The following is a 44,204-nucleotide window of genomic DNA, read 5'->3' as shown; positions in this document are numbered from 1 at the left end:
TCGGCAGCTCCTACAGGGGATCATCTACCGGATCAGTCGAAGGTGATCCCTTGAGCCAACGGCAACTCCAGCGAATAGTTCACGGTGTTGGTCTGGCGGCGCATGTAGCCGCGCCATGCATCGGAACCAGACTCGCGACCGCCACCGGTTTCTTTCTCGCCGCCAAACGCGCCACCGATTTCCGCGCCGCTCGGGCCGATGTTGACGTTGGCGATGCCGCAGTCGCTGCCCACCGCCGACATGAACTGCTCGGCTTCACGCACGTCGGTGGTGAAGATGCACGAGGACAGGCCTTGTGGCACGGCGTTGTTCAGGCGCAGCGCTTCCTGGAAGTCGGTGTAGCCGACCACGTACAGGATCGGGGCGAAGGTTTCGTGGCACACGACGTCGCTCTGCTCAGGCATTTCGACGATGGCCGGCGAAACGTAGTAGGCGTTCGGGAACTGGTCTTCCAACTGACGCTTGCCGCCGAAGACCTTACCGCCTTCGCTCAAGGCCTGCTCCAGCGCATCCTGCATGTTGTCGAAGCTTTGCTTGTCGATCAGCGGGCCGACCAGGTTGCCTTCCAGCGGATGGCCGATACGCACTTTCGAGTACGCGGCTTTCAAGCGGGTGACGATTTCTTCTTTCACCGATTCATGCGCGATCAGTCGACGCAGGGTGGTGCATCGCTGACCGGCGGTGCCGACGGCGCTGAACAGGATCGCGCGAACGGCCATGTCCAGGTCGGCGCTCGGGCCGAGGATCATGGCGTTGTTACCGCCCAGTTCGAGAATGCTGCGGGCAAAGCGCGCGGCCACTTTCGGTGCCACTTCGCGGCCCATGCGGGTGCTGCCGGTGGCGCTGATCAGCGCTACGCGCGGGTCGTCCACCAAGGCTTCGCCGGCATCGCGGCCGCCGATCACTACCTGGCACAAATTCGCAGGCGCATCGCTGAAGTTCTTCACGACGCGGTCGAACAGCGCCTGGCAGGCCAGCGCGGTGAGCGGGGTCTTTTCCGATGGTTTCCACACCACCGGGTTGCCGCACACCAGTGCCAGCGTGGTGTTCCAGGCCCAGACCGCGACCGGGAAGTTGAACGCACTGATCACCCCGACAACGCCCAGCGGGTGCCAGGTTTCACGCATGTGGTGGCCAGGGCGCTCGGAAGCGATGGTCAAACCGTACAGCTGACGGGACAGGCCGACGGCGAAGTCGCAGATGTCGATCATTTCCTGAACTTCACCCAGGCCTTCCTGAGTGATCTTGCCGGCCTCCCAGGACACCAGCTCGCCGAGGTCGGCCTTGTATTCGCGCAGCACTTCACCGAATTGACGCACCAACTCACCACGGCGCGGTGCCGGAACCTTGCGCCACAGTTCGAACGCATGATCTGCGCGACTGATGTGCTGCTCGACCTCAGCCGCGCCTTCCCAGTTCACGGCGGCGATCCTGCTGCCATCAACCGGCGAATGCACCGGCACTTTGCCGTTCTGGTACAGGGCCGGGTTCACACCTAGACGATCAAGCAATGCGGCAACCATGGGTCACTCCTCAAGCAAAAGACAGAACACGTGCAGCCGGAAAATCACGGCTGATCAGAGCTGTAGTTTTAGCTGCCCGGAGGTTACTCAACAAACGACCTTTAAGAGAGATATCATTCCGTTTATTCATGCAGTGCATTGCTGGCAATAAGAAACAAGAACCAAGGACCGCCCATGCTGAATAAACGCTACCTGCCATCGATCGCTGCGTTGCAGTGCTTCGAAGCCGTCACCCGGCACTTGAGCTTCACCCGGGCTGCCGAAGAGCTGAACCTGACCCAGAGCGCCGTGAGCAAACAGGTCGCGCAACTCGAGGAGCTGTTGCAGCACCTGCTGTTCCGCCGGGTGCGCCGTCGCCTGCAGATGACGCCGGCCGGCGATCTGTACCTGGTCGAGGTGCGAAAGATCCTCACTCAGGTCGAGATGTCGACCCATTACCTGCGCTCCTACGGTGGCGAAACCGAAGTCCTGCGGGTTTCGACGCCGCCCACCTTCGGTGCGCGCTGGCTGGTACCGCGCCTGAAAGGCTGGCGCCTGCGGCATCCGTCGATCCATCTGGACCTGTGCAGCGAACAGGAAGCCGACGACCTGCTGCAAGGTCGCAGCGACCTGGCGTTCTACTTCGGCCAGGGCTCGCGGCCCGGCACCGAATGCCTGAAGCTGTTCGGCGAAGAGCTGGTGCCCGTGTGCGCCCCGGGTAGCCTGCCGGACACGCCGTTCACCGACCCGACGCAACTGACCGACCTGGTCCTGCTGCAAAACGCCTCCCGCCCCCAGGCCTGGCATGACTGGTTCGACCACCAGGGCTACCACACCGAGCACAGCTACCACGGCCCGCGCTTCGAAACCTTTTACATGTGCATCCGCGCCGCCCAGGTTGGCTGCGGCGTGGCGCTGCTACCGCGCTTTCTGGTGGAAGAGGAACTGGCCGACGGCAAGCTGGTCATTCCCTGGCAGCATGCAATGCCCAGCAGCGACTCCTATTACCTGGCCTACCCGGAGCATTCGGCGGAAGTGCCCAAGGTGCGGGACTTTGTGAAGTGGATGCTGGAGCAAATTGATAGCCCGGATGCCCCACAACATTGAGCCTTTTCACAATCCCTGTGGGAGCGAGCTTGCTCGCGATGGCGTCATTACATTCAATACTTGAATTGCCTGTCAGTCCGCTATCGCGAGCAAGCTCGCTCCCACAAGGATCTGGTGCAGTCTGAAAAATTGCTGGCAATCCCCACCACCGTTGTGCGCCACTAGCTCTATTCAATGTGGAGAACCCCCGTTATGAGCGAGAGTGTGTTTGCCGATCGCATCGTGCAGAACCTGCTCGACACCGACTTCTACAAACTGACGATGATGCAGGCGGTGCTGCACAACTACCCCAACGTTGAAGTCGAATGGGAATTTCGCTGCCGTAACGGCGAGGATTTGCGCCCATACCTGGCGGAAATCCGTTTCCAGATCGAGCGCCTGGCCGAACTGAGCCTGAGCGCCGATCAATTGAGTTTTCTGGAACGCATCAGCTTCCTGAAGCCGGATTTCCTGCGTTTTCTCGGCTTGTTTCGCTTCAACCTGCGCTACCTCCACACCGGTATCGAAAACGGTGAGCTGGTCATCCGCCTGCGCGGCCCATGGCTGCATGTGATCCTGTTCGAAGTGCCGCTGCTGGCGCTGGTCAGCGAGGTACGCAATCGTTATCGCTACCGCGAAGTCGTGCTGGAGCAGGCCCGCGAGCAGCTCTACCGAAAGTTCGACTGGCTGAGCGCCAACGCCAGCAGCGATGAATTGTCCGAGTTGCAGGTGGCCGATTTCGGCACGCGCCGCCGCTTCTCGTATCGCGTGCAGGAAGAAGTGGTGAATGTGCTCAAGCATGACTTCCCCGGACGCTTTGTCGGCACCAGCAACGTGCACCTGTCCCGGGAGCTGGACATGAAACCGCTGGGCACCATGGCCCACGAATGGATCATGGCCCACCAGCAGCTCGGCCCGCGGCTGATCGACAGCCAGATCGCCGCACTCGATTGCTGGGTCCGCGAATACCGTGGCCTGCTGGGGATTGCCCTGACCGACTGCATCACCATGGATGCCTTCCTCGGCGATTTCGATCTGTTTTTCGCCAAGCTTTTCGACGGTTTGCGCCACGACTCGGGCGATCCGGTGGTCTGGGCGGAAAAAGCCATCGCCCACTATCACAAGCTCGGCATCGACCCGATGAGCAAGACACTGACCTTCTCCGACAGCCTGACCCTGCCCAGGGCCCTGGAGATATTCCGGGCGCTGCGCGGTCGGATCAATGTGAGCTTCGGCATCGGCACCAACCTGACCTGTGACATTCCGGGTGTCGAACCGATGAGCATCGTGCTTAAAATGGCCGCCTGCAACGGCCAGCCGGTGGCGAAGATCTCCGACGAGCCCGGCAAGACGCACTGCAAAGACCCGAATTTCGTCGCGTACTTGCGACACGTTTTCCAAGTACCTGCCGCCCTTTCAAGTCCATCAAGCAAGGAGTGAATTCATGCAAGCCGTACAGCGTGAGATTGCTGAACAGCTCAAGGTCCAGCCGCCATTCGCCGACGAAGCCGCCCTTGAGGCCGAAGTCGCCCGGCGGGTGACCTTCATTCAGGACTGCCTGGTCAACTCCGGGCTCAAGACCCTGGTCCTGGGCATCAGTGGCGGTGTCGACTCCCTGACCGCCGGCCTGCTGGCCCAGCGAGCCGTGCGTGAACTGCGCCAGCGCAACGGTGATGCCGCGTACAAATTCATTGCCGTGCGCCTGCCCTACGAAACCCAGTTCGATGAACACGACGCCCAGGCTTCGGTGGATTTCATCAAGCCGGACGAGCGCCACACCGTGAACATCGGCCCGGCGGTCAAGGCCCTGGCCAATGAAGTCGCAGCCTTCGAAGGCAAACATGCGGTGTCGGTGGACTTCGTGCTCGGCAACACCAAGGCGCGCATGCGCATGGTCGCCCAGTACACCATCGCCGGCGCGGCCCATGGCCTGGTGATCGGCACCGATCACGCGGCGGAAGCGGTGATGGGGTTCTTCACCAAGTTCGGTGACGGCGCCTGCGACCTGGCGCCACTGAGCGGCCTGGTGAAAAACCAGGTCCGCGCCATCGCCCGCAGCTTCGGCGCGCCGGAATCGCTGGTGGAAAAAGTCCCGACGGCGGACCTTGAAGACCTGTCGCCCGGCAAACCGGACGAAGCCTCCCACGGCGTGACCTATGCCGAGATCGACGCGTTCCTGCACGGCCATCCGGTGCGGGAGGAAGCGTTCAAGATCATTTGCGACACCTACAACAAGACCCATCACAAGCGCGTGATGCCGTTTGCACCTTGAGGCGTGAGTGAATGAAAAAGCCCGCTGAAGTGTTGAGCTTCAGCGGGCTTTTTCTTGGGCCAAAACATATGTCGATGCTGATGGCCCCTTCGCGAGCAGGCTCGCTCCCACATTGACGGCGCAAACCTGTGGGAGCGGGCTTGCTCGCGAAGAACGATGACGCGGTGTACCTGATTACTTCAGGGTCACGGTGCCTTTCATCATCGAGATGTGGCCCGGGAACGAGCAGAAGAACCCGTACTTTTCACCGGCCGCGAGCTTGGAAACGTCGAAGGTCACCGAATCGGTTTCGTTGGCGCCGATGATCTTGGTGTGGGCGATCACACGGGCGTCGCCTTCTTTCAGGTAGTTCTTGTCGATGCCGGCGCTCAGGCCATCGGTGGCGATCGGCTGCATGTCGGCTTCTTTACTCAGCACCCAGTTATGGCCCATGACGTTCTTCGGCAAGCTGCCGGAGTGCTTGAGTTCCACGGTAAACGTCTTGCAGCTCTTGTCGATTTCAATGGCCTTCGTGTCGAAAGACATCTGGTCGGTGGAGTCGACAGTGACTTTGCACTCGGCAGCCATCAGTTGGCTGCTGGCCAGTGTCAACAGGGATACCGCAACAAGTTTGGCAAACATGGTGAATCTCCAAGGCAGGGTTAGCGAAATCGCGAATAAACAGAAGACTGCCTGAAAACTTCGCAAGTTCATATGACTTGAATCAAAAATTGTATACAACTTTCGCGCTATGGCACCGATACGAAATATCTACCGGCCAAGTGTCTGGCCCGGGCCTATCATCAGGTCGTCCCCCTTCAAATGGAATGCCTGTCATGTCGATCAACAGCCTGTTGTGCAGTTTGCTGGCCGCCTACGCCTGCGGCGCCAGCGGTACGTACGAAACGCCAAAACACCAAGTCTAGCCCTTGGAGTACCACGCGCCTGCCTTTACTCTGTGGCCCTGATCGACCATGGAGCAAGGCATGTCTTTAACATCCGTTTGTGTATTTTGTGGCGCCAGCACCGGCACCCACCCGGCTTACCGTGAAGCCGCCGTGGCCCTTGGCCGGGCCCTGGCCGAACGCAAGCTGACCCTGGTGTATGGCGGTGGCGCCGTAGGGCTGATGGGCATAGTCGCTGATGCGGCCCTGGCGGCCGGCGGTGAAGTGATCGGCATCATCCCGCAAAGCCTCAAGGACAAGGAAATCGGCCACAGCGGCCTGACCCGCCTGGAAGTTGTCGATGGCATGCATGCACGCAAGGCGCGGATGGCCGAACTCAGCGATGCCTTTATCGCGTTGCCCGGTGGCCTTGGCACCCTCGAAGAACTGTTCGAAGTCTGGACCTGGGGCCAGCTCGGCTACCACGGCAAACCGCTGGGATTGCTGGAAGTGAACGGTTTCTACAGCAAATTGACGTCTTTTCTTGATCACATCGTCGGCGAAGGCTTCGTTCGCGGGCAGCACCGTGACATGCTGCAGGTGAGCGAATCGCCGCAAAACCTGCTCGATGCTCTGGATGCCTGGCAACCGTCCGTAGCGCCAAAGTGGGCCGAGCAAAAACCCAGCTAACGGCTCGGCACCGATACAGGGCAGAATATGCGCCGCTCAACCTCACCTTCGACCCCAGAGGATCGCCCATGGCTAAACCTAATTATTCCTTCGCCAAACGTCAGAGAGACTTGGCCAAGGAGCAGAAGAAAGAGGAAAAGCTTCAGCGCAAGAAAGCTACAGCTGAAGAAGCGGCACTGAACCCTGAGGGTGAAGTGGCGGCAGAAGACGATGTTGATGCACCGAAAGACTCGGCGCCCGACGCCTGAGAACCTCCGGGCCGGTTGATCTGATCTGGCCCACCGGATCTGTGTACAGGATTGGCAGCTTGGCTGCCGATCCTCACAGGCCGATCTGAAATACCCCTCTCCAGACTCGCTATACATTCCCCCTTGTAGGAGCTGCCGCAGGCTGCGATCTTTTGACTTTGATTTTTAAAAAAACAAGATCAAAAGATCGCAGCCTGCGGCAGCTCCTACAAGGATCGGGGGGGGCTATTCCAGTGGCATCACGGTTACCCGAACTTCCGGGTCGTGGTTCCCTCCTCCGAGAATTACCCCCCGCAACGGCGACACATCGGAAAAGTCCCGGCCCCAGGCCAGGGTGATGTGCTCCAGTGCCGGCTGCACATTGTTGGTCGGATCGAAATCCACCCACCCCAGCACCGGGCAAAACACCGAGACCCAGGCGTGAGACGCATCGGCACCGATCAGCCGTGGCTGGCCCGGTGGTGGCTGGGTCAGCAGGTAGCCGCTGATATAACGCGCGGCCAATCCACGGGAACGCACGCAAGCGAGCATCAGGTGAGCAAAGTCCTGACAGACCCCGCGTCGGCGCTCCAGCACTTCCACCAGCGGCGTCGCCACCTGGGTAGCTTCGGCATCGAAAGTGAATTCAGTGAAGATTTTCTCCATCAGCGCCTGCACGCCGAGCAACAACGGTCGACCGGGTGGAAAACAGCTTTGCGAGAACTCGACGAAGTTTTTCTTCAAATGCACATACGGCGATTCGAACCGGTATCGGCAGGCTTCGAGCAATTCTGGCGACAACGGTTGGCTGCTGTAGGTCAGCGCGCTTCGTGTGTGTTCCCACGCCGCAGACCCACTGAAGTCCGGCACAGGTCGGGGCAACACTTCGATGGTGAGACTGGCGTTGACCAGCAACTCATCGTGGGGACGCTCAAATGCCAGCCGGGTCAGCGGATTGCCGAATACATCCAGCTCATCGCGACGCGAGGTCGGCTGCGGACTGATCTGCAATTGCCGGTCGGTGCAGCGCTGCCAGGCACAAGGCCGCGGCCACAAATGCGCCAGCTGCTGGGCCAGGGACACCGGGCTGTCGTAGTGGTAATGGGTGTCGTGGAAAATCTGGTAGCGGGCGCTCATCAGACGGACACCGTGCGCTGGCTGACATCGTCGACATGGGCGAAATGCCGCAACGCCAGGCGATCGGAGACTTGCCCGCTGGCGTCGGCAATCTCCTGCAACAGTGCGGCCAGCCCTTCGATGGCGGCGCGAACACTGGCGTCGCCGAACAGCGGGTTCTCCAGGCAACCCAGATCGAATCGCGCCAGACGCTCGACCAATTGCGGCAGAACAGTTTCACGCGGTACGCCAAAGTCGTCGTTGAGACGCTTGAGGGTGCGTGTCACCAGTTTCAACTGGAACAACACGGCGTGTGGGTTCTGCTCGTCGAGCAACAACAGGTCGAGCACCGGGATCAATTGCGCGACCGCCAGATAGCGCGACCGGTAGGTGATGCTGCTGTTGCCCAGTTCCAGCAACCATTCCAGCCCGGCCTGATCGATGACCCCGGCGCCCCGCAGGAACGCCGCCAGGCTGCCGCTGAGAAATTGCAGGCGTTCGATCCGCCGGCCAATCATCAGGAAACGCCAGCCTTCGTCCCGGGTCATGTCGTCCAGGGCAAAGCCGGACAGCGCCGCCAGGGACATCACCAGGCGGTTGAGGAAATCCAGCAACTCGCCGAAGTCCGGTTCTTCGGTTTCCAGCTCCATGGCTTCACGCTGCAACTCCACCAGCGCCTGCCAGTTTTCCCGCGAGAGCTTGCCGCGCACCTGCGAAGCGGCCCACTGCAAGCGTTGCAGGTTGGACCGCAGGCTGAACGGCCAGTCGTCACCGAGCAATGCCGCCAACAGGCGTTCGGGTAATTCGCCCTCATCGGGCAGCAGCATCAACCGTTCGCCGAGATCGACTGCGGCCTGCAAGGCTTGCGGGTCGTCGCCGTCGACATAGCGCGCGAGCATGATGCGCAGCAAACGGGCACTGTCGTCGCAACGTTCGCAGTAACGACCAAACCAGAACAGGTTTTCCACCACCCGCGAGGGCAGATACGGGTCGCGCCGCACCAGATCATGCACGCCGATGTTGCGCTGGGCCTTCCATTGCTCGCCGCTGGGCGCACGATCGCCCAGTACCCAGGTGTCCTTGCTGGCGCCGCCACGCTGCATCGACACCACTTCGGCATCGGCTTGTGCGGCGACCCGGGTCAAGCCACCGGGCAACACCCGATAGCCCTCGCGGCTGGCCACTGCATACACGCGCATGCCGATGGCCCGGGGTTGTAGTTGACCGTCTTCGGCTTGCCAGATCGGCGCCTGGGACAGTTGCGCAAGTTCTTGCGCGACATAAGCGTATGGCCGTGCCTGCATGCGCTCGGCGAGCTCCTGGCGCTGTTTTTCACTCAAGTCGCGGCCAAATACCGGTGCAAAGCTCTGGGACGGAAACGCCGGTTTGATCAGCAGCTCCGGCAGCTTTTCCAAGGCTTGGGCCAATACCGGCGCTTCACCGCACCACCAGGTGGCGATGGACGGCAGGATCAGCTCTTCGCCGAACAGGAACTGATTGATCTTCGGCAGGAAACCCAACAAGCCCGGCGATTCCAGCACACCACTGCCGAGCGCGTTGGCCACCAGCACCCGCCCTTGCCGCACCGCTTCCAGCAGGCCCGGGACTCCGAGGGCCGAATCGGTGCGCAGTTCCAGAGGGTCGCAGAAGTCATCGTCGAGCCGCCGCATGATCGCGTGCACCCGCCGCAGTCCACTCAGGGTCTTCAGGTAGACCGTGGCATCGCGCACCGTCAGGTCGCCGCCCTCCACCAGCGGATAACCGAGCTGACGCGCCAGGTACAGATGTTCGAAATAGCTTTCGTTGAAACGCCCGGGTGTCAGCAGCACTACCAAAGGCGCATCCCCGTCACTCGGGGCCTGACGGACCAGGGTTTCCTGCAAGGTGCGGAAGAACCCGGCCAGGTGCTGCACTTTCATATCACGGTACAACTCGGGAAAGGCCCGGGACACAATCGTGCGGTTTTCCAGCGCATACCCGGCCCCCGAAGGCGCCTGGGTTCGGTCCGCCGTGACCCACCAGCGGCCATCGGGTGTGCGCGCCAGATCCACGGCATACAAATGCAGGAAGGCTCCGTCAGGCGGGCTGATGCCCTGACAGGGCCAAAGGAAATTGTTGTGACCGAACACCAGCTCGGCAGGCAGCAGGCCTTCGGCAATCAGCCGTTGCGGACCGTAGAGGTCAGCCAGCACGGCATTGAGCAAACGCGCCCGCTGCGCGATGCCGGCCGACAACTGCTGCCACTCATCGGCAGCGATCACGTGGGGTAGCAGGTCCAGCTCCCACGGCCGGTCAGCGCCCTTGGGGTCGGCATAGACGTTATAGGTAACGCCGTTTTCCTGGATTTGCCGGGTCAGCAGGGCCTGACGCTGCACCAATTGCGCTGGCGTGCTGCGTTGCAACTGCTCGAACAGCCGGCGCCAGTGCGGGCGCACGGCGCCACTGTCGTCGAGCAGTTCGTGATAAGTGCCCGCCGTCAGCGGGTAGCGGTCAAGCAGATCAGGCATGGAAAGCTCGGCAGACAGCAATGATCGGTCAGACTAGCGCAGGCTCGTGACGCCCGGATATACGAAAAATCCGAGCGTCGCGGACGGTTTAGAAACGTCGTAAATCGAGCGTCATCGGTAACTCATCGTTAATGTCCAGAGGGGGTACAGGGAGTTTCCCCGGCGTGTGTCCGATGCGGAAGAAGCGCGCCATCCGCCGACTCTCGGCCTCGTTGGCATTGACCGGCAAACTGTCGTAATTGCGCCCGCCCGGGTGGGCGACGTGGTACTGGCAGCCGCCCAGCGAACGCTGCATCCAGGTATCGAGCAGGTCAAATATCAGCGGCGCGTGGACCGGGATGGTCGGCTGCAGGCAGTTGGCCGGTTGCCAGGCACGAAAACGCACGCCCGCGACGAATTCACCTACACGCCCGGTGGGCTGCAATGGAACAGGAATACCGTTGCAGGTCAGCAGGTAACGCTGGGGCGGCAAGCCGCTGAGCTTGACCTGCAAACGCTCCAGCGACGAATCCACGTAACGCACCGTGCCGCCCATGGCGCCCTCTTCGCCCAGCACGTGCCAGGGCTCGAGCGCCTGGCGCAGTTCCAGGGCAATACCACTGACGGCGTAATCGCCCACCTTGGGAAAACGAAACTCCAGATGCGCGGCGAACCATTCGGCCCGCACGGGATAGCCGGCGGCGTTGAGGTCGACGATGACATCGGAAAAATCCTGCTCGATAAAGTGCGGCAACAGGAAGCGATCGTGCAGTTCCGTGCCCCAGCGCGCCAGTTTTGGCGGTGCATAGGGCTCGCGCCAGAACCGCGCCACCAGCGCCCGCAGCAACAATTGTTGCGCCAGGCTCATGCGGGCATGGGGCGGCATCTCGAACGCACGCAGCTCCAGCAATCCGAGGCGCCCGGTGGCACCGTCCGGCGAATAGAGCTTGTCGATGCAGAACTCGGCGCGGTGGGTGTTGCCGGTGACATCGATCAGCAGGTTGCGCAGCAGTCGATCCACCAGCCATGGCGGACACTCCTCACCTGCTTCAGGCATCTGCGCGAAGGCGATTTCCAGTTCGTACAAGGCATCGTTGCGTGCTTCGTCGACGCGGGGCGCCTGGGATGTCGGGCCGATGAACAATCCGGAAAACAGGTAGGACAGGGATGGATGGTTATGCCAGTAGCTGATCAGGCTGCGCAGCAGATCCGGGCGACGCAGAAACGGCGAGTCCCCCGGGGTCGCACCGCCCAGCACGAAATGGTTACCGCCGCCCGTACCGGTGTGCCGACCGTCGATCATGAATTTCTCGGTGGTCAGGCGGGTCTGGCGCGCTTCTTCGTAGAGGAACTCGGTGCGCTCGACCAATTCATCCCAGGTCGCGGATGGCTGCACGTTGACCTCGATCACTCCCGGGTCCGGGGTGATGCGGAAGTTGCTCAGGCGTGGATCGCTCGGCGGCTCATAGCCCTCCAGCAATACCGGGCACATCAGCTCTTCAGCGGTGGCTTCGATGGCCGCGACCAGTTCGAGGTAATCCTCGACCCGCTCCAGCGGCGGCATGAACAGGTACAACCGGCCTTCCCGCGCCTCGGCACAGAAGGCCGTGCGGGTCAGCCAGTCGGCGGACTCGTCGATTTTTGGCGCGCGGTTTTCTGTAACGGCTGCGCCCTGGCTCTGAAGCTGACCGGTGTCAGGCAGCGGAGGGAAATCCTGATTCGGGTCTTGCGCATGAATGAATGGATATTCCGCCGCTTTCACCCAGGGTTGCGACCCCAGAGGCAAGCGATAGCCCAGCGGCGAGTCCCCCGGCACCAGTCGGCAGTGCTCGTCGCGCAGATACCAGCGGCCGCTCTGCCACTGATCGCCCTTGGCGGTGCGCGCCAGCGGAAGGACCTGGCCAATCACCTTGTCCAACCCCTGGCTGAATACCTTGCGCAGACGCGCCCGCTCCAGCGGCTCCTCCAGACGCGAATCTTCGGCGCTGACGTTTTGCGGCAGCATCCCTTCGCGCCAGAGGTAATAGAAGTTGTCTTCGTAGGCTGGAAAAACGAAGCGTGTCGGAATGTTCAGGCGTTCGGCGACACTCGCCAGAAAACGTCCGGCCAGCGCGCCATCGGCACCGTAGTCTTGTTGTTCGTCGGCTATCAGCGCGCTGTTGCGCCAGATCGGCACACCGTCGCGGCGCCAATAACAATTGAGCGACCAGCGTGGCAGTTGCTCGCCGGGGTACCACTTGCCTTGCCCGAAATGCACCAGTCCATTGGGCGCGTAGTGTCTACGCATGCGCTGGAACAGTTCGGCGGACAACCGCCGTTTATCCGGCCCCAGTGCCGCGGTATTCCATTCGGCGCCGTCCGGATCATCGATGGACACAAAGGTCGGTTCGCCGCCCATGGTCAGGCGCACATCGCCTTCCAGCAAGTCGGCATCGATCTGTCGGCCCAGGGCTTGAATCGCCAGCCACTGGTCGTCGGTGTAGGGCTTGGTGACCCGCGGTGCTTCCCAAATCCGTTCCACGGACATTTCGTGGCTGAATTCGCACGCGCAGGGTTCCACCAGGCCACTGATCGGCGCCGCCGAAGACGGATCGGGACTACAGGCCAACGGAATATGTCCTTCACCGGCAAACAGTCCGGAGGTTGCGTCCAGGCCGATCCAGCCGGCACCGGGCAAGTACACCTCGCACCAGGCGTGCAGGTCGGTGAAATCCACTTCGGTGCCCGACGGGCCGTCGAGGCTTTTGACATCAGCGGTCAGTTGAATGAGGTACCCGGAGACAAAACGCGCCGCCAGCCCGAGGTTGCGCAGCAGTTGCACCAACAACCATGCCGAGTCGCGGCAGGAACCGGAGGCGTGTTCGAGGGTGTGTTCCGGCGTCTGCACGCCGGGCTCCATGCGAATCAGGTAGTCGATGTCTTCGCTCAGGCGCTGGTTGAGCGCGACGAGGAAGTCCACGGCGGGCAACGGTGTGCGGTCGATGCCGTCCAGATAGGCCTTGAATTTCGGCGTCAGCGGCAGGGTTTCCAGGTACGGCGCCAGTTCCTTGCGCTCATCTGCGGCATAGGTGAAGGGGATCTTTTCCGCGTAGGGTTCGAGGAAGAAGTCAAACGGATTGAAGATCGCCATCTCCGCCAGCAAATCGACCTCGATTCGCAATTCATCGGTTTTTTCCGGGAACACCAGCCGCGCCAGGTAATTGCCCTGAGGGTCCTGCTGCCAGTTGATGAAGTGCTGCTCGGGCGAGACTTTCAGCGCATAAGACAGAATCCGCGTGCGGCTGTGGGCGGCGGGACGCAGGCGAACAATCTGCGGGCCGAGCTCGACAGCGCGGTCATAGCGGTAATGCGTGACATGGTGCAATGCGACATGAATCGACACGGCGTGCCTCCTGCGAGCCTTGAGCGTATGGGAAAGCGCGCAAGACTTATGCCATCGCGCATTGCTGGCGCTTTCTTCGGTTGCCTGAGGCAGTACAGCACCAAAACCGGGCGATGCAGGAAAATGGATTGATTATGTTGCACGTAAATGTGGCGAGTGGGGTTTCGCCTGGGAAGCTCTTTGGTGAATGTACCGCCCTCTTCGCGAGCAGGCTCGCTCCCACAGGAGGAATGCATTTAATTGTGGGAGCGAGCCTGCTCGCGAAGAGGCCAGTTGCCACAACCCACTCTCGGGCTTTGATACAGCTTTTACTCTTCCCGGAATGCAAAACGCCAACCCGAAGGTTGGCGTTCTGTTCAGCGCAGGCGCGGCTTAGCGCGGTACGACGGGCTTGCGAGCCGGCTTCGGCCCCTTGCCCTTGGCCGCGTCCTTGCGTTCCTTGGCCGCCTGCTGGTTGCGGGCGAACGCCGCCGCCTTGGCCTGTTCGCGCTTGTCCCACGGGTTGCCGCCATCGCTGGCGCGCGGTGGCAGGCCTGTGTGCTGGGTGAGGATCTTGGTGGTCTTCTCTTTCGCGGCCACTTTATGGCTGCCGGCTGGCGTCGAATTCTTGCGACGGGCGCTCTGGTAGCTGTCGGTCGATGGCTGGTGCAAAGGAATCAGCTGGTTCTTGCCCGGCCCGATCAGGTCGGCGCGGCCCATGCGGGTCAGTGCTTCACGCAGCATCGGCCAGCCTTTCGGGTCGTGATAACGCAAGAACGCCTTGTGCAGGCGACGCTGCTCCTCGCTCTTGACGATGGTCACCGCGTCACTCTTGTAGGTGACCTTGCGCAGCGGGTTCTTGCCCGAGTGATACATCGCGGTGGCGGTGGCCATCGGCGACGGGTAGAACGCCTGCACTTGGTCGGCACGGAAACCGTTGCCCTTGAGCCACAGGGCCAGGTTCATCATGTCTTCATCGGTGGTGCCCGGGTGGGCGGCGATGAAGTAAGGGATCAGGTACTGCTCCTTGCCCGCTTCCTTGGAGTACTTCTCGAACATGCGCTTGAACTTGTCATAGCTGCCGATGCCCGGTTTCATCATCTGGTTGAGCGGACCTTCCTCGGTGTGTTCCGGGGCGATCTTCAGGTAACCACCAACGTGGTGGGTCACCAGCTCTTTAACGTATTCCGGCGACTCGACCGCGAGGTCATAACGCAGGCCGGAAGCGATCAGGATCTTCTTCACACCCGGCAATTCACGGGCACTGCGGTACAGCTGGATCAGCGCCGAGTGGTCGGTGTTCAGGTTCGGGCAGATACCCGGGAACACGCAGGATGGCTTGCGGCACGCGGATTCGATTTCCGGGCTCTTGCAGGCGATGCGGTACATGTTCGCGGTCGGGCCGCCGAGGTCGGAGATTACGCCGGTAAAACCGGGAACCTTGTCGCGAATTTCTTCGATTTCGCGAATGATCGACTCGTGGGAACGGTTCTGGATGATCCGCCCTTCGTGCTCGGTGATCGAGCAGAAGGTGCAGCCGCCGAAGCAGCCACGCATGATGTTCACCGAGAAACGGATCATGTCGTAGGCCGGGATTTTTTCCTTGCCGTACGCCGGGTGCGGAATGCGGGCGTAAGGCATGCCGAACACGTAGTCCATTTCTTCGGTGGTCATCGGAATCGGTGGCGGGTTGAACCAGACGTCGACTTCGCCATGCTTCTGTACCAAGGCGCGGGCGTTGCCCGGGTTGGTTTCCAGGTGCAGCACGCGGTTGGCGTGGGCGTAGAGCACCGCGTCGTTGCGGACCTTTTCCACCGACGGCAGACGGATCACAGTCTTGTCGCGGGTCATGCGCGGGCTGGCGAGGATCTGCACGACTTTAGCTTCTTGCGGATCCTCAACCGGACCTTTTTCCTGCTCGATAGCGCAGGCCTGGGTGTCCTGGGTGTTCACGTACGGGTTGATGATCTTGTCGATCTTGCCCGGACGGTCGATGCGCGTGGAATCGACTTCGTACCAGCCTTGCGGCGTATCACGACGGATGAACGCGGTCCCGCGCACGTCGGTGATGTCTTCGATCTTGTGACCGTAGGACAGACGCTGGGCAACCTCGACGATCGCGCGCTCGGCGTTGCCGTAGAGCAGGATGTCGGCGCTGGCGTCGATCAGGATCGAGTTGCGCACGCGGTCCTGCCAGTAGTCGTAATGCGCGATGCGGCGCAGCGACGCTTCGATGCCGCCGAGCACGATCGGCACGTGCTTGTAGGCTTCCTTGCAGCGCTGGCTGTAGACCAGGCTGGCGCGATCCGGACGCTTGCCGGCCAGGCCACCCGGCGTGTAGGCATCGTCGGAACGGATTTTCTTGTCCGCGGTGTAGCGGTTGATCATCGAGTCCATGTTGCCGGCCGCGACACCGAAGAACAGGTTCGGCTCGCCGAGCTTCATGAAGTCGTCTTTGGACTGCCAGTTCGGCTGGGCAATGATCCCGACGCGGAAGCCCTGGGACTCCAGCAGCCGGCCGATGATCGCCATGCCGAACGACGGGTGATCGACGTAGGCATCACCGGTGACGATGATGATGTCGCAGGAATCCCAGCCGAGCTGATCCATCTCCTCCCTGCTCATGGGCAGGAACGGCGCTGGCCCGAAACATTCGGCCCAGTACTTGGGATAGTCAAATAACGGCTTGGCTGCTTGCATGTCGATAACCGGTGTTGGCTTTCATTGAATTTCGCGGGCGCGGAATATAGCACAAATTTTGACCAATTCCGACGGCTGTGGTCGGAAATTGCGGCGACCCCATCGCGAGCAAGCTCGCTCCCACAGGTTCAATGTGATCCCTGTGGGAGCGAGCTTGCTCGCGATGAGGACCGATCAGTCGCTACAAATTACTCGTCATCATCAAAATTGTAGCTGCCCGGCGCGAGGTTTTCGAAGCGCGTGTACTTACCGATAAAGGCCAGGCGGATAAAGCCGATCGGCCCGTTCCGCTGCTTGCCGATGATGATCTCGGCAATGCCCTTGTGCTCGGTTTCCGGGTGATACACCTCGTCGCGATACACGAACATGATCACGTCGGCGTCCTGCTCGATCGCTCCGGATTCCCGCAAGTCGGAGTTCACCGGGCGTTTGTTCGGCCGCTGTTCGAGGGAGCGGTTGAGCTGCGAGAGCGCCACCACCGGGCAGTTGAATTCCTTGGCCAGGGCTTTCAGGGATCGGGAGATCTCGGAAATCTCGTTGGTCCGGTTGTCACCGCTGGAACCCGGGATCTGCATCAGCTGCAGGTAGTCGATCATGATCAGGCCGACATCGCCGTGTTCGCGCACCAGACGACGGGTCCGGGCGCGCATTTCCGACGGGCTGATGCCCGCGGTATCGTCGATGAAAAGCTTGCGGTCGTTGAGCAGGTTGACCGCCGAGGTCAGGCGCGGCCAGTCGTCGTCTTCCAACTGACCGGAACGCACCTTGGTCTGGTCGATGCGGCCGAGGGAAGACAGCATACGCATGATCAGCGATTCGCCTGGCATCTCGAGGGAGTACACGAGGACAGCCTTCTCGCTGCGCAGCACGGCGTTTTCCACCAGGTTCATCGCAAAGGTGGTTTTACCCATGGACGGACGGCCGGCGACGATGATCAGGTCGGCCGGTTGCAGGCCGCTGGTTTTCTCGTCGAGGTCGGTGTAGCCGGTGGACAGGCCGGTGATGGCGTTGTCGGTGTTGAACAGGGTGTCGATGCGGTCGATGGCCTTGGTCAGCAACTCGTTCACACCCACCGGGCCGCCGGTTTTTGGCCGGGCCTCGGCGATCTGGAAGATCTGCCGCTCAGCTTCATCGAGGATTTCTTCTGCCGTGCGCCCTTCAGGGTTGAAGGCGCTGTCGGCGATTTCGGTGCTGATGCCGATCAATTGACGCAGGGTCGCGCGCTGGCGAACGATCTGCGCATAGGCCTTGATGTTGGCGACGGACGGCGTGTTTTTTGCCAGCTCGCCCAGGTAGCCGAGGCCACCGACTTGCGAGGTCTGACCTTCCTTGTCCAATTGCTCGGCAAGGGTCACGACGTCGATCGGCGAGTTCTGATCGGCCAGTTTGGCGATCGCACGGAAAATCAGGCGGTGGTCATGTCGATAGAAATCGCCGTCGGAGACTTGATCGAGCACACGCTCCCAGGCGTTGTTGTCCAGCATCAGACCACCGAGCACGGCCTGTTCGGCCTCGATGGAATGCGGCGGCACCTTCAGCGCGGCGGTTTGCAGGTCGTATTGCTCGGGAGCTAAGATTTCGTTCATGGCCACTTGGTTTTTTTTTGGAAAGCAGGAATGTAAAAACTGGGATGCCAGAAAGACAAAGGGCACGACCTGTAAACAGGATCGTGCCCGATGTTACCGGCAAGCACCCGAGGGTGCCAGCCGACAAGTGCTGCTTAAGCTGCTACCACGACAACGCGTACGGTGGCTTCAACTTCGGCGTGCAGGTGCACGGCTACGTCGAATTCGCCTACGTTGCGGATGGTGCCGTTCGGCAGACGAACTTCGCTCTTCTGCACTTCAACGCCGGAGGCGGTCAGTGCGTCAGCGATGTCGTGAGTACCGATCGAACCGAACAGCTTGCCTTCGTCGCCAGCGGTGGCAGTGATGGTCACTTCCAGCTCGGCCAGTTGGGCAGCGCGGCTTTCAGCCGATGCTTTGCGATCTGCTGCAGCTTTTTCCAGCTCAGCGCGACGCTCTTCGAACGCAGCCAGGTTGGCTGGGGTCGCAGCGGTAGCTTTGCCGTAAGGCAGCAGGTAGTTACGACCGTAACCAGCCTTAACGTTCACTTTGTCACCCAGGTTGCCCAGGTTGGTGACTTTTTCCAGAAGGATCAGTTGCATGTGAAAATCCTCTTAACTTTTAACCTTCACCGTTCGCGTTATCGGCATCTTTCGGTGCCGAACGACCGCGAAAATCAATCAGGCTGTCGACGATGGCCAGGACCACCAGCAACGGATAGATCAGTTGCATGAACAGCAACAGCGTCACGTACAACCCCACCAGCCAGAACCTGGCCAGTCGCTTCTGCGCCACCAGCCCGTGAATCAGGGCCAGCCCGGCGAACACCAGCGGTACACTGCACAACGGCGTCAACATGGCCATCTGCGGACCGATGTTCGGCCCCAGAAGCATGCACGCCAGCAGCAACATCGCCGGCAACAGCGGGAAACGGATGGCGCGAAACTCGCGACCAAAACCGCCCGGGTTGTACAACAACGCCTGCCAGTAGCGCCCGACAAGCAGGCTCAGCAAGCTGACGATTTGCAACAATGCCGCAATCAGGCCGGTCAGGACCGGTGCAATCAGGGACGCGAAACGCGCTTGTTCGTCTACCGACAACTTCTGGTAGACATCGCCGAGTAGCGACGGCATGACTTTGATCAAAGCCTGCGCCAGCATCTCGATCTGGGGAGCAAAAGCTGTCCCCAACACCACTGAAAACACCACTCCCATCGCTATGCTGACCAGCAGCACGCGGTTCCAGGACTCGCTTGCGCGCAAAACCAACGCAAGGCTCGCAGACCCCAGCAGCACCAGAAGTGCCCGTGGGTCGTCGGAGTACAGCCACCAGGCCAATGCCGGCAGCAGTCCCAGAGCAAGAACGCCCAGGGCGTCCCTCAATCCGCGCCGCAGGAGCACAAGGCATCCGGCGGCAGCACCCAACCAATACAACAACGGCAATGCCGCGCATCCAGCCACTACCAGAGTGGCCTGCATACGGCCGCGCATGATGAACTCAGCTATGGCCCGCATGCATTCAATCCTTTGCTACGTGTCGACTGCCCGGTCTCAGCGGCCGTGGCTGTCGGTGTAGGCCAGCAGGGCCAGGAAGCGGGCGCGCTTGATAGCGGTGGCCAGCTGACGCTGATAACGAGCTTTGGTACCGGTGATGCGGCTTGGAACAATTTTGCCGGTCTCGGATACGTAGGCTTTCAGAGTGTTGAGATCTTTGTAATCGATCTCTTTCACGTCTTCAGCGGTGAAGCGGCAGAATTTACGACGACGGAAGAAACGTGCCATTTGATAGGCTCCTTAAAAGGTCCGTGGATTACTCGTCAGCGTTATCGCTGTTGTCGCTGTCATCACTGTCAGCGCTTTCAACGCCTTCGTGCTCAGGACGGTCGCGACGCTCACGGCGCTCACTGCGGTTTTCTTCAGCCTTGAGCATCTCGGACTGGCCGGTAACGGCTTCGTCGCGACGGATGACCAGGTTACGGATCACTGCATCGTTGTAGCGGAAGTTGTCTTCCAGCTCGGCCAGGGCCTTGCCAGTGCACTCAACGTTCAGCATCACGTAGTGAGCCTTGTGAACATTGTTGATTGCGTAGGCCAGTTGACGACGGCCCCAATCTTCCAGACGGTGGATTTTGCCGCCGTCTTCTTCGATCAGCTTGGTGTAACGCTCAACCATGCCGCCGACTTGCTCGCTTTGATCCGGGTGGACCAAAAAGATGATTTCGTAATGACGCATGAATGCTCCTTACGGGTTGTAGCCTGCCGCTCAAAAGCGGTCAGACAAGGAGTGAATGACACTTATGGACTTGCAGACGCTAGACACGTTGGTGCCTGCCATCACAGCAAGGGGCGCAATTGTAGAGAAGGGGCGAGGGAGGCGCAAGGTAATTGGTGATTATTTGAACAGCCACCAAATTCATGCCACACCACAAAACACTGTGGGAGCGGGCTTGCTCGCGAATGCGGTACGACATTCAACATCTTTGCTGAATGTTACTCCGCTCTCGCGAGCAAGCCCGCTCCCACAGGGACTGCAACTGGATCAGGACTTCTTGGCAGCAGCCTTGGCCTTGACGCTACGCTGGCGCTGCGCTTCGAACAGGCAGACGCCGGTGGCCACGGAAACGTTGAGACTGCTGACGCTACCGGCCATCGGCAGGTTCACCAGATAATCGCAATGCTCACGAGTCAGGCGACGCATGCCCTTGCCTTCGGCGCCCATGATCAGGATGGTCGGACCGGTGAGATCCTGGTCATACAGACTGACCTCAGCCTCGCCGGCCGTACCGACAACCCACAAGCCACGCTGCTGGAGTTTTTCCAGGGTGCGCGCCAGGTTGGTCACGGCGACCAGCGGAATCACTTCCGCCGCGCCGCAGGCGATTTTCCGTACGACCGGAGTCAGGGTCGCCGACTTGTCCTTCGGTACGATCACTGCCAACGCGCCCGCCGCATCGGCGGAGCGCAGGCAGGCGCCGAGGTTGTGCGGATCGGTCACACCGTCGAGCACCAGCAACAACGGCGCGCCGTCGGTGCGATCGAGCAGTTCGTCGAGCATTGCCTCGCCCCAGACCTGGCTCGGACTCACGTCCGCGACCACGCCCTGGTGCACGCCTTCAACCCAGGCGTCCATTTCGCGGCGCTCGGCCTGGCCGACCTGGACCCGGTTTTCATTGGCCAGCTCAATCAGCGTCTGGACCCGAGGATCATTGCGGCCTTCGGCCAGCCAGATCTGCTTGACGCGTTTCGGGTGGTGACGCAACAACGCTTCTACAGCATGAACGCCGTAGATCTTTTCCAACTGACTCATGGCTTGGCCTTAGGTTTACGCGCCCCGCCACTCTTGGCTGGAGCCGAGCCCGCTTTTGGCGGGCCTTTACGATGTTTGCTCGGTTTGGCTGGCTTGCCGCCGACGGCCTTGTCAGGCGCCGACCGGCTGGTCTTTCCCCCAGACGCCGCTTTACCGCCGCTTTTCGCACCGGCCAGCAACGCCTGTTTCATTTCACGACTTTTGCGCACTTCGGCGTTTTTCGCCGCGGCATCGCTCGGGCGATAGGCTTCCACAGCCTTTTCCTTGGCAGGACGGCGACCGGTTTTCGCCGGGGCCGGTTCTGCTTCGACTTTCGCTGCAGGCGCTGCACTTTCGGTACCGCGTTTTTTGCGGCCAATCGGTGCGCTGATGGTTTTTTCGGCCATCTCGAAGTCGATCTTGCGCTCGTCGAGGTCGACGCGCATGACTCGCACTTCTACGGTGTCGCCCAGGCGGAAGCTGCGACCGGTGCGCTCACCGGCCAGGCGGTGGTGCACAGGATCGAAGTGGTAGTAATCGCCCGGCAGCGCGGTGACGTGCACCAGGCCTTCGACGTAGATATCGGTCAGCTCGACGAACAGACCAAAACCGGTCACAGCAGTGATCACGCCCGGGAACGATTCGCCCACGCGATCTTTCATGAACTCGCACTTGAGCCAGTTCACCACGTCGCGAGTCGCTTCGTCGGCACGGCGCTCGCTCATCGAGCACTGCTCGCCGAGTTGCTCCAGGGCAGCTTCGTCGTACGGATAGATGCGCGCCTTCGGAATGGTCATCGCACCGGCACGGCGAACGTGCGGGGTGTTCTGCTTGGAATGGATCACGCTGCGGATTGCGCGGTGCGTGAGCAAATCCGGGTAGCGGCGGATCGGCGAGGTGAAGTGGGTATAGGCTTCGTAATTCAGGCCGAAGTGGCCCTGGTTATCGGCGCTGTACACCGCCTGGCTCAACGAACGCAGCATGACGGTCTGGATCAGGTGGAAATCCGGACGATCCTTGATACCGGCCAGCAATGCCTGGTAATCCTTCGGCGACGGACCGTCCTTGCCTTTGTGCAGGGACAGGCCGAGCTCGCCGAGGAAGGCGCGCAGTTTTTCCAGACGCTCCGGTGGCGGACCATCATGAACACGGTACAACGCAGGAATTTCGTGCTTTTTCAGGAATTCGGCGGTGGCCACGTTGGCCGCCAGCATGCATTCCTCGATCAGCTTGTGTGCATCGTTGCGCACGGTCGGACGGATTTCGGCAATCTTACGCTCGGAACCGAAGATGATCCGGGTTTCCTGGGTCTCGAAATCGATCGCGCCACGTACGTGACGGGCCGCCAGCAACACCTTGTACAGCGAGTACAACTGCTTGAGGTGCGGCACGACGTCGGTGTATTCGCCGCGCAGCTTGCGCGCCTCGGTGGCTTTCGGCGTTTCCAGCATGGCGCTGACTTTGTTGTAGGTCAGGCGCGCATGGGAGTGAATCACCGCTTCGTAGAAGCAGTAGTCGGTCATTTCGCCGGATTTGGAGATGGTCATCTCGCAAACCATGGCCAGACGATCGACTTGCGGGTTCAGCGAGCACAGGCCGTTGGACAGCTGCTCAGGCAGCATCGGAATCACGCGCTCAGGGAAGTACACCGAGTTGCCGCGAACCTGCGCTTCAGCATCCAGCGCCGAACCAAGCTTCACGTAACTGGATACGTCGGCAATCGCCACGTACAGCTTCCAGCCGCCCGAGAACAGACGCAGCTTGCCCGGACGGGCTTCGCAATAGACCGCATCGTCGAAGTCGCGGGCATCTTCGCCGTCGATGGTGACGAACGGCAGATGACGCAGGTCGATACGCTTCTCTTTGTCTTTCTCTTCGACTTCCGGTTTGAGCTTGCCGGCTTCCTTGAGCACGGCGTCAGGCCAGACGTGAGGAATGTCATACGTACGCAGGGCGACGTCGATTTCCATGCCCGGCGCCATGTAGTTGCCCACGACTTCAACCACGTCGCCTTGCGGCTGGAAGCGTGGCGTTGGCCAGTGAGTGATCTTCACTTCGACGAACTGACCGATCTGCGCGTTGGCATTACGGCCCGGCGTCACCAGCACTTCCTGCTGGATCTTCGGGTTATCCGCGACGACGAAACCGATACCGCCTTCTTCGAAGTAGCGACCGACGATGCTTTCGTGAGCACGGGACACCACTTCGACGATCATGCCTTCGCGGCGACCACGACGATCCAGGCCGGAAACACGCGCCAGGGCACGGTCACCGTCGAACACCAGGCGCATCTGCGCCGGGCTCATGAACAGATCGTCACTGCCATCGTCCGGCACCAGGAAGCCGAAGCCGTCACGGTGACCGCTGATGCGGCCCAGGATCAGGTCAAGCTTGTCCACCGGCGCATAAGTGCCACGTCGGGTATAGATGAGTTGAGCATCGCGCTCCATGGCGCGCAGGCGGCGGCGCAGGGCTTCGATCTGGTCTTCTGTGGTCAGACCAAACTCTTCGACCAGTTGCTCGCGGTTAGCAGGCGAACCCCGATCAGCAAGGTGCTGAAGGATCAGTTCGCGGCTAGGAATAGGGTTTTCATATTTTTCCGCTTCACGAGCGGCCTCGGGATCGAGGGACTGCCAATCGGCCATTAGAGAGTTTTCACCTTGTCTATATGCGGGTTAGTTTGGCATAGGCGTAATGAAACGGGAAATTTCAAGCTAAGACGACCCATCTAAAGCCCTGTATCGACACCGCAAAGCTGATTTGAAGACCGCTGGTGAAATTTTCCAGGTTTTTTTGGTGTCGGGGGTTTACAGTTAAAAAGACGCTCCGTATAGTGCGCGCCATCGACGACGGAGACGTTGCCGATACTGCCCAGATGGTGAAATTGGTAGACACGCCAGCTTCAGGTGCTGGTGACCGCAAGGTCGTGGAAGTTCGAGTCTTCTTCTGGGCACCAATTTCGAGCTTGAGATTAGATCAATTTCAAGGCTCACACAAAAACCCGCGAAAGCGGGTTTTTGCATTCTGGGCCACTGGTTTATTAATTTTTAAAATCAGGGGTTTACAGATCAAAATGCTCTCCGTATAGTGCGCCACATCAACAGCGGCAACGCTGAAGATGAATGCCCAGATGGTGAAATTGGTAGACACGCCAGCTTCAGGTGCTGGTGACCTTACGGTCGTGGAAGTTCGAGTCTTCTTCTGGGCACCAATTCAAGTTCAAGGTTACGACCTTGAATTTCACAAAAACCCGCGAAAGCGGGTTTTTGCGTTTCTGACCTCCAGAAGTGTTCTCTACCGCCCTTCTACAGAAGCGAGCCTGCTCGCGATGCACGCCCAGACAACACTGGCATGCAGGCACCCCGCGTTATCGTTGAAAACCATCGCGAGCAGGCTCGCTCCTACAGGGTCATCGGCAGCCTGTACCAAAAGGAAATCCAACCCGCAAGGCGCATTTGAGAAACAATATCGTTTATCATTGTTGCAAGTTTTTGCAATGCGACAGTGAGGAACCCTGCGAATGATGTTTCGAAATACCCTGCGCCGCGGCTTGACCATCACCCTGCTCGGCCTGACACTCGCCACTCCCCTCACCCAAGCCGCCGACCCGGTTTCCCTGACGCTCTACAACGGCCAACACAAAGAAGTCGGCGACGCGGTCGCCAAAGCCTTCGAAGCCAAGACCGGGATCCACGTCAATGTACGCAAAGGCAGCAGCAACCAGCTCGCCAGCCAGGTCGTCGAAGAGGGCGATCGTTCCCCTGCCGACGTGATCTACACCGAAGAATCGCCGCCATTGAACAAACTTGGCGAACAAGGCCTGCTGGCCAAGGCGGATGACGCCACGCTGGCCGTTCTGCCCAAGGAATACGTCGCCAGCAATGGCACCTGGATTGGCGTGACTGCCCGGGTGCGCGTCGTCGCCTACAACCCCAAGCTGATTGATGAAAAAGACCTGCCGACCTCGGTGATGGAATTCTCCGATCCAAAATGGCAAGGCAAGGTCGGCTTCGTGCCCACCAGCGGCGCCTTCCAGGAACAAGCCGTCGCCATCATCAAAGTGCACGGCATGGACGCTGCCGAAGAATGGCTGACCGGGCTGCGCGCATTCGGCAAGACTTACAGCAACAATATGGTCGCGCTCAAAGCCGTGGAAAATGGCGAAGTGGCCACCGTGCTGGTCAACAACTACTACTGGTTCGCCTTGCAGCGCGAAAAAGGCCAGCTCGATTCGAAACTGCACTACTTCACCGACGGCGACGTCGGCGGGCTGATCACCGTGTCCAGCGCAGCCGTGCTGAAATCCAGCAAACACCCCAAAGAAGCACAACAATTGCTCGCCTACATGGCCAGCGAGGAAGGCCAGCGCGTGATCACCCAGACCACCGCCGAATACCCGCTGCACAAAGGCATGGAGTCTGATCGCGGACTCAAGCCATTCAGCGAACTGCAAGCACCGAAAGTCACGCCAGCCGACCTGGGCAATGCCGAAGAAGCCCTGGACCTGGAACGTGAAGTTGGCCTGAACTGATGAGCGCATCGCTTTCCGCGCATGGCGGGTACATGCCACGGCGCAAGCGGCCGTCGATCTGGCTGGTCCTGCCGGTCTTGCTACTGGTGGTGCTCAGCCTGCTGCCGTTGGCCTATGTCGGGCTCAAGGCCTGGCAAGCAGGCTGGGCCGAGGCGCTGCATTTGCTGTGGCGCCCCTATGTGTTCGGACTGCTGCGCAACACCCTGGCGCTGATGGTCGGCGTGACGCTGGCCTGCGGCGTGATCGGCCTGTCGCTGGCGTGGTTGCTGGAGCGCAGTAGCCTGCCGGGGCGACGCCTGTGGGGCGTGATCCTGTGCCTGCCCTTCGCCGTTCCGGCGTTTGTCAGCAGCTTCACCTGGGTTTCATTGAGCGCTCATTTCGAGGGACTCGGCGGGGCGATTCTGGTGATGACGCTCTCTAAATACCCGCTGATTTTCCTGCCGGTGGCGGCGACCCTGCGCAACCTCGACCCATCACTGGAAGAGTCGGCGCGCACCCTGGGACAGAACCGCTGGGGCGTGTTCTTCAAGGTCACCCTGCCCCTGCTCTGGCCGTCGCTGCTCGCCGGTTCCCTGCTGATTGCCCTGCACATGCTGGTGGAATTCGGCGCGCTGTCGATCATCGGCCTGCAAACCTTCACCACGGCGATCTACCAGCAGTTCGAGCTGGAGTTCAGCAATGCCAACGCGGCGATGCTCTCCGCCGTACTGCTGATGCTCTGCCTGGCGCTGCTGTGGCTGGAGCTGCGCGTTCGGGGCAAGGGTCGACACGTGCGCACTGGCCAGGGTGCGGCGCGACGCGCGGAACAGGTTCACCTGGGACCCTGGGCTGTGGCAGGACAGCTTTATTGCCTGCTGCTGGCAATCGTCGGCAGCGGGATTCCGCTGGGCATGCTGGCTTACTGGCTGGCCGTCGGATCATCGGCGGCCTTTCCAATGGCAGCCATCGGCGAAGCATTGCTGTCATCCCTCGCGCTGTCGCTGGGTGGCGCTGCGGTGTGCCTGGTGCTGGCGGTGCCGGTCGGCCTGCTGGTCGTGCGCCATAAGGGCCAACTGGCGATCTGGGCCGAGCGCTTGCCATATCTGCTGCATGCCCTGCCGGGACTGGTCATCGCCCTGACCCTGGTGTATTTCGCCCTGCACTACGTGCCGATGCTGTACCAGACTTCGGCATTGCTGCTGATCGCGTACGCACTGCTGTTTCTGCCGCTGGCCCAGGCGCCGATCCGCACCGCCCTGAACAAGGCGGCACCGCAGCTTGAAGAAGCGGCACGCACGCTGGGCGCCTCGTCTTTCAGCGCTTTCTGCCGAGTGACACTGCCGATCATTTTCCCGTCACTGGGCGCGGCTTTTGCCTTGGTATTCCTGGATGCGATGAAGGAGCTGACGGCGACCCTGCTGTTGAGTCCGACGGGGTTGAATACTCTGGCGACAGAAGTCTGGGCGCATACCGCGAATGTGGAGTTTGCGGCGGCGGCGCCTTATGCGGCGTTGTTGATATTGGTGTCGGGGTTGCCGGTCTATCTGCTTACGACCCGGATGTACCTGAGCCGCTAATACCGTATTCGCGAGCAAGCCCGCTCCCACAGTGGCCCTTTGTGAACATCATATTTGTGTTCGACAGAGGACCACTGTGGGAGCGGGCTTGCTCGCGAAGGGGCCGGCACCAACAACCAATCAAGCCCTGAACTGCCCCAGGCTTGCCTTCAACTGCGCCGCCAAGCCATCCAGCACCTTGCCGCTGGCCGTGGTCTCCACCACAGCTTGCGCAGCTTTCTCAGCCTGGGCATGAATGGTCTGCACCCGCCCTCGCACCGCTTGCGCCCCCTGCGCCTGATGCGCCGCAGCCTGGGTCGCCAGACCAATCGCCGCATGCACCTGCTCGACCGACGCCTGCACCGACTGCTGCAACCGTGCACTGTCACGCAGCACCACCAAACCTTCGTTGGCCTGGCGTCCGGCCTGAGCGATTGCCGCGACCGCCTCGCGCGCACCCTGCTGCAACGCCACGATGTGCGCCTGGATATCGCCGGTGGAGCTCTGCGTCTTGCTCGCCAGTGCCCGCACCTCATCTGCCACCACCGCAAACCCGCGCCCGGTCTCACCGGCACGCGCCGCCTCAATCGCCGCGTTCAGCGCCAGCAGGTTGGTCTGCTCGGCGATGCCGTGAATCACCGTCAGCACCACCTCAATCTGTTCGCTTTGCTGCGCCAGACGCTCGATCACCTGAGCGCCGGTATTGACCTGCCCCGCCAGCTCCTCGATCAGGCTGCCGACTTTCGCCGAGGTCCGGGTGTTTTCATCGGTGGCCTGACGAATCTCCACCACCTGCTTGAGCGCCGCCTGCATGGCGTGGCTTTCCGACTGCGCCTCATCCGCCATTTGCGACAGGGCACGCAAACTCTCCGCCACTTCGTCGCGCTGCATGCCAGCCGCTGCGTCCGCACCCGCGTTGCGCAGGGTCATGGCACCAATCTCGACGCCGGTACGTTGAGCCACATCACCCGCCTCGCGCACGATCGGCTGCAACTTATCCACAAAGCGATTGACCGCCGAGGCCATGTCGCCGATTTCGTCCTTGCTGTTGATCTGCACACGCTTGGTCAGATCGCCCTCGCCCGCGGCCAGGTCATCCATGGCAACGATCAGCATTTTCAGGCGATTGACCACTCGACGACCGAGCACCACCGCCAGCAACAGCAGGACACCAAAACCCACGACTGCCAGACACACGCCGATGCGCCAGCGCAATGTTGCAGCGGCTTCCTGTACGGTGCTGGTGGTGTTGGCTTTCATTTCAGCCGCTGTGGACTGCGCCGACTGCAGACGCGCGCGCATCGCCGTTGCGCTGTCGGCAGCGGCGCCTTTGAGGCTGTCGCCGACCAGTTGATCGCTGCTGGCGATCAAGGCCGAGAAGCGCTTGTCGAGGGCTGCGAGATCCGTCTCCACGGAAGCCGTCGAGACCCCCATCAGGACCTTGCCGATTTCCACGCCATTGGGGTTGATCGAGGCCTCGATGTAGAAGACCGAAGGATCGTTCTTCGCTGCATCCAGCACCTTGTCGAGCGCCCGCTCGCCCTGGCCTTTTTCCAGCAGTGCCTTGTTGATCGGGTTTTCCCGGTTGAGGTATCGCGTCAGGTGCTGACCGGTAGCGTCGTCATAGACCACGAACAGCACATTGGGATTGCGCTGGGCCCGGCGGGCGAATTCGGACAGCGTCGGAACGTCGTTGTCCCACATGGCGCGGGGCGCGACCGAAGCCAGAAGCTGCGCCATATCGTTGGCGGAGTCCTTCAGGTCCTTTTCCAGGGTCGAACGCAGTTGCGCCTGCTCTTCCTCAAGACGCGAGGACAAACCGGCCGTGAGGCGCTGACGTGTACTGGTAGAAAGGCTGTCCAGACTGGACGTGACTTCACGCCCGGCCTGCTCGAGCTCGGCGGAAAGTTTTTGACTGTCCGCGCCCAGGCGTGTGCCCAGATCGGCTTCGAGCGCGGTCACCGTGCTCCGGGTCAGAGCAACAGCCACCAGCACCTGCACCAAAAGGGCGATACCCAAGGTAACGAACACGGGCCGCAACAAACGGCTTTGTAACAGTGAGAGAACGGCCGACACTGTGAATCCCTCTACTTGGACGCCATTAATTTGATGGCATTCTTTTGAAGATATTTACAGCAAAGGTCATGCCGTCCTGCAGACAAATACGACAAAGGCCCCGATTAAGGAGCCTTTGTGTTTTACATCAATGACTTATCAAGCAAACGGATGACGCAGAACGATGGTTTCGTTGCGGTCCGGGCCCGTCGAAATAATGTCGATCGGTGCGCCGATCAGCTCTTCAACGCGCTTGATGTAGGCACGGGCGTTAGCTGGCAGCTCTTCCAGGGTTTTGGCACCCACGGTCGACTCGGTCCAGCCCGGCACTTCTTCGTACACAGGCTGCAGGCCCACGTAGCTGTCAGCATCAGTCGGGGCAACGGCCTTGCCTTCTGCGTCTTTGTAGCCGACGCAGATGTTGATGGTTTCCAGACCGTCGAGCACGTCCAGCTTGGTCAGGCAGATGCCCGAGATGCTGTTCACATCGATAGCGCGACGCAGGATAACTGCGTCGAACCAGCCACAACGACGAGCACGACCGGTAGTCGCGCCGAACTCGTGACCTTGTTTGGCCAGGTGCGCACCGACTTCGTCGAACAGCTCCGTCGGGAATGGACCCGAACCTACACGCGTGGTGTAAGCCTTGGTGATGCCCAGGATGTAGTCCAGGAACATGGGGCCGACACCCGAACCGGTAGCAACGCCGCCAGCGGTGGTGTTGGAACTGGTCACGTACGGGTAGGTACCGTGGTCGATGTCCAGCAGGGAGCCTTGGGCGCCTTCGAACATGATGTCTTTGCCAGCGCGACGCAGGTCGTGCAGCTCGGCCGTCACGTCCAGCATCAGCGGCTTGAGCAGCTCAGCGTATTCCTTGCACTCGGCCAGGGTCTTGTCGAAGTCGATGGCTGGCTCTTTGTAGTAACCCACCAGCATGAAGTTGTGGTAATCCACCAGTTCACGCAGCTTGTCTTCAAAGCGCGGCATGTTGAGCAGGTCGCCCACACGCAGGCCACGACGTGCAACCTTGTCTTCGTAGGCCGGGCCGATGCCGCGACCGGTGGTACCGATCTTCAGCTCGCCACGGGCCTTTTCACGGGCCTGGTCCAGCGCAACGTGGAAGGACAGGATCAGCGGGCAGGACGGGCTGATACGCAGGCGCTCGCGTACCGGCACACCTTTTTCTTCCAGCTTGGTGATCTCGCGCAGCAGGGCGTCAGGTGCAACCACCACGCCGTTGCCGATCAGGCACTGCACGCCTTCGCGCAGCACGCCCGACGGGATCAGGTGCAAGACGGTTTTTTCGCCATCGATCACCAGGGTGTGACCCGCGTTGTGGCCACCCTGGTAGCGCACTACGGCGGCAGCATGTTCGGTCAGCAGATCAACGATCTTGCCTTTGCCCTCATCACCCCACTGGGTGCCCAGGACTACGACATTCTTACCCATAACACTTGTCCTCATTCGCGCAAACTTGGTGCCGGCGGCAGCCGGCAGGAAAACTCAAGAAGCCAGTGGCGATACTTGCCAAAGCCCGTTCTGCTGAATCAATTGCCGGTCGCAGTCCGCTTCACGGGCGGCGGCCAAAGGTTGTCCAGGCAAGGCCTGAACGACACGCTGACCCTCACTGCGCAACTGGCAAACCTGCTGCCAGAGTGCCGCATCCGTACTGTCAGGCATCCAGATACCGCCAGACGGTAGCTCGATCTCAGCACGCCCCAGGGTCACCAGGGTTTTCAAATCGGTGGAAAAGCCGGTCGCCGGACGGGCACGACCGAAGTCGGCGCCGATGTCGTCGTAACGACCGCCCTGGGCAATGGACTGGCCAACACCCGGCACGAACACGGCGAACACCACACCGGTGTGGTAGTGGTAGCCACGCAGCTCACCTAGGTCGAAATACAGCGGCAGCTCAGGGAAACGCACGGACAACCGCTCGGCAATTGCCAGCAGGTCGTCCAGCGCCGCCAGAACCGGGGCAGGCGCCTTGGCCAGGCGCTCGCGGGCCGCAGCCAGCACTTCACGGCCGCCACACAGGTCGACCAACGCCCGCAGCATGCCCGACAGATCGGCAGGCAAACCTTCGGTCAAGGTAATGACCTCGTCGATGGCCTTGCGTTGCAAGGCATCGAACAACTGCTGCTCGACTTCACCGGACAAACCGGCGGCGCGGGCCAGGCCGCGATAGATGCCGACATGACCGAGGTCCATGTGCACATCCGGCACATCGGCCAGTTGCAGCATGGCCAGCATCAGGCTGATGACTTCGACGTCGCTGCTCGGGCTGCCGTCGCCATACAACTCGGCACCCAGCTGAATCGGGCTGCGCGAGGACGACAAGGCACGCGGCTGAGCATGCAGCACGCTGCCGGCATAGCACAGGCGGCTCGGGCCTTCACGACGCAGGGTATGCGCATCGATGCGCGCCACTTGTGGCGTGATGTCGGCACGGAAACCCATCTGGCGGCCCGATTGCGGGTCGATGACCTTGAAGGTGCGCAGATCCAGGTCCTGGCCCGCGCCGGTCAGCAGGGATTCCAGGTACTCGATATGGGGAGTCACGACAAACTCGTAACCCCAGCTCTGGAACAGATCCAACACCTGACGACGCGCGACTTCAATACGCGCAGCTTCCGGTGGCAGTACTTCTTCGATGCCATCTGGCAGAAGCCAGCGGTCTACCGTTGCCATTACGCCTTCCCCTATCTCCGGGCGACCAGCCTGTCGGCGAGCCTTGAGTGAAGCAGAAAATGATCGGCTTGCGCACAAACCACGCGCATGAGCGACGGAGCGAAAAGCCCTTCTACCGGCTTCGCCAACCACTTTCCTCGAAAAACTGTCGAGCCAATCGGCCCGGCATCTGCTTTAAAACAGCAATCAAACATGCAGACGCAAAAAAGCCGGGAATTTCCCGGCTGCCGCATCATACACACGTTTTCCCAAAGGATCACCCCGCCAGAGGTTTTAGCCGCCCGGCGGGGGGATAAATCAGGTCAACGCCGTATCAAGGCTTGGCTTTTTCCAGGTAGTGGAAGAAGTCGCTGCTTGGGTCGAGGACCATGACGTCGGATTTGTTCGCGAAGCTTTCACGGTAGGCACGCAGGCTACGGTAGAACGCGTAGAACTCCTGATCCTGACCGTAGGCCTTGGAGTAGATCGCAGCGGCCTGGGCATCGCCGTCACCGCGAACCTCTTCGGATTCACGATAGGCTTCAGCCAGCAACACGCGGCGTTGACGATCGGCGTCGGCACGGATGCCTTCGGCCAGCTCGTTACCCTTGGCGCGGTGCTCGCGAGCTTCACGCTCACGCTCGGTGCTCATACGCTCGAACACGCTGCGGTTCACTTCTTTCGGCAGGTCGATGGTCTTGACCCGGACATCGACCACTTCGATGCCCAGTTCTTTTTCAGCCATCTTGTTCAGCGAAGCCGTAATGTCCGCCATCAACGCATCGCGCTCACCGGAGACCACTTCGTGCAAGGTGCGCTTACCGAACTGGTCACGCAGGCCCGATTCGAGACGACGGGACAGACGCTCGTCGGCGATCTGCTTGAGGCCGGAAGTCGCGGTGTAGTAACGCTCTGCGTCCTTCACGCGCCACTTGGCGTAGGCATCGACCATCACGGCTTTCTTTTCCAGCGTCAGGAAGCGTTGTGTCGGTGCATCCAGCGTCATCAGGCGTGCGTCGAATTTACGCACCTGGTTAACGTAAGGCACTTTCACATGCAGGCCTGGCTGAACATCGGTCTGGACCACGCGACCGAACTGCAGCAACACCGCACGCTCGGTCTGAGCCACGATGTAGAAGCAGTTCCAGGCAGCGATCGCCACGACGACGCCGACAATAAGGGCGATCAGCGATTTATTGCTCATCAGCGACTCTCCCTGGTACGTGCTTGCTGTTGCTGCAGATCAGCTGCCGCACGCGCATTCGCTTCATTGCTGGTGGCTGCCGCACTGGTCACCGGAGTGCCGGTGTTGCGACCACTTTCGACCATCTTGTCCAGCGGCAGGTACAACAGGTTGCTCTGGCCGTTCTTGTTGCCGGTCACGAGCACCTTGCTGGTGTTGCTGAAGACTTCCTGCATGGTGTCCAGGTACAGACGCTGACGGGTGACTTCAGGCGCCTTGCGGTACTCGGCGACCAGCTTGGTGAAGCGATCGGCCTCACCCTTGGCGCGCGAGACGGTCTCGTCACGGTAACCATTGGCATCCTCGAGGATGCGCTGGGCCTGACCACGGGCTTCCGGCACGACGCCGTTGGCATAGGTTTCGGCCTGGTTGCGCGAACGCTGTTCGTCTTCCCGGGCACGGATCACGTCATCGAAGGCTTCCTGGACTTCGCGCGGTGCCGCTGCGCTCTGAACGTTGACCTGGGTAACGGTGATACCGGTGCGATAGGTGTCCATGAAGCGTTGCAGACGCTCCTTGATCTCGCTGGCCATCAACTCACGACCTTCGGTCAGTACCTGGTCCATGGCGGTGGAACCCACCACATGGCGCAAGGCGCTGTCGGTCGCGTGCTGCAGGCTGATTTCCGGCTGATCGACGCTCAGCACGAAGTCCTGCAGGTTGCTGATCTTGTACTGCACGGTCAGCGGCACTTCGACGATGTTCTCGTCTTCGGTCAGCATCTGTCCCTGCTTGGTGTAGGCACGCTCACGCGTGACGTTTTCCATGTACTTCTTGTCGATCGGCGGGAAATAGATATTCAGGCCCGGACCCACGGTTTCGTAGTACTTGCCGAAGCGCAGCACCACGGCTTGCTCCTGCTCGTCGACGACATAAACCGCGCTGTACAGCCAAACGGCGGCCAACACGACCAGGCCGATGCCGAGCAGGCCGCCAAAGCCGCCACTCTTGCCCGGACCACCGCCGTCGTCGCCACCACGTTTCTTACCACCACCGAACAAACCGTTCAGGCTTTCCTGCAGCTTTCGGAAGGCCTCGTCGAGATCCGGTGGCCCCTTGCGGTCGCCGTTGTTACGACGCTTGCCACCCCAAGGATCCTGATTATTCGAGTTGCCACCCGGCTCATTCCAAGCCATAGCGCTCTCCATCTGATAAAGCAAAGACGCACCCACGGCGCGCCGACCAATGCTACAGAATGCCTGTCACCACGGCACAACCGCTTTCTCAGGCTTTTATTGCAAAGTGTGTTGCTCGATAAACTCCGTCGGCACAACGCCTTCACGGCTGACCAGTCGATTGAGCTCCGAGCGCGGCAATCGAACGGCCAGCAAGCTGACACCTTCTTCGTCGTATTCTTCTTTCTGTACCGCGCCCAGCTCGAAAAACTGTGCACGCAGGCGCGCAAAGCGCTGAGGCAAGCGCAAGGTACCGACAAACAAATCACTGCCCAGTAACTCGGCAATGGCTTGCTCAAGCAATTCCAGACCTGTGCCATCACGTGCCGAGAGCCAGACCCGCTGGGGCCTGCCGTTTTCGTCGCGCTGGATTTGTGGCTCAACGCCTTCAAGCAAATCGAGTTTGTTATAGACCTCGAGGATCGGCAAGTCCTGGGCACCAATCTCGCCCAGCACCACCATCACCTGCTCGATCTGCAACATGCGATCCGGTTCGGCCGCATCGATCACGTGCAACAGCAGGTCGGAGTTGCTCGACTCTTCGAGCGTAGACCGAAATGCCTCGACCAGCTTATGGGGCAAGTGGCGAATGAAACCCACAGTGTCGGCCAGGACAATCGGCCCCAGGTCGTCCAGTTCCAGACGGCGCAAGGTCGGGTCCAGCGTGGCAAACAACTGGTCAGCCGCGTACACGTCGGATTTCGTCACGTTATTGAAGAGCGTGGATTTGCCGGCGTTGGTATAGCCCACCAGGGACACGGTAGGAATATCCGCACGGGAACGGCCGCGTCGCGACTGTTCGCGCTGACTGCGCACTTTTTCCAGGCGGCCCTTGATCTGTCGCAGGCGAACCCGGAGCAAACGGCGGTCGGTTTCCAGCTGGGTTTCACCCGGGCCACGCATGCCGATACCGCCACCCTGACGCTCAAGGTGGGTCCAGCCACGAACCAGCCGGGTGCTCATGTGGTCAAGCTGGGCCAGTTCTACCTGGAGCTTGCCTTCATGGGTACGGGCGCGTTGGGCGAAAATATCGAGAATCAGACCGGTGCGGTCGATCACGCGACACTCGAATACACGTTCGAGGTTACGTTCCTGACTGGGTGTGAGGACGTGATTGAAGATGACCAGGTCTGCTTCTTCGGCATGGACCAGATCGCGTAGCTCCTCGACCTTACCGCTGCCAATCAGAAATTTGGCGGTTGGCCGATGACGCGGCACGTTAAAAAACGCAACGGTCTCGGCGCCGGCCGAATTAGCCAATTCCTGAAACTCCTGCGGATCTTCGCGCGCCTCAGGGTCCTGTCCATCCAAGTGAACGAGGATCACTCGCTCACCACCACCGTGGCGCTCAAAGAACAAAGGAGACTCCTATCAGGCGTTACCTGGCTCAGCGTCACCTGCATCGGATTCGGTTGCGCTAGGCAGACGAATTGGACGAACCGGTACCACTGTAGAGATAGCGTGTTTGTAGACCATCTGGCTTACGGTGTTTTTCAGCAGGATGACGAACTGGTCGAACGACTCGATCGTTCCTTGCAGTTTGATACCGTTGACCAGGTAGATGGACACCCCAACTTTCTCTTTACGTAAAGTATTCAAGTAAGGGTCTTGTAGCGAATGCCCTTTTGACATGTGCCGCACTCCTTTAAGGATTCAATATAAAAATAGGTAAACAGATGGCTTTAGCCGCCACACCCCCAAGGATAGACGGCAATTGCAAGGACTCAGCTCAATATGGAGATGGTCCCAAGGTATTTCAAGGCGCGCGGCAGATTGTCGCAATCCAGACTGTCCAGCCAATGCAGGTCAGTCCAACTGCGCAGCCAGGTGAACTGGCGTTTCGCCAATTGGCGCGTGGCAATGATTCCACGCTCCTGCATCTCGGCTGACGTCAGCTTGCCATCCAGGTAGTCCCAGACTTGGCGATAGCCTACTGCACGTATAGACGGCATCCCGGCATGCAGGTCACCTCTATTACGCAGGGCTACGACCTCGTCAATGAATCCCTGTTCCAACATTAAAGTGAATCTTTGTTTAATTCGCTCGTGCAGTACCTGGCGATTTGCCGGGGCAATAGCCAAGTTCGCGACAGTATAGGGCAATTGTTGCTGTCCCGAAGCGGCTGCTTCGGTACTTTGCACAGATTGTTGCAAGCGTAGCGCAGTCATGCTCTGACCGCTTACCCGATAAACTTCCAGCGCTCGACTCAGACGCTGCGGATCGTTCGGATGAATACGCGCGGCAGAAACCGGGTCGATCACTGCCAACTGGTCGTGCAGGGCTTGCCAGCCAAGGCGTGCAGCCTCTTCTTCGATCTGTGCACGCACTTGCGGGTCGGCGGCCGGCATCTCCGCCAGGCCTTCAAGCAAAGCCTTGTAATAGAGCATCGTGCCGCCTACCAGCAGCGGAATTTTTCCGCGCGCGGTGATCTCGGCCATGGCTTGCAGGGCGTCACGGCGGAAATCCGCAGCCGAATAGCTCTCGGCCGGGTCGAGAATATCGATCAGACGGTGCGGATATTGCGCCAGCAGCTCTTTGGAAGGCTTGGCGGTGCCGATGTCCATGCCACGGTAGACCAGCGCCGAATCGACGCTGATCAACTCGCAAGGCAGGACTTTGGTGAGCTCGATGGCCAGGTCGGTCTTGCCGGCGGCGGTCGGCCCCATCAGGAAAATCGCAGGTGGGAGCTGGCTCATCAACGACCGCGCAAGAACAGTTTGTCCAGATCGTCCAGGCCCAGTTGGGTCCAGGTCGGTCGGCCATGGTTGCATTGACCGCTGCGCTCGGTATTTTCCATGTCACGCAGCAGGGCATTCATTTCCGGCAGGGCCAGACGCCGGTTCGCCCGAACCGCACCGTGGCAGGCCATGGTCCCGAGCAACTCGTTCAGGTGCGCCTGAATGCGATCGCTGGTGCCGAATTCCATCAGATCAGCCAGCACGTCCGCGACCAGCCGATTGGCTTCGGCCTGCTTGAGCAGTGCCGGGATCTGTCGGATCGCCAGGGTTTCCGGGCCCAGGCGCTGCAATTCAAAGCCCAGGCGCTGGAACCAGGCGACATGTTCCTCGGCGCAATCGGCTTCACGCTGGCTGACGGCCAGGGACTCCGGCACCAGCAACGGCTGGCCACTCAGGCCCTCGCTGGCCATCGCCACCTTCAGGCGCTCATACATGATCCGCTCATGGGCGGCGTGCATGTCCACCAGCACCAGGCCCTGGGCGTTTTCCGAAAGGATGTAGATGCCCTTGAGTTGTGCCAGCGCATATCCCAGCGGCGGGATGTCGTCCTGCCCGGCCGGTAGCGCAACAGCATTGGCCTCGGGCAGCGGCGCAAAAAACTCGCGGTAGGCGGCCTGCGCTTCGGCGACAGGCACACCGGACTGCGGGCGCGGCGTGTATTGATACTGATAACCCGCGCCAGCACCGGAACCCGCCGGCGCATTGAACGACGGCTGGGCCTGAGGCTGTTCAAGCAGCGCATTGGCGGCCAGGCGCATTTCGCCCTGGGGCCCGAACTCACCGGCTTCGAGGCCGGTAGGCCGGACGATGGCCGTGGCAACCGGTGCCGCCAGATGATCATCGGGGCGCACATCGCCCAAGGCGCGGTGCAAGGTGCCGTAGAGGAAATCGTGGACCATGCGTCCTTCGCGGAAGCGCACTTCGTGTTTGGTCGGGTGCACATTGACGTCGACCCCGGTCGGATCGACCTCGAAAAACAGTACGAAGGTCGGGTGCCTACCGTTGAACAGCACGTCGCGATAGGCCTGGCGCACCGCGTGGGCCACCAGCTTGTCGCGCACGGCACGGCCATTGACGAAGAAATACTGCAAATCGGCCTGACTGCGGTTAAAGGTCGGCAGGCCGACCCAGCCCCATAGATGCAGGCCGTTGCGCTCGATTTCGATCGGCAGGGCCTGTTCCAGGAAGCCCGGACCGCAAATCGCCGCCACGCGCCGGGCACGGGCCGCATCATCATGGGCCTCGTGCAGGCTGAGGATGGTCTTGCCGTTATGGCGCAGATGGAACGCCACATCGAAGCGCGCCAGAGCCAGACGCCGGATCACTTCCTGCAGATGATCGAATTCGGTTTTTTCGGTTTTGAGAAACTTGCGTCGCGCCGGCGTGTTGAAAAACAGGTCGCGCACTTCAACCGAGGTGCCCACCGGATGCGCCGCCGGCTGCACGCGCGGCGCCATGTCACGGCCTTCGGTCTCGACCTGCCAGGCCTGATCGGCGTCGCGGGTGCGGGAGGTCAGGGTCAGGCGCGCGACGGAGCTGATCGATGCCAGGGCCTCACCGCGAAAGCCCAGGCTCATGACCTGTTCGAGGTCTTCCAGGTTGCGGATCTTGCTGGTGGCGTGGCGGGCCAGGGCCAGCGGCAGGTCATCGGCGGAAATGCCGCTACCGTCGTCGCGCACCCGCAGCAATTTGACGCCGCCCTGCTCCACATCGACGTCGATGCGCCTGGCACCGGAGTCGAGGCTGTTTTCCAACAGTTCCTTGATCACCGAAGCCGGGCGCTCAACCACCTCACCGGCGGCAATCTGGTTCGCCAGTCGCGGGCTGAGCAGCTCAATGCGAGCGCCGCTGTTCACGACCTGATTCATTCTTTGGCCGCCAGTTCAGTACCCGGAATGGTCAGGTGCTGACCGATCTTGAGCTCATCGCTCGACAGATTGTTGGCACTGCGCAAGGCCGCGGGCGACACCTGATAACGCACGGCGATCATCGCCAGGGTCTCGCCCGGGTTGACGCGGTGGTCACGCGGTCCCTGCACGATCTTGCCGGAGTCGCGCAGCCAGGCAATGTAAGTGCCCGGCGGCGGGTTCTGCTGGAAGAACTGGCGCACGCCGCTGCTGATCGAACGCGCCAGTGCCTGCTGGTGGCTCGACGCGGCAAGCTTCGAGGCTTCGTTGGCGTTGGAGATGAACCCGGTTTCCACCAGGATCGACGGAATATCCGGCGACTTCAGCACCATGAATCCGGCCTGCTCAACCCGTTGCTTGTGCAGCGGTGTCACCCGGCCAATGTTGCTCAGCACCTTCTGGCCAACATTCAGGCTGGAGGTCAGGGATGCCGTCATCGACAGATCGAGCAGCACGCCGGCGAGCATGCGGTCCTTGTCATCGAGGCTGACGTTGCCGGCCCCCCCGATCAGGTCGGAACGGTTTTCGCTGTCAGCCAGCCAGCGGGCCGTCTCCGAGGTCGCACCGCGATCGGACAGGGCAAATACCGAGGCACCGAAAGCGGCGGCAGAAGGCGCGGCGTCGGCGTGGATCGAGACGAACAGGTCGGCGCCTTTCTTGCGGGCAATTTCGGTACGGCCGCGCAACGGAATGAAGTAATCGCCGGTTCGGGTCAGTTCGGCGCGGAAACCTTTCATGCCGTTGACCTGCCGTTGCGTTTCGCGAGCAATCTGCAGCACCACGTCCTTCTCGCGCTGGCCTCGGGAGCCGGAAGCCCCCGGATCTTCGCCACCGTGACCGGCGTCGATTACCACTACGATGTCGCGTTTGCCAGCCGGGGCTGGCGGCAATTTGATAGCAGGTTCCGTCGGCGTGACCGGCACGGCGGGCATCGTGGCCACCGACGGTGTCGGCGCTGGGGGAGGCGCGGCATCCGCAGCGTTATCGAACAGATCGACCACCAAGCGGTTGCCGTACTGGGCGTTCGGCGCCAGGGAGAAGCTTTTTGGCGTCACCGCCTTTTTCAGGTCGATGACCACCCGCAGGTCGGTCGGCGTGCGTTGGGCCGAACGCATGGCGGTAATCGGGGTGTTCGACGTGTTGACGTTGAGCGGCGCACCGAGGGTCGCGCCATTGATGTCGATGACCAGGCGATCCGGCGCGGTCAGGGTAAAGACGCTGTGTTGCACCGGGCCGGTCAGGTCAAACACCAGACGTGTGTTGTCCGGTGCCCGCCACAGACGAACACTGTTGACCTTCGAATCGGCCACAGCGTCGACGGTCACCGCCAGAAACAACACCCCTACGGCAGCAACCAACGCGCGAAAGCGCATACCTAACCCCATCATTTATTTGGATTCCAATGCCAAAGCGGCACACCAGGCCTCGCCACGCGAGCCCTGGGATAAAATTTTCAGCGAACGCCCGCTGTCTTGCGGGCTAATGGTAATGGTCAGGTCCGGCTTTGGCAAAAAGCCTGCACCTTTGTCGGGCCATTCGATCAGACACAGGGCATCGTCTTCGAAATAGTCGCGGATACCGAGGAACTCCAGCTCCTCCGGATCGACCAGACGGTACAAATCGAAATGGAAGGCGCGAATGTCGCCAATCTCGTAGGGCTCAACCAGAGTGAAGGTCGGACTTTTTACCGCCCCGACATGCCCCAAGCCACGGATGATGCCTCGGGACAACGTGGTTTTGCCCATCCCCAGGTTGCCCTCGAGGAAGATCAGGCCATGGCCTTGGGTGATTCGGGCAATGCGTGCGCCAAAGTCGCTCATGGCCTGCTCATCGGCCAGGTACAGGGTTACTTCAGACACGGTGCTTGCTCCTCCAACAACTGACGAATGACTGGAATCAGATCACTGGCCGCCAGCCCACGGCCGAATTTTCCTTGTTGCTCGCCGGCATTGGCGTGCAGCCAGACCGCCAGGCAGGCCGCGTCGAATGGTTCCATGCCCTGGGCCAGCAATGCGCCGAGCAAACCGGCCAATACATCGCCCAGACCGGCAGTAGCCATCGCCGGGTGGCCCTGATGACAGACGGCCAGCCGCCCGTCGGGACAGGTAACCAGGCTCCCGGCCCCCTTGAGCACCACGACCGCGGAATATTTTTTGCTCAATGCATGGGCCGCTGCCGGTCGGTCGGCTTGAACCTGCGCCGTACTCATTCCGAGCAAACGCGCCGCTTCGCCCGGATGCGGGGTGATCACGCAATCCCTGGGCAAACTCACACGCCCCTCGGCCAGCAGGTTCAGCGCATCGGCGTCCCAGACTTGCGGCAACGCTGCGTTAGCAGCGGCCGACAACAAACTGCGCCCCCAACCCGCCTGCCCCAGCCCCGGACCGACCACCAACACGGAAACCTTTTGCAGCAAATCCATCAGCTGATTGGCCGAGGAAGTGCCCAGCACCATCACCTCGGGGATCCGCGCCAGCGCGGCCGCGACATGTTCGCTGCGGGTCGCCACCGACACCATGCCCGCCCCGCTGCGTAGCGCACTTTGCGCGCTCAGCAGAATCGCACCACCCAACCCGCGGTCGCCGCCAATCAGCAACACATGGCCAAATCTGCCTTTGTGGGAAGCCGGTGCCCGCGCCGCTGGACGCGGCAGGTTAGCCGCAGTCAGGCGACGGGCGGTGAAAGCAGCGCCTTCTATCAACTGTGGGTCTGCGTGCAAGTCGTTGAACAGCAATTCGCCGACCACATCCGCCGCCTCGCCGGTGAACAATCCCAATTTCAAGCCGATGAACGTCACTGTCAGGTCAGCCTGCACCGCCAGGCCGAGGATGCGACCAGTATCGGCGCACAGTCCTGAAGGAATATCCACCGCCATAACCGGCAGCCCGCTCACATTGATCGCGGTGATCGCACCGACATAAGGCTCACGCACCTCGCCGCTCAGGCCGGTGCCGAGCAAAGCATCCAGGACGATGCCGCGCAATCCGGATTGTGCCTTCCAGGGTTCGATGAGCACTTTTTCAGACACCGCCTCGGCATGGGCCAAAGCCGCGTCCCCCTGCAGGCGCTGCGGATCTCCGACGGCCAACACCCGGACGGCCCATCCTGCACGCTGGGCCAACACGGCCACCAGATACCCGTCCCCGGCGTTGTTGCCATGGCCGGCGAGTACACTGAGTTCGTTCGCTGTCGGCCATTGCCGCACCAGCGCCCGCCACGTCGCCCGCGCCGCGCGCTGCATCAATTCGAAGCCCGGTGTGCCGGCGGCGATCAGGCTCGCGTCGAGTGCTCGCACCTGGGCGGCACTATACAGCGCGTCGGGTAATTCATCTTTAGTGTGCGGCATGCGTCTTCGGGCTCCGATGTCTGGCAGAATTATACGCACCTCAGCTCCGGTTTCTCTCGCCTCATGCCTGCTATTACCACAGACCTGCCTGCCCTCGCCCAATCCATCAAGGACTGGGGCCGCGAGCTGGGCTTTCAACAAGTCGGCATCAGCGGGCTCGACCTGGGCGAGCACGAGCAACACCTGGAGCGCTGGCTCGCCGCCGGCTACCACGGCGAGATGGACTACATGGGCGCCCATGGCAGCAAACGCTCACACCCGGAGGAGCTGGTGCCCGGCACTTTGCGCGTGGTTTCGCTGCGCATGGATTACCTGGCGGGCGACACCCACATGGCGAAAATGCTCGCCCAACCGGAAAAAGCCTACGTCTCGCGTTATGCCCTGGGTCGCGATTACCACAAATTGATCCGCAAGCGCGTGCAACAACTGGCAGACAAGATTCAGGCAGAAATCGGCCCGTTTGGTTTCCGTGCCTTTGTCGACAGTGCACCTGTGCTGGAAAAAGCCATCGCCGAACAGGCCGGCCTGGGCTGGATTGGCAAAAACACCCTGGTGTTGAATCGTAAGGCAGGCAGTTATTTCTTCCTCGCCGAGCTGTTCGTTGACTTGCCGCTGCCGGTAGACCCGCCCCACGCCACCGAACACTGCGGTCGCTGCAGTGCCTGCCTCGACATCTGTCCGACCAATGCTTTCGTCGGCCCTTACGTGCTGGATGCCCGGCGCTGCATTTCCTACCTGACCATCGAACTCAAAGGCGCGATCCCGCAAGACCTGCGGCCGCTGATCGGCAATCGGGTGTTTGGTTGCGATGATTGCCAGATTGTCTGCCCCTGGAACCGCTTCGCCCGCCCGTCCGGTGAAGGCGATTTCAAGCCGCGGCACAACCTGGACAACGCCGAATTGGCGGAACTGTTCATGTGGGATGAGGAGACATTCCTGCGCAGCACCGAAGGCTCGCCGCTTCGTCGGACCGGTTACGAAAACTGGTTGCGCAACCTGGCGGTAGGCCTGGGCAATGCGCCTGCGACGATTCCGGTGCTGGAGGCGCTGAAGGCGCGGCGCGAGCATCCGTCCGAACTGGTCCGCGAACACGTCGAATGGGCCCTGAAACAACACGGCCTCGTGTAGGGGGATCGCGGTGTCAGGCCTCGTCGTTGTAGACGAACTTGGGCATTTCCCAGTGGAAACGGATCGCCAGCAAGCGCAACAGGAAACCGCCGAACAGAGTGATCAGAATCGCCTGTTCCCCTGGCAAGTTCAGGTATAGACAGAGCATGTAGCACCACGCTGCCGCAAACGAGACGCTGGCATACAGCTCACGCCGGAAGATCAGCGGAATATCGTTGCAGAAAATGTCCCGCAGGATGCCGCCAAATACTCCGGTGATCACGCCGCTGACCGAGGCGACCAACATGCCATGGCCCATTTCCAGGGCGGTGATGCAGCCGATCAGGGTGAAGGCCACCAGCCCCATGGCATCGAGCACCAGAAACAGTGAGCGCAAATGCCGCATCCAGCGCGCCGTGAACACGGTAATCATCGCCGCAGCCGTGGTCAGCACCAGGTATTCCGGGTGTTTGACCCACGTCAGCGGGTAATGCCCGAGCAGCACATCGCGCACCGAACCGCCCCCCAGTGCCGTGACGCAAGCGATCAGCACCACGCCAAACCAGTCCATGCCACGACGCCCGGCAGACAGGGCGCCGGTCATGGCTTCGGCGGTGATGGCGATCAGGTAGAGCATCAACAACATGGTGGCGGTCCTTGCGAAAAGGCGCGCAGTCTACCCACTTCACCAAAGCCCACAACCCCCCCTGTAGGAGCTGCCGCAGGCTGCGATCTTTTGACTT

Annotated in this window: 34 protein-coding genes and 2 tRNA genes; 10 read left to right on the top strand and 26 right to left on the bottom strand. The window is 60.9% G+C overall.

From position 1 onward, the window contains the following. Positions 1 to 32: 32 nt before the first annotated feature. A complete protein-coding gene (amaB, locus tag PMI26_RS19045) occupies positions 33 to 1,523 on the bottom strand; it encodes an L-piperidine-6-carboxylate dehydrogenase (RefSeq protein ID WP_007973303.1) in 1,491 nt (496 codons plus the stop codon). A gap of 174 nt (positions 1,524 to 1,697) precedes the next feature. Between amaB and PMI26_RS19050 the strand changes: the two genes are divergently transcribed. The 3 genes from PMI26_RS19050 (at position 1,698) to nadE (ending at position 4,860) form a co-directional block, all read left to right on the top strand. Further along, positions 1,698 to 2,609, top strand: a complete 912-nt coding sequence (locus PMI26_RS19050) for a LysR family transcriptional regulator (protein WP_007973301.1) — start codon at positions 1,698 to 1,700, stop codon at positions 2,607 to 2,609. 192 nt (positions 2,610 to 2,801) lie between these two features. Beyond that, positions 2,802 to 4,028: a nicotinate phosphoribosyltransferase gene (gene pncB / locus PMI26_RS19055; protein ID WP_007973300.1), complete on the top strand. Its 1,227-nt coding sequence runs from the start codon at positions 2,802 to 2,804 to the stop codon at positions 4,026 to 4,028. Between the two features lie 4 nt (positions 4,029 to 4,032). After that, positions 4,033 to 4,860 (top strand): ammonia-dependent NAD(+) synthetase, encoded by an 828-nt coding sequence (gene nadE / locus PMI26_RS19060; protein WP_007973297.1) that lies wholly within the window; start codon positions 4,033 to 4,035, stop codon positions 4,858 to 4,860. A gap of 174 nt (positions 4,861 to 5,034) precedes the next feature. Here the strand turns inward: nadE and azu are convergent, their stop codons facing one another. Beyond that, a complete protein-coding gene (gene azu, locus PMI26_RS19065; RefSeq protein ID WP_007973294.1) occupies positions 5,035 to 5,481 on the bottom strand; it encodes an azurin in 447 nt (148 codons plus the stop codon). Positions 5,482 to 5,825: 344 nt separating this feature from the next. On the opposite strand from azu, the gene PMI26_RS19070 reads away from it, so the two are divergent. Beyond that, a complete protein-coding gene (locus PMI26_RS19070) occupies positions 5,826 to 6,413 on the top strand; it encodes a TIGR00730 family Rossman fold protein (RefSeq protein ID WP_007973290.1) in 588 nt (195 codons plus the stop codon). 68 nt (positions 6,414 to 6,481) lie between these two features. Beyond that, entirely contained in the window at positions 6,482 to 6,661 is a 180-nt protein-coding gene (locus PMI26_RS19075; protein WP_007973286.1) for a hypothetical protein, read from the top strand. 225 nt (positions 6,662 to 6,886) lie between these two features. On the opposite strand, the gene PMI26_RS19080 is transcribed toward PMI26_RS19075, so the two are convergent. The 11 genes from PMI26_RS19080 to rnr all read right to left on the bottom strand — a co-directional run bounded on the left by PMI26_RS19080 (position 6,887) and on the right by rnr (position 23,799). After that, entirely contained in the window at positions 6,887 to 7,777 is an 891-nt protein-coding gene (locus PMI26_RS19080) for a transglutaminase family protein (protein ID WP_007973284.1), read from the bottom strand. Next, entirely contained in the window at positions 7,777 to 10,263 is a 2,487-nt protein-coding gene (locus PMI26_RS19085) for a circularly permuted type 2 ATP-grasp protein (protein ID WP_007973282.1), read from the bottom strand. The genes PMI26_RS19080 and PMI26_RS19085 overlap by 1 nt, the downstream gene beginning before the upstream one ends. An 88-nt stretch (positions 10,264 to 10,351) precedes the next feature. Next, the gene (locus PMI26_RS19090; protein WP_007973279.1) at positions 10,352 to 13,624 is read right to left on the bottom strand and encodes a transglutaminase family protein; all 3,273 of its coding nucleotides are present in this window, start codon (positions 13,622 to 13,624) and stop codon (positions 10,352 to 10,354) included. A gap of 372 nt (positions 13,625 to 13,996) precedes the next feature. Beyond that, a complete protein-coding gene (locus tag PMI26_RS19095; protein ID WP_007973278.1) occupies positions 13,997 to 16,303 on the bottom strand; it encodes a YgiQ family radical SAM protein in 2,307 nt (768 codons plus the stop codon). 188 nt (positions 16,304 to 16,491) lie between these two features. After that, positions 16,492 to 17,889, bottom strand: coding sequence for a replicative DNA helicase (gene dnaB / locus PMI26_RS19100; RefSeq protein WP_007973277.1), 1,398 nt, complete (start codon positions 17,887 to 17,889; stop codon positions 16,492 to 16,494). A gap of 134 nt (positions 17,890 to 18,023) precedes the next feature. Then, positions 18,024 to 18,470 carry a 50S ribosomal protein L9 gene (gene rplI, locus PMI26_RS19105; protein ID WP_007973276.1) on the bottom strand — a complete coding sequence of 149 codons (447 nt, stop codon included), beginning with the start codon at positions 18,468 to 18,470 and terminating at the stop codon, positions 18,024 to 18,026. Between the two features lie 19 nt (positions 18,471 to 18,489). Then, positions 18,490 to 19,383 (bottom strand): hypothetical protein, encoded by an 894-nt coding sequence (locus tag PMI26_RS19110; protein WP_007973275.1) that lies wholly within the window; start codon positions 19,381 to 19,383, stop codon positions 18,490 to 18,492. Positions 19,384 to 19,419: 36 nt separating this feature from the next. Continuing rightward, the gene (gene rpsR, locus PMI26_RS19115; RefSeq protein WP_002551829.1) at positions 19,420 to 19,650 is read right to left on the bottom strand and encodes a 30S ribosomal protein S18; all 231 of its coding nucleotides are present in this window, start codon (positions 19,648 to 19,650) and stop codon (positions 19,420 to 19,422) included. A gap of 28 nt (positions 19,651 to 19,678) precedes the next feature. Further along, complete coding sequence (rpsF, locus tag PMI26_RS19120; RefSeq protein WP_007973274.1) at positions 19,679 to 20,101, bottom strand: 30S ribosomal protein S6; 423 nt, start codon at positions 20,099 to 20,101, stop codon at positions 19,679 to 19,681. 306 nt (positions 20,102 to 20,407) lie between these two features. After that, positions 20,408 to 21,175 (bottom strand): 23S rRNA (guanosine(2251)-2'-O)-methyltransferase RlmB, encoded by a 768-nt coding sequence (gene rlmB, locus PMI26_RS19125; protein ID WP_007973273.1) that lies wholly within the window; start codon positions 21,173 to 21,175, stop codon positions 20,408 to 20,410. Next, a complete protein-coding gene (rnr, locus tag PMI26_RS19130; protein ID WP_007973272.1) occupies positions 21,172 to 23,799 on the bottom strand; it encodes a ribonuclease R in 2,628 nt (875 codons plus the stop codon). The genes rlmB and rnr overlap by 4 nt, the downstream gene beginning before the upstream one ends. A 224-nt stretch (positions 23,800 to 24,023) precedes the next feature. Here rnr and PMI26_RS19135 point away from each other — a divergent pair. The 4 genes from PMI26_RS19135 (at position 24,024) to PMI26_RS19150 (ending at position 27,241) form a co-directional block, all read left to right on the top strand. Then, a tRNA-Leu gene (locus tag PMI26_RS19135) sits at positions 24,024 to 24,110 on the top strand. 168 nt (positions 24,111 to 24,278) lie between these two features. After that, positions 24,279 to 24,365, top strand: a tRNA-Leu gene (locus tag PMI26_RS19140). Between the two features lie 309 nt (positions 24,366 to 24,674). Further along, positions 24,675 to 25,685, top strand: coding sequence for an iron ABC transporter substrate-binding protein (locus PMI26_RS19145; RefSeq protein ID WP_007973271.1), 1,011 nt, complete (start codon positions 24,675 to 24,677; stop codon positions 25,683 to 25,685). Then, positions 25,685 to 27,241 (top strand): ABC transporter permease, encoded by a 1,557-nt coding sequence (locus tag PMI26_RS19150; RefSeq protein ID WP_007973270.1) that lies wholly within the window; start codon positions 25,685 to 25,687, stop codon positions 27,239 to 27,241. Before PMI26_RS19145 ends, PMI26_RS19150 begins: the two co-directional genes overlap by 1 nt. A 120-nt stretch (positions 27,242 to 27,361) precedes the next feature. Here PMI26_RS19150 and PMI26_RS19155 read toward each other — a convergent pair whose 3' ends face one another. From PMI26_RS19155 to PMI26_RS19210, 12 genes are all read right to left on the bottom strand, one after another. After that, on the bottom strand, positions 27,362 to 29,296 hold the full coding sequence (locus PMI26_RS19155) for a methyl-accepting chemotaxis protein (RefSeq protein WP_007973269.1): 1,935 nt from the start codon (positions 29,294 to 29,296) through the stop codon (positions 27,362 to 27,364). Positions 29,297 to 29,434: 138 nt separating this feature from the next. After that, the gene (locus PMI26_RS19160; RefSeq protein WP_007973267.1) at positions 29,435 to 30,724 is read right to left on the bottom strand and encodes an adenylosuccinate synthase; all 1,290 of its coding nucleotides are present in this window, start codon (positions 30,722 to 30,724) and stop codon (positions 29,435 to 29,437) included. A gap of 54 nt (positions 30,725 to 30,778) precedes the next feature. Continuing rightward, positions 30,779 to 31,966, bottom strand: a complete 1,188-nt coding sequence (locus PMI26_RS19165) for an ATP phosphoribosyltransferase regulatory subunit (RefSeq protein WP_007973265.1) — start codon at positions 31,964 to 31,966, stop codon at positions 30,779 to 30,781. Positions 31,967 to 32,279: 313 nt separating this feature from the next. Continuing rightward, complete coding sequence (hflC, locus tag PMI26_RS19170) at positions 32,280 to 33,149, bottom strand: protease modulator HflC (protein ID WP_007973264.1); 870 nt, start codon at positions 33,147 to 33,149, stop codon at positions 32,280 to 32,282. Next, a complete protein-coding gene (hflK, locus tag PMI26_RS19175) occupies positions 33,149 to 34,324 on the bottom strand; it encodes an FtsH protease activity modulator HflK (protein ID WP_007973262.1) in 1,176 nt (391 codons plus the stop codon). The genes hflC and hflK overlap by 1 nt, the downstream gene beginning before the upstream one ends. Before the next feature lie 96 nt (positions 34,325 to 34,420). Continuing rightward, positions 34,421 to 35,722: a ribosome rescue GTPase HflX gene (hflX, locus tag PMI26_RS19180; protein ID WP_007973259.1), complete on the bottom strand. Its 1,302-nt coding sequence runs from the start codon at positions 35,720 to 35,722 to the stop codon at positions 34,421 to 34,423. 12 nt (positions 35,723 to 35,734) lie between these two features. After that, entirely contained in the window at positions 35,735 to 35,995 is a 261-nt protein-coding gene (gene hfq, locus PMI26_RS19185; protein ID WP_003221112.1) for an RNA chaperone Hfq, read from the bottom strand. A 92-nt stretch (positions 35,996 to 36,087) separates the two neighbouring features. Next, positions 36,088 to 37,059 carry a tRNA (adenosine(37)-N6)-dimethylallyltransferase MiaA gene (gene miaA, locus PMI26_RS19190; RefSeq protein WP_007973257.1) on the bottom strand — a complete coding sequence of 324 codons (972 nt, stop codon included), beginning with the start codon at positions 37,057 to 37,059 and terminating at the stop codon, positions 36,088 to 36,090. Further along, a complete protein-coding gene (mutL, locus tag PMI26_RS19195; RefSeq protein ID WP_007973255.1) occupies positions 37,059 to 38,969 on the bottom strand; it encodes a DNA mismatch repair endonuclease MutL in 1,911 nt (636 codons plus the stop codon). The genes miaA and mutL overlap by 1 nt, the downstream gene beginning before the upstream one ends. Beyond that, on the bottom strand, positions 38,966 to 40,396 hold the full coding sequence (locus PMI26_RS19200; RefSeq protein WP_007973253.1) for an N-acetylmuramoyl-L-alanine amidase: 1,431 nt from the start codon (positions 40,394 to 40,396) through the stop codon (positions 38,966 to 38,968). Before PMI26_RS19200 ends, mutL begins: the two co-directional genes overlap by 4 nt. Further along, positions 40,397 to 40,867: a tRNA (adenosine(37)-N6)-threonylcarbamoyltransferase complex ATPase subunit type 1 TsaE gene (gene tsaE, locus PMI26_RS19205; RefSeq protein ID WP_007973252.1), complete on the bottom strand. Its 471-nt coding sequence runs from the start codon at positions 40,865 to 40,867 to the stop codon at positions 40,397 to 40,399. Further along, positions 40,855 to 42,354 (bottom strand): bifunctional ADP-dependent NAD(P)H-hydrate dehydratase/NAD(P)H-hydrate epimerase, encoded by a 1,500-nt coding sequence (locus PMI26_RS19210; RefSeq protein WP_007973250.1) that lies wholly within the window; start codon positions 42,352 to 42,354, stop codon positions 40,855 to 40,857. Before PMI26_RS19210 ends, tsaE begins: the two co-directional genes overlap by 13 nt. Positions 42,355 to 42,417: 63 nt before the next feature. On the opposite strand from PMI26_RS19210, the gene queG reads away from it, so the two are divergent. Continuing rightward, on the top strand, positions 42,418 to 43,482 hold the full coding sequence (gene queG, locus PMI26_RS19215; protein WP_007973247.1) for a tRNA epoxyqueuosine(34) reductase QueG: 1,065 nt from the start codon (positions 42,418 to 42,420) through the stop codon (positions 43,480 to 43,482). A 13-nt stretch (positions 43,483 to 43,495) separates the two neighbouring features. On the opposite strand, the gene PMI26_RS19220 is transcribed toward queG, so the two are convergent. Further along, positions 43,496 to 44,107, bottom strand: coding sequence for a trimeric intracellular cation channel family protein (locus PMI26_RS19220; RefSeq protein ID WP_007973246.1), 612 nt, complete (start codon positions 44,105 to 44,107; stop codon positions 43,496 to 43,498). Positions 44,108 to 44,204 lie beyond the last annotated feature (97 nt).

Origin of the sequence: Pseudomonas sp. GM33 (genome assembly GCF_000282295.1) — a bacterium.
Taxonomy (GTDB): Bacteria; Pseudomonadota; Gammaproteobacteria; order Pseudomonadales; family Pseudomonadaceae; genus Aquipseudomonas; species Aquipseudomonas laurylsulfatiphila.
The sequence above is the reverse complement of the archived record's forward strand: the minus strand, read 5'-3'. Positions and strand labels throughout refer to the sequence as shown.

What these genes read in the sequence shown, in the direction of transcription:
- amaB (WP_007973303.1), bottom strand. Translation starts at nt 1,523, where the DNA reads ATGGTTGCCGCATTGCTTGATCGTCTAGGTGTGAACCCGGCCCTGTAC.
- PMI26_RS19050 (WP_007973301.1), top strand. Translation starts at nt 1,698, where the DNA reads ATGCTGAATAAACGCTACCTGCCATCGATCGCTGCGTTGCAGTGCTTC.
- pncB (WP_007973300.1), top strand. Translation starts at nt 2,802, where the DNA reads ATGAGCGAGAGTGTGTTTGCCGATCGCATCGTGCAGAACCTGCTCGAC.
- nadE (WP_007973297.1), top strand. Translation starts at nt 4,033, where the DNA reads ATGCAAGCCGTACAGCGTGAGATTGCTGAACAGCTCAAGGTCCAGCCG.
- azu (WP_007973294.1), bottom strand. Translation starts at nt 5,481, where the DNA reads ATGTTTGCCAAACTTGTTGCGGTATCCCTGTTGACACTGGCCAGCAGC.
- PMI26_RS19070 (WP_007973290.1), top strand. Translation starts at nt 5,826, where the DNA reads ATGTCTTTAACATCCGTTTGTGTATTTTGTGGCGCCAGCACCGGCACC.
- PMI26_RS19075 (WP_007973286.1), top strand. Translation starts at nt 6,482, where the DNA reads ATGGCTAAACCTAATTATTCCTTCGCCAAACGTCAGAGAGACTTGGCC.
- PMI26_RS19080 (WP_007973284.1), bottom strand. Translation starts at nt 7,777, where the DNA reads ATGAGCGCCCGCTACCAGATTTTCCACGACACCCATTACCACTACGAC.
- PMI26_RS19085 (WP_007973282.1), bottom strand. Translation starts at nt 10,263, where the DNA reads ATGCCTGATCTGCTTGACCGCTACCCGCTGACGGCGGGCACTTATCAC.
- PMI26_RS19095 (WP_007973278.1), bottom strand. Translation starts at nt 16,303, where the DNA reads ATGCAAGCAGCCAAGCCGTTATTTGACTATCCCAAGTACTGGGCCGAA.
- dnaB (WP_007973277.1), bottom strand. Translation starts at nt 17,889, where the DNA reads ATGAACGAAATCTTAGCTCCCGAGCAATACGACCTGCAAACCGCCGCG.
- rplI (WP_007973276.1), bottom strand. Translation starts at nt 18,470, where the DNA reads ATGCAACTGATCCTTCTGGAAAAAGTCACCAACCTGGGCAACCTGGGT.
- PMI26_RS19110 (WP_007973275.1), bottom strand. Translation starts at nt 19,383, where the DNA reads ATGCGGGCCATAGCTGAGTTCATCATGCGCGGCCGTATGCAGGCCACT.
- rpsR (WP_002551829.1), bottom strand. Translation starts at nt 19,650, where the DNA reads ATGGCACGTTTCTTCCGTCGTCGTAAATTCTGCCGCTTCACCGCTGAA.
- rpsF (WP_007973274.1), bottom strand. Translation starts at nt 20,101, where the DNA reads ATGCGTCATTACGAAATCATCTTTTTGGTCCACCCGGATCAAAGCGAG.
- rlmB (WP_007973273.1), bottom strand. Translation starts at nt 21,175, where the DNA reads ATGAGTCAGTTGGAAAAGATCTACGGCGTTCATGCTGTAGAAGCGTTG.
- rnr (WP_007973272.1), bottom strand. Translation starts at nt 23,799, where the DNA reads ATGGCCGATTGGCAGTCCCTCGATCCCGAGGCCGCTCGTGAAGCGGAA.
- PMI26_RS19145 (WP_007973271.1), top strand. Translation starts at nt 24,675, where the DNA reads ATGATGTTTCGAAATACCCTGCGCCGCGGCTTGACCATCACCCTGCTC.
- PMI26_RS19150 (WP_007973270.1), top strand. Translation starts at nt 25,685, where the DNA reads ATGAGCGCATCGCTTTCCGCGCATGGCGGGTACATGCCACGGCGCAAG.
- PMI26_RS19160 (WP_007973267.1), bottom strand. Translation starts at nt 30,724, where the DNA reads ATGGGTAAGAATGTCGTAGTCCTGGGCACCCAGTGGGGTGATGAGGGC.
- PMI26_RS19165 (WP_007973265.1), bottom strand. Translation starts at nt 31,966, where the DNA reads ATGGCAACGGTAGACCGCTGGCTTCTGCCAGATGGCATCGAAGAAGTA.
- hflC (WP_007973264.1), bottom strand. Translation starts at nt 33,149, where the DNA reads ATGAGCAATAAATCGCTGATCGCCCTTATTGTCGGCGTCGTCGTGGCG.
- hflK (WP_007973262.1), bottom strand. Translation starts at nt 34,324, where the DNA reads ATGGCTTGGAATGAGCCGGGTGGCAACTCGAATAATCAGGATCCTTGG.
- hfq (WP_003221112.1), bottom strand. Translation starts at nt 35,995, where the DNA reads ATGTCAAAAGGGCATTCGCTACAAGACCCTTACTTGAATACTTTACGT.
- miaA (WP_007973257.1), bottom strand. Translation starts at nt 37,059, where the DNA reads ATGAGCCAGCTCCCACCTGCGATTTTCCTGATGGGGCCGACCGCCGCC.
- mutL (WP_007973255.1), bottom strand. Translation starts at nt 38,969, where the DNA reads ATGAATCAGGTCGTGAACAGCGGCGCTCGCATTGAGCTGCTCAGCCCG.
- PMI26_RS19200 (WP_007973253.1), bottom strand. Translation starts at nt 40,396, where the DNA reads ATGATGGGGTTAGGTATGCGCTTTCGCGCGTTGGTTGCTGCCGTAGGG.
- PMI26_RS19210 (WP_007973250.1), bottom strand. Translation starts at nt 42,354, where the DNA reads ATGCCGCACACTAAAGATGAATTACCCGACGCGCTGTATAGTGCCGCC.
- queG (WP_007973247.1), top strand. Translation starts at nt 42,418, where the DNA reads ATGCCTGCTATTACCACAGACCTGCCTGCCCTCGCCCAATCCATCAAG.
- PMI26_RS19220 (WP_007973246.1), bottom strand. Translation starts at nt 44,107, where the DNA reads ATGTTGTTGATGCTCTACCTGATCGCCATCACCGCCGAAGCCATGACC.